59 protein-coding genes (2 of these 59 only partly in view) are annotated in these 55,140 nt (G+C 62.6%); 30 read left to right on the plus strand and 29 right to left on the minus strand.

The annotated features are described in order from the left end of the window. The 3 genes in view from AC1DMA_RS24945 to AC1DMA_RS24955 are tightly spaced (at most 17 nt apart) and all read right to left on the minus strand, a layout consistent with a single transcriptional unit that may run on beyond the window. Positions 1–588, minus strand: the 5' portion of a protein-coding gene (locus AC1DMA_RS24945; protein ID WP_478145821.1) for a PDR/VanB family oxidoreductase. Its footprint begins 405 nt before the window's first position; the window shows 588 of its 993 coding nt (coding positions 1–588); the start codon lies at positions 586–588; its stop codon lies beyond the left edge, outside the window. 14 nt (positions 589–602) lie between these two features. After that, entirely contained in the window at positions 603–2,102 is a 1,500-nt protein-coding gene (locus AC1DMA_RS24950) for an indolepyruvate oxidoreductase subunit beta family protein (protein WP_478145822.1), read from the minus strand. Between the two features lie 17 nt (positions 2,103–2,119). Beyond that, complete coding sequence (locus tag AC1DMA_RS24955; RefSeq protein WP_478127214.1) at positions 2,120–4,303, minus strand: thiamine pyrophosphate-dependent enzyme; 2,184 nt, start codon at positions 4,301–4,303, stop codon at positions 2,120–2,122. 83 nt (positions 4,304–4,386) lie between these two features. Between AC1DMA_RS24955 and AC1DMA_RS24960 the strand changes: the two genes are divergently transcribed. After that, the gene (locus tag AC1DMA_RS24960; protein ID WP_478127215.1) at positions 4,387–4,953 is read left to right on the plus strand and encodes a MarR family winged helix-turn-helix transcriptional regulator; all 567 of its coding nucleotides are present in this window, start codon (positions 4,387–4,389) and stop codon (positions 4,951–4,953) included. 6 nt (positions 4,954–4,959) lie between these two features. On the opposite strand, the gene AC1DMA_RS24965 is transcribed toward AC1DMA_RS24960, so the two are convergent. The 6 genes from AC1DMA_RS24965 to orn all read right to left on the minus strand — a co-directional run bounded on the left by AC1DMA_RS24965 (position 4,960) and on the right by orn (position 11,658). Further along, a complete protein-coding gene (locus AC1DMA_RS24965; protein ID WP_478127216.1) occupies positions 4,960–5,910 on the minus strand; it encodes a quinone oxidoreductase family protein in 951 nt (316 codons plus the stop codon). Next, a complete protein-coding gene (locus AC1DMA_RS24970; RefSeq protein WP_478127217.1) occupies positions 5,907–6,707 on the minus strand; it encodes an alpha/beta fold hydrolase in 801 nt (266 codons plus the stop codon). The genes AC1DMA_RS24965 and AC1DMA_RS24970 overlap by 4 nt, the downstream gene beginning before the upstream one ends. Further along, a complete protein-coding gene (locus AC1DMA_RS24975; protein WP_478127218.1) occupies positions 6,704–7,702 on the minus strand; it encodes a 3-hydroxybutyryl-CoA dehydrogenase in 999 nt (332 codons plus the stop codon). The genes AC1DMA_RS24970 and AC1DMA_RS24975 overlap by 4 nt, the downstream gene beginning before the upstream one ends. Beyond that, positions 7,692–8,765, minus strand: coding sequence for an NAD/NADP octopine/nopaline dehydrogenase family protein (locus tag AC1DMA_RS24980; protein ID WP_478127219.1), 1,074 nt, complete (start codon positions 8,763–8,765; stop codon positions 7,692–7,694). Before AC1DMA_RS24980 ends, AC1DMA_RS24975 begins: the two co-directional genes overlap by 11 nt. Before the next feature lie 248 nt (positions 8,766–9,013). Next, entirely contained in the window at positions 9,014–10,831 is a 1,818-nt protein-coding gene (locus AC1DMA_RS24985; protein ID WP_478145823.1) for a DEAD/DEAH box helicase, read from the minus strand. Positions 10,832–11,049: 218 nt separating this feature from the next. Beyond that, positions 11,050–11,658, minus strand: coding sequence for an oligoribonuclease (orn, locus tag AC1DMA_RS24990; RefSeq protein ID WP_478127221.1), 609 nt, complete (start codon positions 11,656–11,658; stop codon positions 11,050–11,052). A gap of 95 nt (positions 11,659–11,753) precedes the next feature. Here orn and AC1DMA_RS24995 point away from each other — a divergent pair, with 95 nt between their 5' ends. Genes AC1DMA_RS24995 through rsgA form a run of 3 tightly spaced genes read left to right on the plus strand, consistent with a single transcriptional unit; the run spans position 11,754 to position 14,354 of the window. After that, positions 11,754–13,028, plus strand: a complete 1,275-nt coding sequence (locus AC1DMA_RS24995) for a M48 family metallopeptidase (RefSeq protein WP_478145884.1) — start codon at positions 11,754–11,756, stop codon at positions 13,026–13,028. Positions 13,029–13,043: 15 nt separating this feature from the next. Then, positions 13,044–13,382, plus strand: coding sequence for a 4a-hydroxytetrahydrobiopterin dehydratase (locus tag AC1DMA_RS25000; RefSeq protein ID WP_478127222.1), 339 nt, complete (start codon positions 13,044–13,046; stop codon positions 13,380–13,382). A gap of 33 nt (positions 13,383–13,415) precedes the next feature. Next, positions 13,416–14,354 carry a ribosome small subunit-dependent GTPase A gene (gene rsgA / locus AC1DMA_RS25005; protein WP_478145824.1) on the plus strand — a complete coding sequence of 313 codons (939 nt, stop codon included), beginning with the start codon at positions 13,416–13,418 and terminating at the stop codon, positions 14,352–14,354. On the opposite strand, the gene hisC is transcribed toward rsgA, so the two are convergent. The 7 genes from hisC to rpsP form a co-directional block, all read right to left on the minus strand. Beyond that, positions 14,348–15,433: a histidinol-phosphate transaminase gene (hisC, locus tag AC1DMA_RS25010; RefSeq protein ID WP_478145825.1), complete on the minus strand. Its 1,086-nt coding sequence runs from the start codon at positions 15,431–15,433 to the stop codon at positions 14,348–14,350. The genes rsgA and hisC overlap by 7 nt on opposite strands. Positions 15,434–15,448: 15 nt before the next feature. After that, positions 15,449–16,450 (minus strand): CobD/CbiB family protein, encoded by a 1,002-nt coding sequence (locus AC1DMA_RS25015; protein WP_478127225.1) that lies wholly within the window; start codon positions 16,448–16,450, stop codon positions 15,449–15,451. 42 nt (positions 16,451–16,492) lie between these two features. Then, a complete protein-coding gene (locus tag AC1DMA_RS25020; protein WP_478127226.1) occupies positions 16,493–17,209 on the minus strand; it encodes a CoA pyrophosphatase in 717 nt (238 codons plus the stop codon). 144 nt (positions 17,210–17,353) lie between these two features. Next, positions 17,354–17,734: a 50S ribosomal protein L19 gene (rplS, locus tag AC1DMA_RS25025; protein WP_478145826.1), complete on the minus strand. Its 381-nt coding sequence runs from the start codon at positions 17,732–17,734 to the stop codon at positions 17,354–17,356. A gap of 86 nt (positions 17,735–17,820) precedes the next feature. Continuing rightward, the gene (gene trmD, locus AC1DMA_RS25030; RefSeq protein ID WP_478127228.1) at positions 17,821–18,567 is read right to left on the minus strand and encodes a tRNA (guanosine(37)-N1)-methyltransferase TrmD; all 747 of its coding nucleotides are present in this window, start codon (positions 18,565–18,567) and stop codon (positions 17,821–17,823) included. A 21-nt stretch (positions 18,568–18,588) separates the two neighbouring features. After that, positions 18,589–19,143: a ribosome maturation factor RimM gene (gene rimM / locus AC1DMA_RS25035; RefSeq protein WP_478127229.1), complete on the minus strand. Its 555-nt coding sequence runs from the start codon at positions 19,141–19,143 to the stop codon at positions 18,589–18,591. Positions 19,144–19,156: 13 nt separating this feature from the next. Continuing rightward, positions 19,157–19,420 carry a 30S ribosomal protein S16 gene (gene rpsP, locus AC1DMA_RS25040; RefSeq protein WP_478145827.1) on the minus strand — a complete coding sequence of 88 codons (264 nt, stop codon included), beginning with the start codon at positions 19,418–19,420 and terminating at the stop codon, positions 19,157–19,159. A 162-nt stretch (positions 19,421–19,582) separates the two neighbouring features. Between rpsP and AC1DMA_RS25045 the strand changes: the two genes are divergently transcribed. Both AC1DMA_RS25045 and AC1DMA_RS25050 read left to right on the plus strand, forming a co-directional pair. Then, positions 19,583–20,107, plus strand: coding sequence for an N-acetyltransferase family protein (locus tag AC1DMA_RS25045; RefSeq protein ID WP_478145828.1), 525 nt, complete (start codon positions 19,583–19,585; stop codon positions 20,105–20,107). Further along, positions 20,104–20,556 carry a TM2 domain-containing protein gene (locus tag AC1DMA_RS25050; protein WP_478145829.1) on the plus strand — a complete coding sequence of 151 codons (453 nt, stop codon included), beginning with the start codon at positions 20,104–20,106 and terminating at the stop codon, positions 20,554–20,556. The genes AC1DMA_RS25045 and AC1DMA_RS25050 overlap by 4 nt, the downstream gene beginning before the upstream one ends. A 29-nt stretch (positions 20,557–20,585) precedes the next feature. On the opposite strand, the gene AC1DMA_RS25055 is transcribed toward AC1DMA_RS25050, so the two are convergent. From AC1DMA_RS25055 to hda, 5 genes are all read right to left on the minus strand, one after another. After that, on the minus strand, positions 20,586–21,596 hold the full coding sequence (locus tag AC1DMA_RS25055) for an inorganic phosphate transporter (protein ID WP_478127233.1): 1,011 nt from the start codon (positions 21,594–21,596) through the stop codon (positions 20,586–20,588). 15 nt (positions 21,597–21,611) lie between these two features. Beyond that, positions 21,612–22,256 carry a DUF47 domain-containing protein gene (locus tag AC1DMA_RS25060; protein WP_478127234.1) on the minus strand — a complete coding sequence of 215 codons (645 nt, stop codon included), beginning with the start codon at positions 22,254–22,256 and terminating at the stop codon, positions 21,612–21,614. 94 nt (positions 22,257–22,350) lie between these two features. Next, positions 22,351–22,809 (minus strand): 2-amino-4-hydroxy-6-hydroxymethyldihydropteridine diphosphokinase, encoded by a 459-nt coding sequence (gene folK, locus AC1DMA_RS25065; RefSeq protein ID WP_478127235.1) that lies wholly within the window; start codon positions 22,807–22,809, stop codon positions 22,351–22,353. After that, a complete protein-coding gene (pcnB, locus tag AC1DMA_RS25070; protein WP_478127236.1) occupies positions 22,806–24,386 on the minus strand; it encodes a polynucleotide adenylyltransferase PcnB in 1,581 nt (526 codons plus the stop codon). Before pcnB ends, folK begins: the two co-directional genes overlap by 4 nt. Positions 24,387–24,416: 30 nt before the next feature. Beyond that, positions 24,417–25,103, minus strand: a complete 687-nt coding sequence (gene hda, locus AC1DMA_RS25075) for a DnaA regulatory inactivator Hda (protein WP_478127237.1) — start codon at positions 25,101–25,103, stop codon at positions 24,417–24,419. Positions 25,104–25,376: 273 nt separating this feature from the next. On the opposite strand from hda, the gene purM reads away from it, so the two are divergent. Both purM and AC1DMA_RS25085 read left to right on the plus strand, forming a co-directional pair. Further along, positions 25,377–26,417, plus strand: coding sequence for a phosphoribosylformylglycinamidine cyclo-ligase (gene purM / locus AC1DMA_RS25080; RefSeq protein ID WP_478127238.1), 1,041 nt, complete (start codon positions 25,377–25,379; stop codon positions 26,415–26,417). A 14-nt stretch (positions 26,418–26,431) separates the two neighbouring features. Next, positions 26,432–27,490: an AI-2E family transporter gene (locus AC1DMA_RS25085; protein WP_478127239.1), complete on the plus strand. Its 1,059-nt coding sequence runs from the start codon at positions 26,432–26,434 to the stop codon at positions 27,488–27,490. 35 nt (positions 27,491–27,525) lie between these two features. Here AC1DMA_RS25085 and AC1DMA_RS25090 read toward each other — a convergent pair whose 3' ends face one another. Genes AC1DMA_RS25090 through murJ form a run of 3 tightly spaced genes read right to left on the minus strand, consistent with a single transcriptional unit; the run spans position 27,526 to position 30,406 of the window. Next, the gene (locus AC1DMA_RS25090) at positions 27,526–27,945 is read right to left on the minus strand and encodes a bleomycin resistance protein (protein WP_478145830.1); all 420 of its coding nucleotides are present in this window, start codon (positions 27,943–27,945) and stop codon (positions 27,526–27,528) included. Then, positions 27,945–28,796, minus strand: coding sequence for a SirB1 family protein (locus tag AC1DMA_RS25095; RefSeq protein WP_478127241.1), 852 nt, complete (start codon positions 28,794–28,796; stop codon positions 27,945–27,947). The genes AC1DMA_RS25090 and AC1DMA_RS25095 overlap by 1 nt, the downstream gene beginning before the upstream one ends. Before the next feature lie 44 nt (positions 28,797–28,840). Continuing rightward, complete coding sequence (gene murJ, locus AC1DMA_RS25100; protein ID WP_478145831.1) at positions 28,841–30,406, minus strand: murein biosynthesis integral membrane protein MurJ; 1,566 nt, start codon at positions 30,404–30,406, stop codon at positions 28,841–28,843. Positions 30,407–30,523: 117 nt separating this feature from the next. On the opposite strand from murJ, the gene rpsT reads away from it, so the two are divergent. Continuing rightward, entirely contained in the window at positions 30,524–30,838 is a 315-nt protein-coding gene (rpsT, locus tag AC1DMA_RS25105) for a 30S ribosomal protein S20 (protein WP_478100514.1), read from the plus strand. A 120-nt stretch (positions 30,839–30,958) separates the two neighbouring features. Here the strand turns inward: rpsT and AC1DMA_RS25110 are convergent, their stop codons facing one another. After that, positions 30,959–31,309: a DUF3579 domain-containing protein gene (locus AC1DMA_RS25110; RefSeq protein WP_478127243.1), complete on the minus strand. Its 351-nt coding sequence runs from the start codon at positions 31,307–31,309 to the stop codon at positions 30,959–30,961. A 163-nt stretch (positions 31,310–31,472) separates the two neighbouring features. Here AC1DMA_RS25110 and AC1DMA_RS25115 point away from each other — a divergent pair, with 163 nt between their 5' ends. The 6 genes from AC1DMA_RS25115 (at position 31,473) to AC1DMA_RS25140 (ending at position 37,723) form a co-directional block, all read left to right on the plus strand. Beyond that, a complete protein-coding gene (locus AC1DMA_RS25115) occupies positions 31,473–32,678 on the plus strand; it encodes an acetylornithine/succinylornithine family transaminase (RefSeq protein ID WP_478127244.1) in 1,206 nt (401 codons plus the stop codon). Further along, positions 32,675–33,601: an ornithine carbamoyltransferase gene (gene argF / locus AC1DMA_RS25120; protein ID WP_478145832.1), complete on the plus strand. Its 927-nt coding sequence runs from the start codon at positions 32,675–32,677 to the stop codon at positions 33,599–33,601. Before AC1DMA_RS25115 ends, argF begins: the two co-directional genes overlap by 4 nt. A gap of 68 nt (positions 33,602–33,669) precedes the next feature. Then, positions 33,670–34,311: an arylformamidase gene (gene kynB / locus AC1DMA_RS25125; RefSeq protein ID WP_478127246.1), complete on the plus strand. Its 642-nt coding sequence runs from the start codon at positions 33,670–33,672 to the stop codon at positions 34,309–34,311. Next, entirely contained in the window at positions 34,308–35,615 is a 1,308-nt protein-coding gene (gene kynU / locus AC1DMA_RS25130) for a kynureninase (RefSeq protein ID WP_478145833.1), read from the plus strand. The genes kynB and kynU overlap by 4 nt, the downstream gene beginning before the upstream one ends. Before the next feature lie 10 nt (positions 35,616–35,625). Next, a complete protein-coding gene (gene kynA, locus AC1DMA_RS25135; protein WP_478127248.1) occupies positions 35,626–36,462 on the plus strand; it encodes a tryptophan 2,3-dioxygenase in 837 nt (278 codons plus the stop codon). 22 nt (positions 36,463–36,484) lie between these two features. Beyond that, on the plus strand, positions 36,485–37,723 hold the full coding sequence (locus AC1DMA_RS25140) for an SMI1/KNR4 family protein (protein WP_478145834.1): 1,239 nt from the start codon (positions 36,485–36,487) through the stop codon (positions 37,721–37,723). A gap of 1 nt (position 37,724) precedes the next feature. Here AC1DMA_RS25140 and AC1DMA_RS25145 read toward each other — a convergent pair whose 3' ends face one another. The 4 genes from AC1DMA_RS25145 to AC1DMA_RS25160 are packed head-to-tail and all read right to left on the minus strand — an operon-like array spanning position 37,725 to position 41,359. Further along, a complete protein-coding gene (locus tag AC1DMA_RS25145) occupies positions 37,725–38,903 on the minus strand; it encodes an FAD-dependent monooxygenase (RefSeq protein ID WP_478127250.1) in 1,179 nt (392 codons plus the stop codon). A gap of 6 nt (positions 38,904–38,909) precedes the next feature. After that, on the minus strand, positions 38,910–39,185 hold the full coding sequence (locus AC1DMA_RS25150) for a DUF6587 family protein (RefSeq protein WP_478127251.1): 276 nt from the start codon (positions 39,183–39,185) through the stop codon (positions 38,910–38,912). Between the two features lies 1 nt (position 39,186). Further along, positions 39,187–41,085 carry a ferrous iron transport protein B gene (gene feoB / locus AC1DMA_RS25155; protein ID WP_478145835.1) on the minus strand — a complete coding sequence of 633 codons (1,899 nt, stop codon included), beginning with the start codon at positions 41,083–41,085 and terminating at the stop codon, positions 39,187–39,189. Further along, positions 41,078–41,359: a FeoA family protein gene (locus AC1DMA_RS25160; protein ID WP_478127367.1), complete on the minus strand. Its 282-nt coding sequence runs from the start codon at positions 41,357–41,359 to the stop codon at positions 41,078–41,080. The genes feoB and AC1DMA_RS25160 overlap by 8 nt, the downstream gene beginning before the upstream one ends. Positions 41,360–41,712: 353 nt before the next feature. Between AC1DMA_RS25160 and AC1DMA_RS25165 the strand changes: the two genes are divergently transcribed. The 15 genes from AC1DMA_RS25165 to AC1DMA_RS25235 form a co-directional block, all read left to right on the plus strand. Beyond that, a complete protein-coding gene (locus tag AC1DMA_RS25165; protein ID WP_478127253.1) occupies positions 41,713–42,204 on the plus strand; it encodes a hypothetical protein in 492 nt (163 codons plus the stop codon). Further along, positions 42,204–43,061 carry a VirB8 family type IV secretion system protein gene (locus AC1DMA_RS25170; RefSeq protein ID WP_478145836.1) on the plus strand — a complete coding sequence of 286 codons (858 nt, stop codon included), beginning with the start codon at positions 42,204–42,206 and terminating at the stop codon, positions 43,059–43,061. Before AC1DMA_RS25165 ends, AC1DMA_RS25170 begins: the two co-directional genes overlap by 1 nt. Beyond that, complete coding sequence (locus AC1DMA_RS25175; RefSeq protein WP_478145837.1) at positions 43,058–43,825, plus strand: TrbG/VirB9 family P-type conjugative transfer protein; 768 nt, start codon at positions 43,058–43,060, stop codon at positions 43,823–43,825. The genes AC1DMA_RS25170 and AC1DMA_RS25175 overlap by 4 nt, the downstream gene beginning before the upstream one ends. Continuing rightward, positions 43,822–45,024, plus strand: a complete 1,203-nt coding sequence (locus AC1DMA_RS25180; RefSeq protein ID WP_478145838.1) for a TrbI/VirB10 family protein — start codon at positions 43,822–43,824, stop codon at positions 45,022–45,024. Before AC1DMA_RS25175 ends, AC1DMA_RS25180 begins: the two co-directional genes overlap by 4 nt. A gap of 9 nt (positions 45,025–45,033) precedes the next feature. Then, positions 45,034–46,092, plus strand: coding sequence for a P-type DNA transfer ATPase VirB11 (gene virB11, locus AC1DMA_RS25185; RefSeq protein WP_478145839.1), 1,059 nt, complete (start codon positions 45,034–45,036; stop codon positions 46,090–46,092). Positions 46,093–46,131: 39 nt separating this feature from the next. Continuing rightward, a complete protein-coding gene (locus AC1DMA_RS25190; protein ID WP_478145840.1) occupies positions 46,132–46,854 on the plus strand; it encodes a lytic transglycosylase domain-containing protein in 723 nt (240 codons plus the stop codon). 75 nt (positions 46,855–46,929) lie between these two features. Next, positions 46,930–47,370, plus strand: a complete 441-nt coding sequence (locus AC1DMA_RS25195) for a TrbC/VirB2 family protein (protein WP_478127259.1) — start codon at positions 46,930–46,932, stop codon at positions 47,368–47,370. 7 nt (positions 47,371–47,377) lie between these two features. After that, a complete protein-coding gene (locus AC1DMA_RS25200) occupies positions 47,378–47,671 on the plus strand; it encodes a VirB3 family type IV secretion system protein (RefSeq protein ID WP_478145885.1) in 294 nt (97 codons plus the stop codon). Positions 47,672–47,673: 2 nt separating this feature from the next. Then, positions 47,674–50,136: a VirB4 family type IV secretion/conjugal transfer ATPase gene (locus AC1DMA_RS25205; RefSeq protein WP_478145841.1), complete on the plus strand. Its 2,463-nt coding sequence runs from the start codon at positions 47,674–47,676 to the stop codon at positions 50,134–50,136. 18 nt (positions 50,137–50,154) lie between these two features. Next, positions 50,155–50,982 carry a hypothetical protein gene (locus tag AC1DMA_RS25210; protein ID WP_478145842.1) on the plus strand — a complete coding sequence of 276 codons (828 nt, stop codon included), beginning with the start codon at positions 50,155–50,157 and terminating at the stop codon, positions 50,980–50,982. Positions 50,983–51,021: 39 nt separating this feature from the next. Next, on the plus strand, positions 51,022–52,149 hold the full coding sequence (locus tag AC1DMA_RS25215) for a TrbL/VirB6 family protein (RefSeq protein WP_478127262.1): 1,128 nt from the start codon (positions 51,022–51,024) through the stop codon (positions 52,147–52,149). Between the two features lie 95 nt (positions 52,150–52,244). After that, entirely contained in the window at positions 52,245–52,649 is a 405-nt protein-coding gene (locus AC1DMA_RS25220) for a DUF4189 domain-containing protein (protein WP_478127369.1), read from the plus strand. Between the two features lie 11 nt (positions 52,650–52,660). Beyond that, positions 52,661–53,245, plus strand: a complete 585-nt coding sequence (locus AC1DMA_RS25225) for a hypothetical protein (protein WP_478127263.1) — start codon at positions 52,661–52,663, stop codon at positions 53,243–53,245. Further along, complete coding sequence (locus AC1DMA_RS25230) at positions 53,242–54,663, plus strand: XVIPCD domain-containing protein (RefSeq protein WP_478145843.1); 1,422 nt, start codon at positions 53,242–53,244, stop codon at positions 54,661–54,663. Before AC1DMA_RS25225 ends, AC1DMA_RS25230 begins: the two co-directional genes overlap by 4 nt. A gap of 444 nt (positions 54,664–55,107) precedes the next feature. After that, on the plus strand, positions 55,108–55,140 hold the start of the coding sequence (locus AC1DMA_RS25235) for a hypothetical protein (protein WP_478145844.1). 627 nt of this gene lie beyond the right edge of the window; the window shows 33 of its 660 coding nt (coding positions 1–33); it begins with the start codon at positions 55,108–55,110; its stop codon lies beyond the right edge, outside the window.

Here is a 55,140-nt window from a genome sequence, read left to right on the forward strand (position 1 = left end):
GAACGCGTCGAGCAATGCGCCGATGTCGAACGGAGCACCGCGCTCTTCATCCGAATGCACGACCAGGTCATCAGCCAGCACCGATTGCAGTTCAGGCAGGAAGGCCATCAGCTCACGACTGCGGCCGGCGTAGTGCATGCGCACGGGCAAACCCTCGGCGCGGCGTCGCGCGGCCATGCTCGCGAGAGGCGTCACGCCGATGCCGCCGGCCAGCAGCACCGTACCGCCGGGGCCGGTGTGCAAGGGGAAGTCGTTCTTCGGCAGCTCGATGGTGACGGTATCGCCTTCACGCAGTCGCTCATGCATGAAAAGCGATCCGCCTCGGCCATCGGTTTCCTTGCGAACGGCAATCACGTAGTCCGTTGGTGATTCAGTGGCGTCAGGCTGCACCGCGAAGTTGATCAGAGAGTAATGACGCCAATCCTGAGTGCCGTCGGGAAGGTCGACGCGCACGCGGATGTGCGCACCAGCGGCGTAGCCGGGCAGCACACCACCATCGGGCGCGCGCAGGCGGAAGGTCTTGATCAACGAATTCAGTTCGCGCGCTTCAACGACGCGAAGCTGCAATGTGGCGGGCTGGGCGGTCATGGGCAGATCTCAGGTCAGGCGAGCGCGTGTTGAACGAGCGCGGCGCGCAGCTTGTGGCCGTGCTCGTCGGACAGCGCGGCGTCGCGCAACTCGCGCACTGTGGCGGGAGCGATGTTGGTGCCGGCGCGCTGCAGGGCGCTCATCACCGCGTCATAGTTGCGCAGGCCGCGCTCGTGGGTGTCGCTATAGCCTTTGACGAGGCGCTGGCACTGGGCAATCTCGACGGCGAGTTCGGGGTGGCGCGCGGCCGTCTCGGCAATGCGTTGCAGCCATTCTTCGATGCGGCGGTTCTCCTCCGCATAGCGCAGCGTCGAACGGCGCCAGCGCTTCATCCACGCGACGGTGCTGAGCATGAGATAGCCGCGCAGGGAGCTGGTCTGGATCACGCGACCGCGCTGCGTGAGACGCTCCACAAGATGGCGCGGCAGTGATGAATTCATCAACCAGCGGCCGATGCCACCCGGCAGCGTCTCGCAGATCTCCTGCAGGCGCGGATGCATGTACTCGTTGATCGCGAGCACCTGGCCGTCCTGCACGCTGGCTTCGCTGCGCACGCGCTCGAATCGCGAAGACCGCGTCTTCAGAGCAGCAACTCGTGCCGTGTCTTCATACGACATCCACAGCGCCAGATGACGTGCCGTTTCGCGCAGGAGTTTGCCGTCATCGTTGACAGGCACGGCGGCGATAGCGGCCGTGCGATCGAGGTAGAGGCCGGCATAGTCGATGTCCTGGTAGTCGATCAGTCGGCGCACGCCTTCGAGCAGGAACTGATGTGTCGCCGCCGGAAAGTCGCGCTGTACGCGCTCCACCAGCGCGCGCACAGCCGGATGGCTCGGCTGCGGCACGGGCGTCTGTACCGCTTCCGCTGCTGCTTCCGGCTCAGCCTCACCCTGTGCGCGCGCGAACGCACCGCCGAAGGCCTTGAGGCTGGGCTTGACGCCGACGCCACCGCGTTCGATGGTCGCTTCGAACTGCGCGCGACTGAAAGGAAGCACGCCGGATCCCGCCAGCGCACCAAAGAGCACCGCACTGATCACGCTGCCCGACTCCTCCGCGGCCTTCGCCATGTCGAAGCGAATGAAACGTTTCGCCGCACGTTGGGCATGCGACAGAAGTTCGGCGCTATCGACGCGGCCATCTCCCAGCGCACTTTTCTCGGCAATCGAATAGACCCGGTGAGTCGATGCGATGAGGGTCGTGCGGTCGGCTGTGACCAGGCCGCGCTGCACCGCACGGCCAGCTTCCATGAGCTCCGATGCGAGGACAACGTCGACATCGCCCGGCAGAGGCATCAGTGCCAGTACGGGCCGGCCGCGATCGGCCTCGGCCTGCGCTTGCGGGTAGAGCTCGACGTAGTAAATGGTCGCGCCGGTGCGCTGGGCCACGCCGGGCACGGATGTGGTCTGCGCGATGTAGCCGTTGGCTTCGCCCATGTCGACGATCCAGTCGGCAAGCACGCCGCCGCCCTCGCCGCCCATGGCGAGGATGGCAATTTTGATAGGTTGGTGTCGCATCGGATGTCTTCAGATCTTCAGAACGTGTAGGCGGCGCGGCGCTTGGCCTCGCTCTTCTGCAGCCAGCCGATCACGCGCTGCCGCAGCCCGTCGCGAAAGCGGTCCCAACCCGTCGGATTGCTCACGATCTGCGCCTTGTAGAACGAGGGGCACAGCACTGCGGCATGCGAGACTTCGCCGCACACGCCGCAGCCAACGCAGGTGTCGAGCACCGTCGCAACAGGGTCGGTGCGCAGCGGATCGGGGTTGGGCTTGATCGACAGCGATGGGCAGCCCGACAGACGGATGCACGAGTGGTCGCCGGTGCACGTGTCGGAATCGACGCCGAACTTCTCGCGCACCATGCGCTTGCCGTCGGCGATGGCTTTGCGCACCGCGGGCTTTTCGCGGCGCTGCTTGTTCAGCATGCATTCGGACTGCGCGATCAGGACCTTCGGCCCCTTCTCCTTGGTGGTCAGCGCTTCCTTGAGCGTGTCGCGCATGCCTGCGACGTCGTAGGTGCGGCGCAGGGTCCGGACCCACTTGACACCCACGCCGCGCACCGCGCGCTCGATCTCATGGCCGGTGCTGCGCGTCGCGTTCACCGCCTTCGACGAAAGGATGTCCTGGCCGCCAGTCGCGGACGTGTAGTTGTTGTCGACGACGATCGTGAGGTTGTCGCTCTGGTTGAAGACCGCATTGGCGACGCCGCTCGTCAGGCCGTTGTGCCAGAAGCCGCCGTCGCCCATCATCGAAATCGCGCGCTTGCCTGCGGGCGCGTTGAGCGCCGCGGCACCCGCGCCACCCAGTCCGTAGCCCATCGTCGTGTTGCCGATGTTGAACGGCGGCAGGATGGAGAACAGATGGCAGCCGATGTCCGCGCTCACATGGTGCGGACCGAGTTCGCGCTCGACCAGCTTCATTGCGCTGAAGATCGGACGCTCCGGGCAGCCGGTGCAAAAGCCCGGCGGGCGAGCGTGCACGCTGTCGCCGAGCGGCTTGGCGGGTTCGTGCGCGGCGTCGACGCCGATCTCCGCCACTTCAGTGAGCGGGATCACCTTGCGCACCGCGGCACGAGCGGGCAGCGGCTGCAGGCGGCCGTAGCGCTCGCAGAAGGTGCGCGCGCCTTTGAGCAGTTCGGCCGCCGTGTATTCGCCGGCGACCGGAAGCATGTCCTTGCCGTGCAGCGCGGTCGTGGAGCCGGCTTGGCGCAGGATGGTCGCGAGGTTCTGCTCGATGAAGTTGGGCTGGCCTTCTTCCACCATCAGCACGGCGCGCTTGCCTTCGCAGAAGCGAAGCACTTCGCTCTCGATCACCGGGTAGGCGACGTTCATCACGTACAGCGGCACCTTGGTGTTGCCATAGACGTCGGCCAGATCCAGCCGTTCGAGCGCCCGGATGAAGGTGTTGTAGCTTCCGCCCTGCACGATGATGCCGATGTCGTCGGCATCTTCCGAGAAGAACTCGTTCAATTGGCGCTCTTCGATGAAGCGCACCGCGGCGGGCCAGCGGTCCTTCACCTTTTCCTGCTCGTGCAGGAAGCTGGCGGGCGGCAGCACGATGCGGCTGACATCGCGCTGGGGACTCTCCATCGCTTCCTTGATGGTGAACTTTGGGCGGCGGTTGTCGCCCGCGATGAATTGCCCATGCACATGGCAGGCGCGGATGCGCAACTGCAGCATCACCGGCGTGTTGCTGGCTTCGGAGAGATCGAAGCCCTGCTTCACGGCATCGACGATGCTCGGCAAGTTCGGGCGCGGATCGAGCAGCCACATCTGCGACTTCATCGCGAATGCGTGGCTGCGCTCCTGCATGATCGACGAGCCTTCACCGTAGTCCTCGCCGACGATGATCAGTGCGCCACCGGTCACGCCGCCCGAGGCCAGATTGGCCAGCGCATCGGAGGCGACGTTGGTGCCCACCGTCGCCTTGAAGGTCACGGCGCCCCGAAGCGGATAGTTGACGGATGCCGCCAGGGTGGCGGCGGCAGTCGCCTCGCTGGCGCTGTTCTCGAAGCGAATCCCGTGCTCCGCGAGGATGTCCTGGGCGTCGGCCAAAACGTCCATCAAGTGCGAGATCGGTGCGCCCTGATAGCCAGCAACGTACGAAACGCCGGATTCGAGCAAGGCTTTGGTGACTGCCAGAATCCCTTCACCGCGAAATACGTCGCCGCCCGAGAGCCGCAACTTCTTGACCTCTTCCACGAATGATCGCTCTGCCATGGCGCACTTCCTGATTAGGGTTTGCTGGGTTCCCGGTGGAACCACGGTCTCTATAATGTTGACAACTGAATGTATTCACAATCATGAATAACCCTAGACATGCAAGCAGCGTGCCCGCCGCAGATCCGGGGCCATTCGGGGTCGACACGTCGGGCGAGAAGCTCCGCTTTGTCGATGACTATCTGCCCGCGTTGCTGGCGCAGGCGAGTCAGCTGATCTCTTCCGAATTCCACCAAGTCGCCCGCAAGCATGGCTTTTCGGTCTCCGAATGGCGTGTCATGGCATCGCTGGCGGGCGGTGAGCCGATCAGCATCGGGCAACTCGCGCAGGTCACAGTGACCAAACAGCCCACGGTTACGCGGCTGCTCGACCGGATGGAAGCGCGCGAGCAGGTAGAGCGGCTGCCCCACGACAGTGACCGGCGAATCACTCTGGTGCGGATCACGCGCAAGGGCACGAAGGCGGTCGAGCATTTGATGGAACTGGCGCGCGAACATGAGCGGCGCGTTCTCGAGCCGTTCGGCCTTCAGCGGGCGGAAGAACTCAAGGACACGCTGCGCCACATCATCGAGTTGCATGCACGTTCACCAGGTGAGGCGGTTCAAGCGGGCGATTCCGGCGATACGGGCGACGTAGCCGAAGAGGACTGAAGCCGGTCAGCCGCCGGGTACCAGGACTGCGCGCCCGCGATGACCGCGTTGACCGATCCAGTCCATGGCTTTGGCGGCTTCTTCGAGCGCAAAGGCTTGCACATCCAGCCGCAACCGACCGTCTGCCAGCCTTGCCAGCAGCTCAGGTGCGGCCGCGCGCCCGGCGGCTTCGCGGCGGAACATGTTGAGCGGCAACAGCGACACGTCTCGCTGCAGAAAGTGCGCGATATCCAGCGACAGCGTGTTGCCGGCGGTATATCCGACGAGCACTGCGCGGCCGCCGGGCCGAACACGGGGCAATGCTGCGCTCAACACCTGCCCGCCGACGGTGTCGACCAGCAGATCGAAATCGGGCGACACGTCCTGCAAGGCTTGCGCCAAGTCATCCCCCAGGACCACCACCTTCGCGCCGGACGGCATCGACTGCGCCTGTGCCTCCCTGCCGACGACAGCCGTCACTTGCGCTCCGGCGTTGAGCGCCAGCTGCACCGACATCGAGCCGACCGCGCCCGTCGCTCCGGTCACGAGCACGCTCTCGCCGGCCGCAAGATGTGCGATGTCGTTCAGCGCGACCCATGCCGATGTGCTGGGCGAGAAGAAGGCAGAGCCGATGACCGCTGGCACGCCATGCGGCAGAAACCCGAGTGCTTCATCGGGTGCATCGATCAGCTCGCACCAGGTGCCGTCGAAAAGCGTGCCCAGCCCACTCCCGCGCAGCCATACCCGCTGGCCCTTTGCGTATCGCGCGCTTTCGACCACCACGCCGGCGGCCTCGACACCCGGCGTATAGGGGAATGGCGGATGCTTGAGGAAGCTGCCGCGCCAAACGGTGCGGTCAATGTGGCCCACGGTGGCAGCTTCCATGCGTACGATCGTTCGGCCCGCACGCGCGACTGGCTCCGGAATGTCTTCCAGCACGGGAGACGCATCGAATGCATGTACGCGAACGGCTTTCATTGCTGCGTCTCCAAGAAGGAAAGCACCGCTTGCGCAAACGCTTCGGGCAACTGGTCCGGCAAGGGGACCATGCCGCCGTCGATATCGACGATGCGCGAGTTCGCAAGATGCTGATGCAGTTCGGCGGCGTGGGGAGCCGCGAAGGGATCGTCGGTCGCGCGGATGATCAGCGTCGGTTGCCTCACGCGATCGATGCGATCCTCCATCCGATAGGCAGCCACGGCACGATGGCCGTCCTCGGGGCTGCCGCTCGCCTTCAATGCATCAAGCACGAAGGCCTTGAGCAATGCCGGCCGGCCCGCAGGATAGAAACCTTGCCGTCGTTGCCACAGCGCAGTGAGGTGCGTCCCGTCGTCGCTCGGTTCAACCTCGTCGATCGGCGGACGCTCGGCGCGCGCGCGACGGAATGCATCGCCGGTGAAAGGCGTCGACGACAAAACGAGTGCGCGCACGCGCTCCGGAAAAGCCGCCGCAAGCTCGATCGCAATCACGCCGCCCGTGTGATGGCCGACCACGGCGGCGCTTTGGATCTTTAGCTCATCGAGCAGCTCGCACGCGACTCGTGCCCATTGCTCGATGCTCGCCGGTGCATTGCCTGGGGCGGAATCGCCAAAGCCGACGGTGTCCATGGCGATAGCGCGATGGCGCCTGCCGATCAACGGAAGCACGGCCTGGTATTCGGTCCAGCTGCGCGGTGACTGATGCAGCAGCAACATGGCGGGCGCCTCGCGATCGCCGCATTCGGCGTAGTGAATCTGCCCTGGTGACAGATCCGCGAAAGCGCGCCGTATTTTCATGAGAGCGTCTTCGAGGCAGGCGGTTGCCAGAGGCCCGCGTGCTTGAGCATGCCGAGAGTTCGCGACAGCACGTCCCGGCGGTAGGCCGCAACGTCGCGGCCTTCGTAGTCATAGAAACCGCTTCCGCTCTTGAGGCCGAGCCGCCCTTCCTCGACCATTCGATCGACGATGGCCGGTGCGGTGTACCGGCCGCGATCGATCGACGAGGACATCTCCCGGCTTGCGTGGTGCAGGATGTCGCAGCCGCCGAAGTCGATGAATTCGACCACGCCGAGCGCGGCAAAACGCAGGCCGAGGCCATAGCGGGTGGCCTTGTCGATTTCTTCGGCAGTGGCGGCGCCCTCCTCGATCATGCGGGCGGCTTCGTTCATGACGAGCGCCTGCAGCCGCGGCACGATGTAGCCCGGCGCGGCGCCGCACACGACGGGCAGCTTGCCGATGCCCTCCATCAGCGCCTTGGTGCGGGCGACGACCGCAGGGTCGGTATCCGCATGGCAGCTGAGTTCGACGACGGGGATCACATAGGCCGGATTCAGCCAATGCATGTTGAGAAAGCGCTCCGGCCGGCGCACCAACGCCGCGAGCTGCGTCACGAGGATGCTGCTGGTCGTCGAAGTGAGGATCGCATTGTCGTCGCAATGCCGGTTGATGTGTTCGAAGGCCTCGCGCTTGGCGTCCAGCGTCTCGGGCACTCCCTCGAACACGAGCTCGGCCGCTGCCAGGGCGGCAGGTGCCTCGGCTGCATTCACGAAGTCGACGCGGGCGGCGATCGTCCGGACCTGCGCGGCATCGATCATGCCCAGTTGCGCGAGTCCTGACAGGCTCGATTCAATCTCGGCTTGCGCTTCGCTGCGGAGCTTGTGCCAGGCTTCGTCGCCACGCGGACGCAGGTCGATGAGAGAAATGCGATGGCCAGCATATGCGAACGCTATCGCGATGCCACGCCCCATCCGCCCCGCACCGACGGCGGCAAATCGCGGCGACTCATTCGCCATCGTGCAATCTCTGCTTGAGTTGCGCTGGGGTCATTCCGGACAGGCCGAGGGCTTCGAGAGTACGCGGGCCCTTGCGCAGATCGCGACCCAGAAATCCCCCGACGATCGCCAGCAAACCATGGGCGATCGGCGCGTCAACATCCGCGTAGCGCGCCGCGGAGGCCAGGAAGGCCAGTCCGAGTTCGGTGTCTTCGGTGATGTAGCGGTGTGCATAGAGGTCGATGTTTTCGCGCCAATCGCCCGACTTCACCAACTGCTTGTGCGCGTCGCCATACATCCACTGATCGTTGTTGTAGTGGTCCGCCAATGGATAGTGCGGCGCGCCATGGCCGAAAGCGTCGCGGACCGCGATGCGCTCCTGGTCGAGGCGATCGGTGACGTCGCGCACGGCGCGTTGCGTGCCTTCGTTGTGGATGTCCCAGCGCTCGAAGTGCTGGAGCGGCGCGGCGTTCATCACCATCAGGGGCGGATGGATGATCGGGCCTGCGTTCATCAATGCGCCGGAGAGCGCGTCGCCGCAGCCATGCACGCTCGGATAGGCCCTGCGGATCACCTCGATCGCTTCCTGCGACTTGCGCGCCGGATACACACCGGTCGGCAGGCGAATGGCGCGGATCGTCACATTCACTTCGCGCTCTCCGTGCTTGCGAGCGAGATAGGGCAGCGTGCCGGTTTCAGCCCAAGCCACATCGGCACGACTGCCGGCTTCGGCCGCGACACGCGCCATGACATAGCTGCCGAAGGTGCCGGGCGGAAGGAAAACGACTTGGCCATCGACCAGGTGCGGCGCCATCGCACGGGCGATGTCTTCCTGCGCTATGGCCGGCGTCGGAATGACGATCAACTCGGCGCCGCGCATGGCTGCCGCGATGTCGGCCGTGGCGAGTGCCACCTGTACGTCCCGCGTGCCGGCGGCGTCCTTGAGCGTGATCGAACCGGCTCTGCGAAGCGGTTCCAGCGCGGCGGCGTCACGGCGCCAGAGATGCACTTCATGGTCGGCTTCAGACAGGTCTGCGGCAGCCGCGTAGGCGCCGTGGCCGCCGCCGAGAATCGCGATTTTCATAGAGCAACAGGAGAAGAACGAGGTGGCAGAACCGGCTGCAGGAGTGCTTCCGGGGGATTTGGAACCTCAATACATTACTTTTCAACTGTTCATGAGTCAACTAAATTGAGGGCATCTACGCGTTTCCGATAGGTCGGCTCAACGGCTCGACTTTTCGATCGCCCGAAAGGCAAAAAGCCCGCACTCGTGAAAGTGCGGGCTTTTTGAAGGTTGGCAGCGGCCTTATGGTCCGCTGCTATTGACCGATATCAGCGAGTAGGCTTGAACCCACGTTTCTGCGCATCGCGCGGTACGAAGACCTTGCCGCCGCCGGCATGGCCACGGGGCGCGAATCCATCACTGCGAGTTCCGCCGGTACCGCCGCGCGGTGCGCTGTCGCCCCAACCCGGCTTGCGGCCGTATCCGCCTTCATTGCGATCACCGCCAAAACCGGCATTGCCCTGGTTCTGGAAGCCACGGGGCGCCGGAGCGCCGGGGCCGCGCGAATTGCGATCGTTGAAGCCGCTGGCGCCGGCATAGCCTGCGCCAGCGCCGCCGCGATGCCCGTTGCCACCACCGCCGAATTTGCGATCGCGCGAATGATGGTCACGGCTGTCACGGCCGCGGCCGCCGAAATCGCCTTGCGGACGCGACTGCGGTGCGCGTTGCTGGGGCTCGAGGCCCGGAACGACTTGCGACTTGAATTGCTGGCGGGTGTATGCCTCGATGTCGAAGATCCGGCGGCGATCACGCAACTCGGCGAAGGTAATGGCGAGGCCATCGCGCCCTGCCCGACCGGTGCGGCCGATGCGGTGCGTGTAATCCTCCGCCTTCATCGGCAGGCCGAAGTTGAAGACGTGCGTGATGGTCGGCACGTCGATGCCGCGCGCGGCAACGTCGGTCGCGACGAGGATCTGCACCTGTCCCTGGCGGAGTGCCATCAGGCGACGGTTGCGCAGTCCCTGGCTCAATGCGCCGTGCAGCGCAACGGCGCTGAAGCCGTCCTGCTGGAGGTCGTTGGCAAGGCCATCGCACTCGACCTGGGTGCTCGCAAACACGATGGCCTGGTTGATGCTGGTGTCGCGGAGCCAATGGTCGAGCAACTTGCGCTTGTGCTGGGTGTTGTCAGCCCAGAAAAGCATCTGCTTGATGTTGGCGTGTTTTTCCTGAGGACTGTCGATGGTCAGACGCTGCGGTTCGCGCATCACGCGCTGCGCGAGTTGCTGGATGCGCGGCGCAAACGTCGCGCTGAACATCATGGTCTGCTGGCGTTCGATCGTCAGTTGGTTCACTTCGGCGAGATCGTCCGAGAAGCCGAGGTCGAGCATGCGGTCAGCCTCATCGACGACGAGGAACTTGACTTGGTCGAGCTTGATCTGCATCGAACGCTGCAGATCGAGCAGGCGGCCCGGCGTAGCGACGACGAGGTCGGCGTTCTGCAACTTGGCGATCTGCAACTGGTAAGGCATGCCGCCAACCACGCTGGCGATACGCAGGCCACGGCAATGGTTGACCAGATCGATCGCGTCATGCGCGACCTGCTGCGCCAGTTCGCGCGTGGGGCAGAGCACCAGCGCACCGGGCGTGGCGGCCTTGAAGTTGCGCGTGTTGGTGGGATCCTTGCGCTTCGGCCTCTTGGGCGGCGCTTCGCCGCGGGCGGCGGCCTCTGCAGCGAGACGCTGGAACTCAGCCTTCGCGGCGGCTTCCGCTTCGGCTTGGCGCTGCAGCAGGGTGTGAAGCACAGGCAGCAGGAACGCCGCCGTCTTGCCGCTGCCGGTCTGGCTGGAAACCATCAGGTCGACGAAGCGAGCGGGGCCGCCGACGTCGCCGGTGGCTGTCATGGCACGAGGGATCACCTGTTCCTGCACGACGGTCGGCTGGGCAAAGCCCAGGTCTTCGACGGCGGCGATCAGTTCAGGCGCGAGGCCCAGCTTCACGAAGCCATTCGGCGCCTTGGGCTGCTCGGCGGCTTGGATGCCTTCGACTGCAGGGGTGGTGATGGAGATGAATTCGGCTTCACCAGCGATGGCGAAGTTGTCGGATTGCACAGGCGCGAAATCGCCCTGCGCTTCAAAAGCGTCGGTCATTAAAAAAGTCTCATACGCGAGCGCAGCCGTAAACGGCGCTCCGTCGGGTGGTGAAAAACATCAACCATCCAACGACGTTCAGCTGCGACTTTCGCCGAAGCTGCGGCCCTCTTATTCGGGCGCGATGTGCAAGATAGGGAGATGCAGGAAAACGCTATCAGACATGTCTAGTTGCCAATAGCGAAGCCAGCGATTATTGCACGAACCCGGGTTTTCACCTAATCCTGGATGCGCAGAAAGGTCTCGCGGTAATGCGCCAGTTCGTCGATGGACTCGTGGACGTCGGCGAGTGCCGTATGAGCTTGTTGCTTCTTGAAAGCGTTATAGGCGGCCGGCTTCCAGCGTTTGGCAAGCTCCTTGAGCGTGCTGACATCCAGGTTGCGGTAATGGAAATACGCCTCCAGCTTGGGCATGTACTTGACCAGGAAGCGGCGATCCTGGCCGATGGTGTTGCCGCACATCGGCGAGCCGCTTTTGGGGATGTACCGCGAGATGAACTGAATCAGCTGTTGCTCTGCCGCGGCTTCATCCAAGGTGGACGCCTTGACCTTGTCGATCAACCCGCTGCGCCCATGCGTTCCCTTGTTCCAGGAATCCATGCCGTCCAGCAGTTCGTCGCTCTGGTGGATGACAAGGACCGGGCCTTCGATGCGCGGCGAGAGATCAGGACCCGTGACGACCACTGCGATTTCCAGCAGCCGTTCCTTTTCGGGGTCCAGACCACTCATTTCGCAGTCGAGCCAGACGAGGTTCTGATCGGTCTTCTTGAGCGTGGCCGCAGGTGCGACCGTTTCGGTGGATTCGGGCATTCGGCGATTGTCGTCCATAMCCCCTTCCGAAGATCAGCCTCGCCCACATGGAGAGCGTACGCAACGCGTCCGCCGCCGACGGGCGGCAGGTCGGCGGGCTAAACTCGGCCGCCATGTCCACCACGTCGTCAGCGCCCCTCGCCTTCACCTTGGCTTTCGCCCTTGCGCTGGTCGCGGGGCTGGTCGTGAAGTTCTGGCTCGCGACGCGGCAAGTGCGCCACGTGGCACGTCATCGCAACATCGTCCCGCAGGCCTTCGCGCAGGCGATCACGCTCGAGGCGCACCAAAAGGCGGCCGACTACACGATGGCGAAAACGCGGCTTGGCGTGCTCGAGATGGCGTGGAGCGGCGCCGTGCTGTTGGGTTGGACCCTGCTCGGCGGCCTCGACCTGCTCAACAAGACACTGCTGGGCTGGATGGACGGCGGACTATTGCAGCAATTGGCTCTTCTCGGCGCCTTCGCGGTGATTGGCGCGGTTCTGGAGTTGCCCTTCACGCTCTGGCAGACCTTTCGGCTGGAGGAGCGTTTCGGGTTCAACAAGATGACGTGGCGCCTATGGATTGCGGATGCAGTCAAGGGCATGCTGGTGGGTGCCATGATCGGCTTGCCGCTCGCGGCGCTCATTCTGTGGCTCATGAGCGCAGCCGGGGTCTTTTGGTGGCTCTGGGCCTGGGGTGCGTGGACAGCGTTCAATCTGCTCTTGATGCTGGTCTATCCCACCTTCATTGCCCCACTCTTCAACAAGTTCCAGCCGCTGGACGACGCTGCTCTCAAGGACCGTGTGAACGCATTGATGCAGCGCTGCGGTTTTTCGGCAAAGGGCCTCTTCGTGATGGACGGCAGCACGCGCAGCGCCCATGCCAACGCATATTTCACCGGGTTCGGTGCCAGCAAGCGCGTCGTCTTCTACGACACGCTGCTGCGACAACTGAATGCCGGCGAGGTCGAAGCCGTGCTCGCCCACGAGTTGGGCCATTTCAAGCATCGGCACGTCATGAAACGAATGGCTGCGATGTTCGCGCTCAGCCTGGCTGGTTTCGCTCTGCTGGGCTGGCTGTCGGTACACACGTGGTTCTACGCCGGGCTGGGTGTGCAACCGAACATGTCAGCGCCCAACGACGCGCTTGCCATCCTCCTCTTTATGCTGGTGGTGCCTGTCTTCGGCTTCTTCGTGGCGCCGCTGCCAGTGTTGATATCAAGACGGCATGAATTCGAGGCCGATGCCTATGCAGTCGCCCAGACGAGTGGCTCCAGTCTTTCCGCGGCGCTCCTCAAGCTCTATAAAGACAACGCCTCAACACTGACGCCGGACCCGATATTCGTCAAGTTCTACTATTCGCACCCACCGGCGTCCGAACGCCTTGCGCGAATGGCAGCCGTCACCTGAACCGGAATGCCGACGATGAACAGCATGATGAAATTCAAGGACTGGAAGTCCCAGCCCCGCCGGGCCCTGAGCGCCACGGAGATCGTGGCAAGCCTCGCGCATCTGGATGGCTGGAAATTGGCAGGCGACGGGGCGAACGTCGCGATTGAAAAGACGTTCACCTTCGCGAACTACTTCGAGACGATCGCCTTCGTGAACGCGCTTGCGATGGTGGCTCACAAACACGATCACCATCCGGATCTCACGGTCCACTACAGCCGTTGCGTGGTGCGATTCAATACCCACGACCTGGGTGGCATCTCGGCGACCGATTTCGACTGCGCGGCGCAGGCCGACGCGCTGCTCGACACTTGAACCAACGCTTGGGCCGACGCATGGAACGCACTCTTGGCTAAGCAGCGCGCCGGCACCGACGGCACGGCGCTGCGCGACGGGTTGGTTGTCGCTGGGCACGGCCGCCACTGCATTGTCGAAACACCCGAAGGCGAGCGCGTGATTTGTCATCCGCGCGGCAAGAAGAGCCAGGCCGTCGTCGGCGACCGGGTGCAGTGGCAGGTGAGCCAGGACGAGGGCACCATCGAAGAGGTGCTTCCGCGCAAGAACCTGTTCTATCGACAGGATGAAATCCGGACCAAATCTTTCGCCGCCAATCTCGACCAGGTGTTGATCCTCATCGCCGCGGAGCCCGAGTTTTCAGAGACCCAGCTGACACGCGCCTTGATCGCGGCCGCGGCTGAACACATCACCGCACTCGTCGCGCTCAACAAGCGTGACTTGAAGATTCCATTCGATCGTGCCTGGAACAGGTTGGCCCCTTACAGGCACATGGGCTATGAGGTGCTGCCATTGGCACTCACGGCCTCTGGCGAAGCTGATCGCGCGGCGCTGACGGCGCTGCTCACCGGCAGGACCACGCTGGTGCTGGGTCCTTCGGGCGCGGGCAAGAGCACGATGATCAACTTGCTGGTGCCCGGCGCCACCGTCCTGACAGGCGAAATTTCGCAGGCGCTCAATTCGGGCAAGCACACTACGACGAGCACGACCTGGTATTGGATGGACAAGGCGACCAACACCGCCCTCATTGATTCGCCGGGGTTCCAGGAATTCGGGCTGCATCACATCGAAGCCATGCAGCTTGCGCAGCTCATGCCCGATATCGCCGAGCACGCGACGGGCTGCAGGTTCTACAACTGCACGCACCTGCACGAACCAGGCTGCAGCGTGATTGCGCAGGTGGAGTCGTCTTCGCATCCAGGCGCCATCAGTGCATCCCGCTACCGCATCTATGGCGAGTTGTTCGCCGAACTGAGCCAATCGCGTTACTGAGCGCCGAGGATTTCCGCCAGTGCATCGACGAATGCAGAACACTGATCTCGCGTGCCGACGCTGATCCGCAAGTACTCCGCGATGCGCGGCTGCTGAAAATGGCGCACGAGCACTGCCTTTTCACGGAGTGACGCAGCAAGTCGGCGGGCGTCATGCGCGGGGTGCCGTGCAAATAGAAAATTGGCCTGGGACGGCAGGACTTCGAAGCCCAAGTCTTCCAGTTGCAGCAAAAGCCCTTCACGCGTGTCGATCACGTCCTTGCGTGTTCTTTCGAACCAGTCTTCGTCTTCGATGGCAGCCAGGGCACCTGCCAGCGCGAGCCGATCCACTGGATACGAATTGAAGCTGTTCTTGACACGCTGCAGCCCATCGACGAGATGCGCCTGGCCGAAAGCAAAGCCGACCCGCAAACCTGCGAGCGAGCGCGACTTGGACAAGGTCTGCACAACCAGCAGATTCGGATAGTGGCCGATCAGTGGCAGCGCGCTTTCCCCGCCAAAGTCGACGTATGCCTCGTCCACCAGCACCACGCGATTCGGACACGCGAGCAGCAACAGCTCGATCTGGGCAAGCGGCAATCCGATGCCAGTCGGCGCGTTTGGATTAGAGACGACGATGCCGCCACAACCGCTCGCAGCTCGCGCGGCCAGCGCCTCAGCATCGATGCGGAGACCTTCGTCCACTGCTTCGAGTTCGCATGCGATTCCGTAGAGCTGTGCGTAGACGCGGTAGAAGCTGTATGTGACGTCTGGAATCAGCAGGGGTTGGGACTGCTGAAAGAACGCGAAGAAGGCGTGGGCCAGAACCTCGTCTGAACCGTTGCCGACAAACACTTGAGAAGCGTCCAGACCGTGCTGCTCAGCGAGTGCTTCACGCAACACTGCCGATTCAGGATCGGGATAGCGCTCGAGTCCGCTTTCAGCCGCCCTTTTGATCGCGCCGACCACGCGCGGTGAGGGCGGATAGGGATTTTCGTTGGTGTTGAGCTTGATGAGGTTCGCGATTCGCGGTTGCTCACCGGGCACATAGGGTTCGAGCGCGGCAATGCGTGGGCTCCAGAAGGTCGAGGCATTGGACACGCTCGGCTCCCAGCCTCAGCCCAGCAAGCGGGCCAGTGTGAGCAACGCCAACAGAACCATCCACATCACCACGGAGCGCCAGACAAGTCCCACAACGCTGCGCAGATGCGCGGGCTCCGGCTCGCGTCCTGGTGTGCTTCCGCTGTCCGGCACACTTCCGTCGGCGAACGAATCTCCCGCTTGTGCACGTGGCAATGGGTCTGTCACCGGAAAGGGGCTCAGCGTACCGCCGCCGAGGCGCACGTTGACTGCACCCGAAGTCGCCGCGAGGATTACGCCATCGTTCTGATTGGGAAATCGGCGAGCATCATTGCGCCAGCAATCGATCGCCTCCTCGAAGCTGCCCACAACTGCAAAGCCGAGGGCGGTAATCCTGGCTGGCAGCCAGTCGATCAATGCCCAAGCGCGCTCGGCGGCCCGCTGAACCCAAATGCTGGATGGTTGAGTGGATGCGCCACTCTTGTGCGTCCAATAGCGCGCGACGAATTCGCTCATCCGATAGAACACAGCGCCAGCAGGGCCGAGGCCAATCGCCGCAAGGATCGAAAACCAGGCCAGCACCCCAAAGACGTGCCGATGCGCAGCGATCACCGAATGCTCGATCACGTGCCGAACAATTTCGCTGCGCGGCAGGTTGACGGCATCCACTCGTTGCCAATGCGCAAGTAGCGACCGTGCCAAGGGCTCGTCGCCTTCGTCCAATGCGTCTCGAATGCCGGTGAAATGATGACTGAACTGTCGAAATCCCAATGTGACGTACAGAACCGCAACGCTCCACAGAACCGCAAACGGAAGTCCCAGACTCAGAACCAGAAGCCAGTGCACGGCGAGCGAAAGCACGGTCGGTACGAACACGGCAAGGCACCAGGCTACCCAACCATGATTGGGCTTGCCCGCATCGAAGTTGCGGCTGGTCCAGCGCGTCCACGCAAGCACGCCGCCATAGACGGGATTGTGGTAGGCCAAGGGCCGCACCTGCTCGATCAGCAACGCGCACAGGATCGCAAAGAAGCTCATGCGGTGATGATACGAGAGGCTTCAGGGCAGCTGGATGGCCGCTCAGGCGGAGAGAAAGCGGTAGAGATTGCGCAACATACCCGCCGTGGCGCCCCAGACGAAACGCTCCTGAGAGCCGTCTTGATATGGCATCGAAATCCACTCGCGAGACTTGAGGTCGTCGCCGACCATGGTGTGGTGACGGTGATTTGCAGGGTCCATCAGAAAGGCGAAAGGCACTTCGAAGGCCTCGGCGACTTCATAGGGATTGATCGTCAATTGAAAATCGGGGCGTACGAGTGCAACGACCGGTGTGACGACGAATGAGGTGATCGTCGTGTACGTCGGCAGACTTCCCAAGACTTCAATGTATTCGGCCGAAAGCCCAACCTCTTCCCAAGCTTCTCGAAGCGCAGCCGCGGCGATGTTGGCATCCTCCGGATCGACCCGGCCGCCGGGGAAAGCCACCTGGCCGGAATGATTGGTCAGTTGGGCGGAGCGTTCAGTCAGCAAGACCGTGGGCTTGTCCCGCATGATCACCGGCACCAGCACCGCGGCTTGAGCGGGTGCTCGGTCCGTCATCTGGGGCTCGCGACGAAGTTCGGGGACCCATTCGGGCGGCGCCGCAAAGCGATCGCGCAAGCCATGGGCGCTGAGTCGCTCGGGCGAAACCGCCGGCATATTGGAATCAACAAAGGTGACGGGCACTTCGCGAGGATCGAACGACCGCAGGGCCACGGGAAGAACGGCATTGATCGTTTCGACAGGGGAAGCGCGCATGGCCGATGGAAGATGGGTCAAGTAGATGGACTTGATGAGTTAAACGCGAAAACAATGGCAGCGAGGGCACGGCACCACAAAAATCGGAGATGCCAATGCAAAAAGCCGCCTTGAACGGCGGCTTTTCGCGTGCCATGCAGCTTTTTACTGAGCTGCCGTTGCTGCCGACTTGCCCGGCAATTTTTCCTTGATGCGAGCCGAGCGGCCGCTGCGTTCGCGAAGATAGTACAGCTTGGCACGACGGACATCGCCACGACGCTTGACCTCGATATTGGCGATCAAAGGACTGTAGGTCTGGAACGTACGCTCGACGCCTTCGCCGCTGGAGATCTTGCGAACCGTAAAGCCGCTGTTGAGGCCGCGATTACGTTTGGCGATCACGACGCCTTCGTAAGCCTGAACGCGCTTGCGACTTCCTTCGACGACGTTCACGCTGACGATGACCGTGTCACCGGGCATGAAGTCGGGGATTTTCTTGCCGAGGCGGGCGATTTCTTCCTGCTCGAGGGTCTGGATGAGATTCATGATTTCCTGAGATCGATCATGTCCGCGCTACACAAATGGCGCCTTCGGGTGAAGGCGCGGCCGGGCAGAGGATCGGGAACCGAAAATTATAGCTTTTTCTGGAGAGCTTTTTCGTCTGCCGCGCTAAGGCGACCCGCGCGCCGGGCAGCATCGATCAGGTCGGGGCGCTTCTCGGAGGTAATTGCCAACCTTTGATCGCGGCGCCAGCGATCGATCTGGAGGTGATGGCCCGACATCAAGACAGCAGGGACGCCCTCGCTATTCCAGATTTCAGGTCGCGTGTAGTGCGGGCAATCAAGCAAGCCGTCGAGGGCAGGATTGAAGCTGTCCTGAACGTGGCTGTCCTGATCCCCCAAGACACCGGGCTGCAGCCGCGCCACGGCATCCAAGAGCGCCATGGCGGCAATTTCGCCACCGGACAACACAAAGTCACCGAGGCTGATTTGGTGCGAGACCCTTGCATCGATAAAACGCTGATCGATGCCCTCGTACCGCCCGCAGATCAGAATCGCCCCATCACCAGCCGACCAACGCTCGACGTCGTCGTGGCGCAATGTTTCGCCCACCGGTGAAAACAAGACAACTGGGGCTGCAGCCTGGCGCGATGCCAGCGCGGCGTCAAGGCAGTCCGACAGGGGCTGCGCCAGCATCACCATCCCAGGGCCGCCGCCGAACGGCCGATCATCGACGCGCCGATAGTTTCCTTCGGCAAAATCGCGCGGATTCCAAAACACAACCTCGACCTGCTTGGACTCGTAGGCGCGACGCGTCACGCCATTCGAAAGAAGTGGCGAAAACAGTTCGGGGAACAGGGTGATGATGTCGAAGCGCATGACGGCCTCATCTCAGACCGCTCAGTAGTCGGGCTGCCAGTCGACTTTGATCAGCCGACTCGAAAGGTCGACGCTTTCGACAAAAGCCGACACAAAAGGAACCATTCGTTCGACTGGCTTGCCGTCTTCTTCTGAAGCGAGGACGAGTGTGGTCTGCGGACCGGTGGCAAGCAGTTCACGCACGTGGCCCAACGTGATGCCTTCGCGATTCACGACAGCGAGCCCGATGAGATCAACCCAGTAGTACTCGTCATCGCCAGCTGTGGGAAAGCTTGAACGCGGGACCAACACACGCGCGCCTCGAAGTGCTTCGGCCGCATTACGGTCGGGCACTCCTGTGGACGAAGCGACGACGTAGTCGGAATGTTCCTTGGCCTCGCGGATCGCGAGTCGGAAAGTTTGGCCGGCCGCTGCGCCGGGGAGCTGCAGGAACCAGCGCTTGGATGAAAAAAGTGCCTCAGGTTGGGCGCTGTGGGGTTGGACCTTGAACCAACCCTTGATGCCCCAAGCATCGACGATGCGCCCCACTTCGATCGCATCCACCGGAAGGTCGGCGGTCTCGAGGGTGGGTAGCATCGCTTACGGCGGGTTAGGCGGCTGCCTTGGGAGCGGCTGCGGCCGCTTGCTTGATCAGACGGGTGACCGTCGGGGAAGCCTGTGCGCCAACGCTCTTCCAATAGGTCAGGCGATCCTGGGCGATGCGGATGCTTTCTTCGTTTTCCTTGGCGATCGGGTTGTAAAAACCCAGGCGCTCGATGAAACGTCCATCGCGGCGAACACGCTTGTCCGACACGACGATGTTGAAAAACGGACGACCTTTGGAGCCGCCGCGGGAGAGTCGAATGACGACCATGATTTATCCTTGGGTGGTGCGGCGAACCCGAAAGGCCCGCCCACAGTGTTCTTTCAGCGTCGAGACACGCGACATGGCCACCCGGCCAGCGACACGCTGAAAAGCCAACGATTATAGCCCGGGAGCTATTTTTTCTAGACCCGTCCTACCGGGAATTGCTGCATGACCATCATCCGCCCCAGCCGCGACCAAGACATCGTCGCAATCACAGCCATTTATGCCCATCACGTCCTGCACGGGACGGGCACCTTCGAAACCGAGCCTCCTACCGATGCCGACATGGCCGCACGACGAGCGGACGTCCTGTCGAAAAATCTTCCCTACCTTGTCGCCGAAAAGGATGGCGAAATCCTCGGCTTCGCATATTGCAATTGGTTCAAGCCCCGACCCGCCTATCGTTTTTCCGCCGAAGACTCCATTTACCTCGCCGAGAACGCACGCGGCCAGGGCCTCGGTACAAAACTGCTGGCGGCGCTTTGCGAAGCCACCGAATCGGTCGGCGTTCGCAAGCTGATCGCGGTGATCGGCGATTCGGCAAACGCCGGTTCCATCGGCGTGCACCGAAGGCACGGGTTCAGCCATGTTGGAGTGTTGAAGGACTGCGGCTGGAAATTTGGCCAATGGCGGGACGTCGTGCTCATGGAAAAAGTATTGGGCGAAGGTAGTTCGACGAGTCCTGAGCAATGAAAAACAAAACCTTGGCGGCGTGGCTGGCGTTTCTCGGCGGCCCGTTTGGTTTGCATTGCTTCTATCTTCGGGGCGCATCGAGCACTCTGGGTTGGCTCCTGCCCATTCCCACGGTGCTGGGCCTGTACGGTATCGAACGCGTGCAAACCTACGGCCTTGACGACGCCTGGAGCTGGGTCTTGGTCCCGTTACTGGGATTCACGATTTCGGGTTGCGCCCTGACCGCCATCGTGTATGGGCTGATGACGCCCGAAAAGTGGAATGCCCGCTACAACCCGAAGTTTTCTGCAACCAATGTCCCAGCGGCCGGAAGTACGAACTGGCTCACGATCGGGGCAGTCGTGATGGCACTGCTCTTCGGCAGCACCATACTCATGGCAAGCTTGGCATTCAGTTTTCAGCGCTACTTCGAGCACGAGGTCGAAGCAGGTCGAAGAATTTCCCAATAGTCCGGGTAGGTCCAGTCGAGCGCTGGGCCTCAAAAAATCTGGATGCCGATCCAATAAGCAATTGCCGCGACGAATGCCGACGCGGGGATCGTGAAGATCCAAGCCCAGACGATATTGCCTGCCACGCCCCAGCGCACAGCGCTGGCGCGCTGCGCTGATCCCACACCGACGATCGCACCGGTGATGGTGTGCGTTGTCGACACCGGAATCCCGAGCGCCGTTGCCAGGAACAGCGTCAGCGCTCCCCCGGTCTCGGCGCAAAATCCGCCTACCGGCTTGAGTTTGGTGATCTTCTGGCCCATGGTCTTGACGATGCGCCAGCCGCCGAACATCGTGCCTAGCGAAATAGCTGCATAGCAGGACACGATCGTCCATGTCGGCGGCAACTCGGCGTCCGCGGCTGCATAGCCGGTCGCGATCAGTAGCATCCAGATGATGCCAATCGTCTTTTGTGCATCGTTACCACCGTGGCCGAGGCTGTAGGCACCTGCCGAGACGAGTTGCAGCCTTCGGAACCAGCGGTCGACCCGAGACGGCGTCGATCGCCTGAAGGCCCACGCCACGACGATCATCATCAATGACCCGAGCAGAAACCCAAGCAGTGGCGAAACGAAGATGAACGCCACTGTCTTCCAGATGCCAGCGGCTATCAGCGCGCCAGAGCCTGCCTTGGCGATGACTGCGCCCACGATGCCACCAATGAGTGCATGCGAAGAGCTACTCGGAATACCGTAGTACCAGGTGACGAGATTCCAGCTGATCGCGCCGACCAGTGCGCCGAAGACCACGTGCACATCCACAACACCCGGCTGCACGATCCCCTTGCCAATGGTTGCCGCCACGCTGAGGTGGAATACAAAAATAGCGACGAGGTTGAAAAACGCCGCAAACACGACCGCCTGACCCGGCTTGAGCACGCCGGTCGACACGACGGTGGCAATGGAATTCGCCGCGTCGTGGAACCCGTTCATGAAATCGAAAGCGATGGCCAGAACGACCAGCACAACTACCACCCAAAGGGCGACCTGAACCGTTGCCATTCGAATCCCGCGATCTCAGGAATTCTCGAGGACGATGCCCTCGATCACGTTGGCGACGTCCTCGCACTTGTCTGTGATCGTCTCGAGCAATTCGTAGATGGCCTTCAGCTTGATGACCTCGCGCACATCCGGTTCTTCGCGGAAGAGTTTGCTCATTGCGCTACGCATCACCCGATCCGCATCCGATTCCAGCCGATCGATTTCCTCGCAGGTCTTGAGTGTGGCTTCGGCTGTGGCTGGGTCGGTGATCTTGCCCAGGAACTTGACTGCGTCCTTCACCCTTTCGCAGCATTTGACGCTCAATGCGGTGAGACGGGTAATCTCTTCCGTCATGTGGCGCACGTCGTAGAGCGCCATGGTCTCAGCGGAATCCTGTATCAGGTCCGCCACATCGTCCATCGTGTTGATCAGCTTATGGATCTGCTCGCGGTCGATCGGCGTGATGAAGGTCTTGTGAATCAGCCGGTTGACGTCGTGGGTCACGCGGTCGGCGGCGCGCTCAGCGTTGTCGACGTCACGGTTGTACTGCTCGCGCAGGTGCAGATCGTTGTAGTTTGCTACCAGCTGCTCGAAGGCACGCGCCGCTTCGACGATGCGATCGGCGTGTTGGTTGAACATCTCGAAGAAATTCCCCTCGCGGGGCAGCAGCTTGCCGAACATGGCGGTCTCCTGGGTTCGCGCCGTCACAGCATATGCGCGTGACGCCATCGTGAAAAATCCGCGCAAGTGTAATGGGCAGGGCTGACGCCGACGGTCAGAGGCGTTCTATCCGCTGATCAGCCACCCGCTGGATCTGGGCTCTTGTGACTTGGTCCGGCGCGATTTCCGCCAGGGGCAGGAGGACGAATGCACGCTCTGCCATGCGCGGATGAGGAAGGGTGAGCGTTGCGGTGTTCATGACGGTCTCACCGTGACGCAAGAGATCGAGGTCGAGGGTCCGCGGCGCGTTCTGGTAGGGGCGTTCGCGTCCGGCACGGGTTTCGAGCCGATGGAGTTCGTCCAACAGGGCGTGCGGTTCCAGGCCTGTATCCAGTTCAACGACTGCATTGATGAAGTCTGGGCCGCCTGCGTCGACGGGTTCGCTCCGGTAGAGCGACGAGCGCGCAGTCACCCGCGTTTCGGGCAATTCGTCCAGGTCTGACGCTGCGCGCAACACGGCGGCCCGCGCATCGCCGAGATTGGCGCCGATCGCGACGTAGGCGCGGACGGTCATTCGGCGGCTGCGCTCGCTGCTTCGCCGCCGCTGCGCGGCTTGCGCCGACGCCGGCGCTTTCGCGGCTCCGTAGCAATTTCGCCATCGGGTGGGAGCGCGGAGTCGGCTTCGGCAGCCGGCAATGCCGCCTGATGCCCGGAGGAGCCACTGGCGGGAGTGCGCGCCGGGATGCGCTGTCGGGCCTTCTTCTGCTGTTCGTCTCGGACCTGATCCATCAAGTCCTGCCGCCGCACGTCGTCGGCGGTGCTGAATTCCTGCCACCATTCGGCGATCGCCTCCCCCACTTCGCCGACGTCCGCGCGCAGTCGCATGAAATCGAAGGCTGCTCGGAATCGCGCTTGTTCCACCAAGCTGTATGGCGTGGCGCCGATGCGCTTGTCGAACCGAGGCTGCATCATCCAGATCTCGCGCATGTCGGCCGCGAGTTTGCCGCGGCCGGAGACGTCGCCGATGCGTGCATTGAAGACGTCGTCGATCGCGTCCTGCAAGGCAGGAAACGGCGCTTGCGGCCGCTGACCGTGTTGGCCCTGCTGGCGCTGCGCCCATCCGTCGCGCACATCGGCCCACAGCACGCACGCGAGCAGGAAACTCGGCGCCACGGGTTTGCCTTCGCCCACGCGGCGATCCGTGTCCTGCAAGGCGGCTTTGACGAACGGCTGGTCGGCGCGTTCGACGACGATGTCGAGCAAAGGGTAGATGCCTGTCGAGAGGCCGAGCGCACGCAGTTGCGCGATGGTCGCGACCGCATGGCCCGTCTGCAGCAGCTTGAGCATTTCGTCGAACAGCCGGCTTTGCGGCACGTCCGCGAGAAGGCGGCTCGACTCGATCAGGGGCGCGGCGGTCTTGGGTTCGAGCTTGAAACCGAGAGCAGCCAGCTTGGCCGAGAACCGGATTGCACGAATGATGCGCACCGGGTCTTCGCGGTAGCGCGTGATCGGATCGCCGATCATGCGCAGCGTGAGCTTCTTGGCGTCGCGGATGCCGTTGTGATAGTCGACGACGATCTGGCTGGCCGGGTCGTAATACATCGCGTTGACGGTGAAGTCGCGTCGCGCAGCGTCTTCTTCCTGCGGGCCCCACACGTTGTCGCGCAAGACGCGGCCGCTGGCGTCGACAGCGTGCTTCATTCCGGCGAGTTCGCCCTTGCTGGTGCGCTCGTTGCCGGCGACCTGCTCGGCGCCCGTGCTGTCCATGTATGCGCGGAAGGTGGAGACTTCGATCACCTCGTGCTCGCGTCCGCGTCCGTACACCACGTGGACGATGCGAAACCGCCGCCCGATGATGAAGGCGCGACGGAACAGGCTCTTGACCTGCTCCGGCGTTGCGTTGGTTGCAACGTCGAAGTCCTTCGGCCGCAAACCAAGCAGCAGGTCGCGAACCGCCCCGCCCACCACGTAAGCCTCGAAGCCTGCGCCCTGGAGTGTGGTGACGACGTTCTTGGCCCGCTCATCGACCAAGGCCGGATCGATGCCGTGCACCGAGGCGGCAACCTCCTGGCGCTTGCCGAAACGAGCCTTGCCGTTGGATGAGCCGCCGCCGGACTTGCCGAGGAGTTTGTCGATGAATTTCTTGATCATTGGAAGGAAGGTTTCGGCGCGCGATGCGCCTCATTCATTTTCGAGCATCGACCGAATCAGCGGGATCGTGATCGCGCGCTGCGTTTGCAGGGCGTAGCCGTCGAGCTGTGTGAGCAGTTCCATCAGGCTCCCGAGGTCACGACTGAAGCGATGCAGCATGTAGTCGAGGACTTCGTCGGAAAGCATCACGCCACGGCTGTCAGCGGCCTGCCGCAGCACCGCGCGACGCTCGGTCTCGCTCAGGACCTGCAAGTGGAACACATGGCCCCAGCCGAGTCGCGTACGCAGATCCTCGCGCAACGGGAGGTCGGCCGGCGGCACCGCACCTGCGGCCACCACCCCGCGCTGCAGGCTCTGAGCATTGACGAACCAGTTGAAGGCCACATGCTGTTGCACAGCGGTATAGAGATGCACGTCGTCCAACACCACCGCACCCCAGCGCTCGTCGAACTCAGGAGGATCGGTCACGCCGGGATGCAGCCAACCGGCGCTTGCACCCTGGTTCTTGAGGGCTGCCCGGACGGCTTCGAGCAAGTGCGTCTTGCCGCTTCCACTGTCGCCCCAGAGATAGGTCGGCACAGGCGAATGGACCGTCGGCACTTGCGCGTCACCCACCCACAGCTTCAAGTGCCGCAACGCCGGTTCGTTCGGTCCAGCGAAGAAACCGTCCAGTGTCGGGCCGGTTGCAATGCCGATGTCGAGCGCGAGTTGCTTCATGCCGCGACTGCAGCGAGCGGTTGAGGTGACGCGAAGGACACGAAAAAAAGATTCATAAGTCAGGGCAGCGCGCCGCGCGACTGCCGGGAGACGTTTTGCCCTTTTCCGATAGGGACGGCGCAAATACACGGAGAGACGGAATGACCAGCCCGGAAGATGGCCAATGAGCACCCTTAAAATCGTCGCGAATTCTATCGGCCCGCCCGCATCGCTTGCCGGCGTCATTGTCCTCCTCTTCCTTCCGCCTTCCCTTCCTCAGCCCGGCCTCCGCCCATGAATCCCAACTCCTCCACCCCGCTCAGCTACAAGGATGCAGGCGTCGACATCGACGCTGGCGACGCGTTGGTCGACCGCATCAAGCCGCTCGCCAGGAAGACGATGCGCGAGGGCGTGCTGGCAGGAATCGGGGGTTTTGGCGCCCTCTTCGAAGTGCCCAAGCGCTACAAGGAACCCGTGCTCGTGAGCGGCACCGACGGTGTGGGCACCAAGCTCAAGCTCGCCTTCGAATGGAACATGCATGACACGGTCGGCATCGACCTCGTGGCCATGAGCGTCAATGACGTGCTGGTGCAAGGTGCCGAGCCCCTTTTCTTTCTCGATTATTTCGCCTGCGGCAAGCTGGACGTCGACACGGCGGCGGCAGTTGTCGGAGGGATTGCACGCGGCTGTGAACTCAGCGGCTGCGCCCTCATCGGGGGGGAGACGGCTGAAATGCCCGGCATGTACCCGGCTGGCGAGTACGATCTGGCCGGATTTGCCGTCGGCGCGGTCGAGAAGTCGCTGATCCTCACCGGCCAAAACGTGAAGCTTGGTGACGTGGTACTGGGGCTCGCCTCGGCAGGCGTGCATTCCAATGGCTTCAGCCTGGTGCGCAAGGTCATCGAACGCGCTGGCGACGCTCTGCCCGCCACGCTCGATGGAAGGCCGTTCCGCGAGGCTGTGATGGCGCCTACCCACCTCTACGTGAAGCCTGTGCTGGCGGCACTCGCGAAACACCCAATTAAGGCGCTGGCGCACATCACGGGTGGAGGCCTGCTGGAGAACATTCCGCGCGTGCTGCCCGATGGCACAGCCGCTCACCTCCGCAAGGGGAGCTGGCCGCAGACCGAACTCTTTGCCTGGTTGCAGAAGATCGCAGGCATCGACGACGTTGAAATGAACCGCACCTTCAACAACGGGATCGGCATGGTGGTCGTGATCGACGCTGCCAACGCTGCCGCCTGCGCGGCGACGCTGCGCGCGGAAGGCGAGACCGTGCACGAAATCGGCGTGATCGCCGAACGCGGTTCCGGCGCGGCCGTCGTCGTCGGCTGAGCAGCCTGCGACGCGTGATCGAGCCCACTGCCGCCCCGTCGCGTGCGCTGATCGCGGCCAGCTACCTGCTGATCGCCGGGGCTTTGCTGCTCGTCATGTGGCAGGGCCTCTTGCCTGGTCTGCTGTGCGTCTGCATCGGATTCCTTGCCACGCGATGGATCGCGCGCGTGCTGTACGCGAGCCTTCGGAGATCGCGAAAATTGAGCGCGAACGATCCCGCCTGGGCCGTGACGCCGCCGTTTCCGAGGATTGCCGCAGCGACAGCGGTGATGCTTGCGCCGATCGGCCTGCTCACGCTCGGGTTCGCCGAAGCTCGCGAGTTCGTGCTGAATGCGCCACAGCAGTATCAAGAGTTGCTCGACTTCGTTGCCCGCACCGTGCTGGAACTCCGGCTCAAGCTTCCCCCCGAAATGGCCGTCTATCTGCCCGAAGGCGCCGTGGAGGTGCAGCGCATCATTGCCGGCTATCTGCGTACCCAGGCCGGATCGCTCGCGCTGACCGGCCGTGCCTGGCTGGGCGGTTTGCTGTTCGCGTATGTTGGCCTGATCGTTGGCGCATTGGCCGCCATCGCCAATCAGACTCCGTCGAAGCGGCCGCTGGCGCGCCAGCTCAGACTCCGCATCATTCTGTTCGGCGAGGCCTTTGGGCAAATCGTGGCCGCGCAGTTCTGGATCGCGGCCTTCAACACCTTCCTGACGGCCATTTTTTTGCTGTTCCTGCTGCCGCTTTGGGAAATGCAGCTGCCCTACACGCCCGCACTCGTCACCTTGACCTTTGTTGCAGGCCTGGTGCCTATCGTCGGCAATCTCATCTGCAATACCGTCATCACGCTGGTGGGGCTTTCGGTTTCACCCATCGTGGCGCTGGCATGCCTCGCATTTCTGATCCTCATCCACAAGGCTGAATACCTGATCAATGCGAAGGTGGTTGGAAGCCGCACGCAGATGGCAGTCTGGGAATTGCTCGCCGTCATGTTCGTGGCGGAAGCGGTATTTGGCCCCGCCGGTCTGGTGGCTGCGCCGCTCTTCTATGCCTATCTGAAGAAAGAGCTGAAGGTGGCGGGGCTGGTATAGCCTGACGCGAACCTTCCCCCTTGCATTTCAGCGGATCAGAGATAGCCGCAGAACCGCAAGACATGCCCGTCAGGCTCGCGGATCGCAAATTCGCGCAAACCCCAGGGCTGGGATGTCGGCGGCTCCAGCACGACCACACCGCGCCGCACATACGCGGCGTGCAATCCATCGATGTCGCGCCCCACGTGAATCACGATTTCGCCACGCCATGGCATGACATCGCGTCCGCTGCATTGCCAAAGGCGGATGTACACCGGATCGCCGTAAGTTCGATCACCCTTCTTCACTCGGGCGTAGCTTGGCGGCTCGCCGGCAATGAAATCAAGTTCGAAGCCAAGCACGTCTCGAAAATAGCGCGCCGCCCGCGCGGCGTCCGCCACCGGAAGCACCGGTTGAACACCATGGAATTCATGCAGCGTGCCGAGGTCGGCGGCCACGAGCGGTGTCGATTCCATCAGTTCTCCGCGCGACGCAGTGCAGCGACACGTTCGGCGATGGCATCGATATCGAGCGCATCTTCGGCGTGCGCGAGATACGTCTCCAGATCGCGCACTGCCAGCGCGTGATTGCCTTGTTCGGCATGCGCGAGGCCGCGGTCGCGATGCTCGGCCCACGCCTCCGGAAGCAGCGCGATCAGCCGATCCTGCACGGCAATCGCGCGCTGCCAGTCTTCCTGGGCATGATGGATCTCCTTAAGGTTCCGCAGCATGCGTCCGATGATTTCTCGCGGCGTTGCCGGCTGGAGATAAAGGCCCAGCGGCACGTCGAAGTCGCCGACGAGGCCGTTGCTCCGCTTGTAAGGCTCGAGGCGCTCGCTCAGTTCTTCGCGGGAAAGTGATTTTCCCGTGAAGGGATCGATGACGACCTGACCTTTGGGCAAGGTGACCTTCAGCATGAAATGGCCGGGAAAGCCGACTCCCCGCGCCTGGAGGCCAAGGCCGTGCGCCAATTCCATCCAGAGGACCGCCAGCGATATCGGAATACCGCGCCGAGTCCGCAAGACAGCATTGAGATAGCTGTTGTCAGGGTCGTAGTAGTCGTTGACGTTGCCGCCGAAATTCAGGTCGTGAAAAAAGAACTGGTTGAGCGCCCGCAATCGGTGCAGCGGCGCCGCATCGGCTGGCAGGCGCCGCTTGAGACGCGCCAGGAGTTGATCGACGTCGCCGAGGACTTGCTGAACGTCGAGTTCTGGGTATTCGTCCTGCGCAAGGCTCGCCGCTGCCTCGAGCAGTGGAAATTCCTCATCGCTCCGGACGAGCGAATCGAAATATTCGAGCGCCGTGGGCGCCGAGAAGCTGAACGTCATGTGTCTTTGTAGAGGAGCGCGGGGGGACCGTCAAGGCGTGCCGTTCAATGGCGGATAAAACTCCGCAGCTTGAGACCGACCGCTGCTAAAACTGCGAAATAAAGAACGGCAGCGCCCGCGATCAACGCCGCGAGAAGCCCGATTCGCTGCAGACGCTCCGCCCGCATGGCGATCCAGTCGAAGTGCTGCGCACCCCAGATCAGGAGGACCGAGAGCACAGCGGTGCCGATGACCACCTGCAGCAGGAACTTGCCCCAGCCGGGCTCAGGCTTGTAGCTGCCCCGCCGGATTAATCCGATCAGCAGCCACATCGCGTTGACGAGTGCGCCGATGCCGATCGTGAGCGTGAGCGCCGCGTGCTGCAGGAGCGGCACCAGTACGAAGTTCAGCGCCTGAGTCAGCACCAGCACACCGACTGCGATCAACATGGGCGTGCGCATGTCGTGCTTGGCGTAATAGCCGGGCGCGAGGACCTTGATCGCCACCAGGCCGATCAGCCCGACGCCATAGCCCATGAGCGCGACCGTGGTGCGCTGCACGTCGGTTTCGCTGAAAGCGCCGTTGTGGAAGAGGACGGCAACCAGCGGCTGCGAAAAAACCAGCAGCGCCAGCGCACAGGGGGCCGAAAGCAAAACCACGAGGCGAAGGCCCCAGTCCAGCATGGACGAATAGCGCGCGTCGTCCTTGGCAGCGCGAGCGCCGGCGAGTTGCGGCATGAGCACGACGCCCAAAGCGACGCCCAGCATGGCGGTGGGAAACTCCATCAGCCGATCGGCGTTGGTGACCCAAGTGACGCTACCGGTCGCGAGGTGGGAGGCGATCTGGGTATTGATGAGCAATGAGATCTGCGCGACGCTCACGCCGATCAGCGCGGGCAGCATCAGCTTCGTGATTTTGCGTGTGGTCGGGTCATTCCATGCAGCACGGACCGCACTGGCGCTAGCGCCGATTCGCGGCATCATGCCGAGCCCGCGCAAGGCGGGCACCTGGAGTGCCAGTTGCAGCGCGCCCCCGACCATCACGCCGATGCATTGCGCGTAGATCGGCTCTATGCCGATCCGCCTGAACCACGGCGCGCCGACCACGATCGACAGTATCAGCGCCACGTTCAACAGGACGGGCGAGGCCGCTGGCACGGCGAACTTCCGCCAAGTGTTGAGTACGCCACCGGCCAATGCGACCAGCGACATGAAGCCGATGTACGGGAACATCCACCGCGTCATGACGACTGCGGCATCGAAGCCGTTTGCAGTTTGTTTGAGCCCGCTGGCCATCGCCCACACCATCACGGGTGCCGCGACCACGCCGAGCAGGCACACAATGACAAGGGTCCAGGCCAGCAGCGTCGCCACATGGTCGATCAGATTTTTGGCGCCCTCGTCGCCGTGCTCGGTCTTGCACGCCGCAAGAACCGGCACGAAGGCTTGGCTGAAGGCCCCCTCCCCAAATACCCTTCGAAACAGATTGGGGATGCGGAAAGCGACGTAGAAGGCGTCGGTCATGGCGCTGACGCCGAATACCGAGGTCATCAGGACGTCTCGGATGAGGCCTGTCACTCGGGAAGCGAGGGTCAGCAGCGAGACGGTGGAGGCGGATTTAAAAAGGGACACGAGGCGGAAGTGTATGTGCCCACGCGCGTTCTCTGAATGGAATAGGACGAGTCTCAGCCGCTCGCCTATAATGGAAGGCTTTGCTGCATCATCCCCAGACACTCAAGGAATATCACCGTGGCATCTACCAAGCCCAAGAAAAAGAACCCGCGCCTTGCGTCGGGCCGTAAACGCGTCCGCCAGGACGTCAAGCTCAACGCTGCGAACACTTCGCTGCGTTCCAAATACCGCACCGCTGTGAAGAATGTCGAAAAGGCCGTCCTGGCCGGCGACAAGACCAAGGCAGCGGAACTCTTCGCGAAGGCCCAGAGCGTTGTCGACACCGTCGCCGACAAGGGCATCTTCCACAAGAACAAGGCCGCTCGCGACAAGAGCCGCCTCGCGGCCAAGGTCAAGAACCTGGCCCTCGCCCCTGAAAAGGCCGCCGCCTGACCTTTTCAGGCAAACAGCCCGGACTGGTTCGCTGGTCCGCCGTTTGATCGGGGTGCGCTGCAGCAAAGTAAAAAAACCGCCTTCGGGCGGTTTCTTTATGGGCGGTTCATTCTCGAACGTCTACTTCTTCTCGGCTGGCGCTGGCCTTGCAATGGCCTCAGGCAAAGCATCCGGCACGAGGCACGCTTCGGCAACCTGAAGGTTGTTGTCCCGGGCGAAATTGAGGCAGAAATCCCAAGCCATGGGTTCAGCGTCACGCAGTGCGCGATTGACCACGACGCACTTCACACCATTGATGACGGTCGGCACGCACCACGGCGAATAGGTGAGATGGCTTCCAGGTTGCGGACCGCCCGGCCGAAACGAGCACATCACGCCCGCCAAGCGTTCCGCCCAGTCACTCGGGCGAAACGTCCGGCCATCTTGAGTGATGCCCTGGATGAAAACTTCTTTGGCGTTGGGAGAAACCATCGGGTTGGCGGGAGTGAATGCACAGGCTCTGCTGCGCCGCACAACGATTCTATCCGGGGGTCCCCCGAGTGACACGCGCAAGGGAATTGCTGTGATGCGCAATCCTCACTGAAGCCATCAAACCGCACGCCTAGAATTCGCGTTCCCTTTTCCGGAGATACGCATGAGCGCCACCGCCGCCCCCTCCTCGCCCCATGTCATGAACACCTATGGCCGCCTGCCGATCGCTTTGTCGCACGGCCAAGGATGCCGAGTGTGGGACACCGAAGGGCGTGCGTATCTCGACGGCCTTGGGGGCATTGCGGTCAACACGCTGGGTCACAACCATCCTGAGCTGGTGCCAGCACTTCAGGACCAGATCTCGAAGCTGATCCACAGTTCCAACTATTACTACGTCCCCGGCCAGGAACAACTTGCGGCCAAGCTGACGGAGCTCTCGGGGCTCACCAACGCGTTTTTTTGCTCGACCGGCCTCGAGGCCAACGAGGCCGCGCTCAAGCTGGCGCGCAAGTTCGGGCACGACAAAGGCATCGAACGTCCTGAAATCGTCGTTTACGAGGCCGCCTTCCATGGCCGCAGCATCGCGACGCTGTCCGCCACCGGCAATCCGAAGGTGCAAAAAGGCTTCGGGCCACTGGTCGAGGGCTTCATTCGTGTTCCGCTCAATGACATCGATGCGCTCAAGAAGGCCACGGAGGGCAATCCGAACGTCGTGGCGGTGTTTTTCGAAACCATCCAGGGCGAAGGCGGTATTCATCCCATGCGTTGGGAATACCTGCGCCAGGTTCGCCAGCTTTGCGATGAGCGCGACTGGCTAATGATGATCGACGAAGTGCAGTGCGGAATGGGGCGCACGGGCAAGTGGTTCGCCCACCAATGGGCTGGCATCAAGCCTGACGTGATGCCGCTAGCCAAAGGGCTGGGCTCAGGGGTGCCGATCGGCGCCGTCGTCGCGGGCCCGCGCGCCGCTCACATCTTCGGTCCTGGCAACCACGGCACGACGTTCGGTGGCAACCCGCTTGCGATGCGTGCCGGGGTCGAGACGATCCGCATCATGGAAGAGCACAAACTTCTGGAAAACGCTGCCAAAGTCGGCGCGCACCTGAAGGCGGCGCTTGAACGGGAATTGGGCGCTGTACCTGGCGTGACGGAGATCCGCGGTCAAGGGCTGATGCTGGGCATCGAGCTCGACAGGCCCTGTGGCGTCATTCTCAACCGCGCGTGCGAAGCCGGTCTGCTTTTGAGCGTCACGGCTGACAACGTGATTCGTCTCGTGCCGCCGCTGATTCTCAGCGTGGCCGAAGCGGACGAGATCGTTGCGATTCTGGCGCCGCTGGTCAAAACCTTTCTCGGGGAGCCTCACCCATGAGCGACCAGGCCATCATCAAGCATTACCTGCAGTTTTCGGATTTCACTGCGCAAGACTACGAGTACGTGCTTGCGCGTGCCGCGCTGATCAAGAAGAAGTTCAAGGCCTACGAAAAGCATCAGCCGCTCGTCGATCGGACGATGGCCATGATCTTCGAGAAGGCGTCGACCCGCACGCGGGTCAGCTTCGAAGCGGGCATGTACCAGTTGGGCGGCAGCGTGGTGCACCTCACCACGGGCGACAGCCAGTTGGGCCGCGCCGAACCCATCGAGGACAGCGCCAAGGTCATCAGCCGCATGGTCGACCTGGTGATGATCCGAACCTTCGAGCAAACCAAGCTCGAAGCTTTCGCCGCGCACTCGCGCGTGCCGGTGATCAATGGCCTGACCAACGAGTTCCATCCGTGCCAGATCCTGGCCGACATTTTCACTTTCATCGAGCATCGCGGCTCCATCGCGGGCAAAACGGTGGCGTGGGTGGGCGACGGCAACAACATGGCCAATACGTGGCTGCAGGCCAGTGAAATCCTGGGCTTCACGGTCCACGTGAGCACGCCGAGCGGCTATGAAGTCGACCAATCGATCGCGGGCATTCGGTCCTCCGACAGCTACAAGGTTTTCACGGATCCGATGGAAGCCTGCCGCGGCGCGGACTTGGTGACCACCGACGTGTGGACCAGCATGGGCTACGAGGCCGAAAACGAGGCACGTCGCGCCGCCTTTGCCGACTGGTGCGTGGACTCGGAAATGATGCGCGTGGCACAAGCGGACGCCCTGTTCATGCACTGCCTGCCGGCACACCGCGGCGAAGAAGTCGAAGCCGATGTGATCGACGGTCCGCAATCCGTCGTCTGGGAAGAGGCTGAGAACCGCATGCACGTGCAGAAGGCCTTGATGGAATACCTCCTGCTCGGCCGGGTGTAGCTTCCCAGGTTGCCTGGTGTTGCAAATAACCGACACCACGACTTCGCCCACGGCGCTAACTTCGCGCCATGAACCAAAGACTCTGGGATATCTCGCCGCCGGTGCACGACGCGGCGCCGGTGTTTCCCGGCGACACGCCCTATCGTCAACGCTGGGCGGCGACCATTTCGCCGGGCTGCCCGGTCAACGTCAGCGAGATCACGCTGTCTCCGCACGTGGGTGCGCATGCCGACGCGCCGCTTCACTACGACCCTGCCGGGGAGACCATCGGCAACGTGGACCTCTCCACGTACCTGGGTCCCTGCCGCGTCATTCATGCAATCAACTGCGGGCCGCTGATCGAATGGCGGCACCTCGTTCATTCGGTCGAAGGACTGCCCCCGCGCGTGCTGGTGCGCACCTACGAACGTTCACCCGCCGAGTGGGACGAGGGTCTTGCAGCGTACGACCCCGCCGCGATCGAACGCCTGGCCGCCATGGGCGTGAAACTGATCGGGATCGACACGGCCAGCATCGATCCTGCAGCCAGCAAGACACTTGAAAGCCATCAGGTCATCCGCCGGCTCGGCCTTCGCGTGCTCGAGAACCTGGTGCTCGACCATGTCCCCGAAGGGGACTATGAACTCATCGCCCTGCCGCTCAAGCTCGTGAGCGCAGATGCTTCCCCCGTTCGCGCCGTGTTGCGCGAACTTCAACGAAAACAGCCATGACACTCGACGACTGCCGCCGACTCGATGCGCAGGACACGCTCGCGCCTTTGCGCAACCAGTTCATCCTCCCCGAAGGCGTGATCTACCTGGACGGCAATTCACTGGGCGTGCTGCCCAAGGCCGTGCCCGAGCGCGTTGCGGCCGTGATCGCCCAGGAATGGGGCGAGGGGCTCATCCGGTCATGGAACAGCGCCGGCTGGTTCGATCTGCCGCAGCGGCTCGGCGACAAGGTGGCACGGCTGATTGGCGCCTCGCCAGGCGAAGTCGTCTGCACCGACAGCACATCGATCAACCTCTACAAAGTGCTTTTCGCCGCGCTCAGCCAAGTGCTTCAGGGTCGCGAGGCGGCAACTGGCGGGAACGACAAGCGACGCGTGGTGCTCAGCGAACGCAGCAATTTCCCGACCGATCTGTACATCGCCGAGTCGCTTTGCCGCGAGCGCGGCTTCTCGCTTCGGCTGGTCGATGTGAGCGAACTGTCCACGGCACTCACCGACGAGGTCGCGGTGCTGATGCTCACCCACGTCAACTACCGCACCGGCGCCATGCATGACATGGAGGCTGTCACGACCGCGGCTCATGCGGTCGGGGCACTCACCGTCTGGGACCTCGCGCACAGCGCCGGGGCAGTGCCAGTGGCATTGAACGACAGCAATGCGGACTACGCGATCGGCTGCGGCTACAAGTACCTGAACGGGGGCCCTGGCGCGCCCGCGTTCGTATGGGTTCATGCCCGGCATGCCAGCCAGTTTCAGCAGCCGCTGTCGGGCTGGTGGGGACACGCTGCGCCATTCGAGTTCACGCCGCACTACCGGCCCGCTGCAGGGGTGGCGCGCTATCTTTGCGGCACGCAGCCGATCATTGCGCTGGTGGCTCTGGAATGCGGCCTCGACACGGTCCTCGCCGCAGACTCTTTCTCGGGCGGTTTGGGAAGCATGGCCGTGCTGCGCCGAAAATCGCTGGCTCTCACCGACGCCTTCATTGCGCTGGTCGAAGCACGCTGCCCAGGCCGCTTCTCACTCATCACGCCGCGCGATCACCTGTTGCGCGGCTCGCAGGTGTGCCTCGCGCTCAGCGACGGCGGTCCCGGCGCCTACGCGATCGTCCAGGCGCTGATTGCGCGCGGCGTCATCGGTGACTTCCGGGCAGGAGATTCGCAGATGCCGGACATCCTCCGCTTTGGGTTCACGCCGCTTTACCTGGGCTTTGAAGACGTGTGGAATGCGGTGGAACACATCGTTCAGGTGGTCGAGCGCGAGGAATGGAAACGGCCCGAGTTCAACCAGAAGCTCGCAGTGACCTGAGGACCTGCCAATGAGCACCGAAAAAATCGTCCATGATGAAAAGGCGCAGCTCGACTTCAGTGCGTCGATGAGCTACACCGACTATCTGAGCCTTGACGCGATTCTGACTGCGCAGCATCCGCGATCGCCGGCTCACGACGAGCTGCTTTTCATCGTGCAGCATCAGACCAGCGAGCTATGGATGAAGCTCATGCTGCACGAATTGCGCGCCGCCATTCGCCGGATCGCGGAGGACGATCTGTCGAGTGCCTTCAAGATGCTGGCGCGCGTGTCACGCATCATGGAGCAACTGGTGCATGCCTGGGACGTGCTGGCGACGATGACGCCGCCCGAGTACAGCGCGATGCGCCCTTACCTCGGGAACTCCAGCGGCTTCCAGAGCTGGCAGTATCGATGTATTGAATTTGCGCTCGGCAACAAGAATGCCGCCATGCTCAAGCCGCACGAGCATCGCGCGGACCTCCTGGCGGAAGTGGAGCACGCCTGGCGTTCGCCGTCTCTCTACGATGAGGCGCTGCGCCTATTGGCCCGCCGCGGCATCGAGGTACCGGCTGATCATCTCGAACGTGACTGGTCGCGTCCCTACGAAACCAGCGACGGTGTCGAACAGGCCTGGCTCACCATCTACCGCGATCCGAAGGATCACTGGGATCTCTACCAGCTCGGAGAAGAACTCACGGACCTCGAAGACGCCTTCCGGCTTTGGCGCTTCAGGCATGTGACGACGGTCGAGCGCGTGATCGGATTCAAACGTGGCACGGGCGGCACCGGCGGCGTAAGCTATCTGCGCAAGATGCTCGACGTGGTGCTCTTCCCCGAAATCTGGAAGCTGCGAACGGACCTGTGACACAAGAAAATGGAGGCTGCCCATGTTCAATGACGACGAACTCGCCCAGTTGCGATCGCATGGAATTGTTCTCTTCGCGAAGCGCGTGATCTTCGACGCGCAGCCGCCGATGTCGGCCGAGCAGATCGCTGCGGTGCAGGCGGTCTGCGCCGGCCCGCTTCCTCCAGAACTTCTTTCGCTCTGGCGAGCAACGGCCGGCGGGCGCCTCGACTACGACTTGCACCTGCGCATGAACGGCAACGAGGAGTCCTTCAACTGGAGCGAACTCTTCTGGAATGGCAGCGACACCTACCATGACCTGCAGGGGTGGATCGACCACGAACTCGAGGGCGCAAAGCAAGCCGCCGCTGAAAGCGACGACACGTGGGACGGAAAGCTGACCCTGCTGCCTTTCGGCGGCTTCGAATACTGTGACCGGGTCTATGCGGTCGTGGAGTCCGGACCGGACTATGGCCACGTCCTTGCCTGGAAGCAAGGGCTGCCTTCAGCCTGGGCGCACGAGATGCATGAAGACGGAATGACCACCGTCGCCCATGATCTGTCCGCGGCCTTCGAAGCATTGCATCTCGACGAAGATCCGCTCAAACCCGCAGGCGAATATTTCACCGGGCAGACACTCATCGAATACCTCGACGAAAGGCACGAGGACCACGGCCTGTCGATCGAATTGATGGACAAGCTGATTGATTTCTATCGGCAGGCGATGGTCGACTGGCAAGGCGCGCTCGCAGACGGTTCGCTGGCCCGGAATGGCGCCCTCTCCCGCATCGCGTTGCGCCATGCAGTTGCCACCGATGACGCATCTCTCGTCGAGAAACTGGTCGCCAACGGTGTGGCGCTCGACGGACCACTGGCGGGCAGCGCGATCGCCACGGACCTGGCGCTCAGTCACGGCGCCCACGCAGCGGCCGCGGCCCTGGTGCGCGCAGGCGCACCGGTGGCACACGATGCACTGGACTACATCGACAGCGCCGTCTCCCCTGAGCTCGTCGAACTGCTACTGTCACATGGCGCCGAGCCCACCCCCACGGCCATCGCCGAATGCGTGGCCTGCGGAGCACCTGCGGCCGCGCGTCTGATCGCCGAGGCGTACGGACGCCAGCATGACGATCTTCCTGCCGCGTACGCCACGGTCCGGGACGGCATGCTGGCCGAACTCGAATCCTCTCTGGTCGAGGTACAAGCAGGCAGATTGACTCACTATCTTGGTCCGATCGGTCTCGCCAAACGAGTCGACCATCTGCAGAGCTTCAGCCTCTGAATCAAGCGTCGTAGAGCCAGGGCACATCGAGCAGCTTTGCGCCGAGCAGACGCAATGCCGCATCCCGTCCGACGCGCATGAGGCCCGTCGCATGAAAGATCTCTCCATTGCGCCGAGCCCGTGCCTGGACGTTGGCGTTGCGTTCCCAACGCGCGCTGGCGTAGCGTGCGAAGGCCGCGGGCACTTCAGCAGCGGTGCCGCCGTCGAGGGCATCAGCGAGCGCGACCGCATCTTCGATCGCCATGCCAGCGCCCTGCGCCAGATAGGGCAGCATCGGGTGCGCGGCATCTCCGGCCAAGGCGATACGCTCAGCGGCCATCTGCTGAGGACTGGTGAGCGGAGGCCGATCGTTGAGCGTCCATGCCCGCCATGAAGGTACAGCTTCGAGCAAGGCCTGCAGCTCACTGCAGGTCCGTCCGGTCGCATGTTGCAGGGCAGAAAGGCTCGTGGCTTGATCCCAATCGCGTGCATCACCGACCGGGGCCGCTTCGGCGAGCACGACCACGTTGAGCGCCTCGCCCCGTCTGACCGGGTAAGCCACCGCGTGCAGACGAGGTCCGAGCCACACACTGACGTGCGTGCTGCGCAGCGCCGCGGGCAATGCCGACTGCGTGACCATTGCGCGCCAAGCGGTGTGACCGGTCGCACGCGGTGGCATGGCGTCCTCGAAGAGACAAGGGCGCACGGTGCTCCAGAGGCCATCGGCGCCGATCACCCCATCGCCTTCCCAAACCCGAGCGTCAGCGCTCACCATACAAACGGTATCGCCGCGCGCGATCACTTCCGTGACCCGTGCGCCGGTCGTCAGCGTAACGGCGCCACTTCCACGCACCGCGGCCAGCAGCACCGCGTGGAGATCGGCCCGGTGGGCACAGAGATAGGGCGCCGCATAGTTGTGCAGCATGGCATTGCCGAGTGGCAGTCGGGCGATCTCCTTGCCCGCGACGGCGCTCCGGACGACGAGAGCGTCGGGCCGCGCTGCGATACGCATCAGACCCTCGGACACGCCGAGCGCCTGAAGGCGGCGCGTCACGTTGGGACTGAGTTGGATCCCGGCACCGATTTCGCCGAACGCCACGGCTTGCTCGAGCAAATCGATCCGATGGCGCCGCCTCCCGAGCGCAAGCGCGCTCGCGAGTCCCGCGATGCCTCCTCCCGCGATGAGGATGTGAGCGGACATGCGCTCTCAGCGGGAGCGGGCCAGGTGCGATTCGCTTCCTTCGGGCGGCTTGGCGCCCGCTGCCGAACAACTGCCGCAGGTCTCGCAGGAGCCGCAGCCGGAAGTCTTGCCAAGCGAAGCCGCCAATTGCTGCGCACGATCGGCATCGACGAGCCCCGCCCGGTGTGAACCGGCAGCCACTTTGGCGGCGGCTGCCCGACGCCAGTTGGCGGGCATCCAGCGCCATACGGCGTAGACCGCGGCGAGCGCGACGATCAGCGCGACGATGATTTGCTGTGTCATCTCATCCTCCTGTGAGCGCCAAAGCGACCCGATAGGTGATCCAGCACGCGATGTAGGCGAGCCCGAAAAGGTAGCCGGCCATGATCCATACGTACCGCCAGGAACCCGTCTCCCGCTTGACCGCCGCCAGCGTCGAAATGCATTGGGGCGCAAAGACATACCAGACCAGCAGCGACAGTGCCGTCGCAAGCGACCAAGTCCCCGCGATCAGCGGAGCCAGTTGGCCCGCCACATCGTCGCCGGTCGCTGAAAGCGCATAGACCGTGCCCAGCGCACCCACGGCCACTTCGCGCGCTGCCATGCCCGGCACGAGCGCAATCGAGATCTGCCAGTTGAAGCCGATCGGCGCGAAGATGTGCTCGAGCGCGCGGCCGATCATCCCTGCCAGGCTGTACTGAATGGCCGGGCCCGTTGCGCCATCTGGCGGTGACGGAAAGGTCGACAGGAACCACAGCAGGATCGTGAGCGTCAGGATAATCGTCCCGACGCGCTGGACGAAGATCCAAGCGCGTTCGTAAAGCCCAAGCGCCAGATTCCGCAGATTGGGCCAGCGGTAGGCCGGAAGCTCCATCATGAGCGGCGAATGCTGCTTGTTCTCCCGAAAACGCTTCATGACCCAGGCCACGGCCATCGCCGAAACGATGCCGAAGAGGTACAGCGCAAACAGCACGACGCCCTGGAGGTTGAATACGCCTCCGACCGTGCGCGCCGGAATGAAAGCAGCAATCAGCAACGCATAGACCGGCAAACGCGCTGAACAGGTCATCAGCGGCGCGATCATGATCGTGGTGATTCGATCGCGCCAGTTGGTGATGGTGCGCGTGGCCATCACACCGGGGATGGCGCAGGCAAAGCTCGACAGCAGCGGGATGAAAGAGCGACCGGACAAGCCGACGGTGCCCATCACCCGGTCGAGCAGGAACGCAGCACGCGGCAAATAGCCGGAATCTTCCAGCGCGAGGATGAAGAGGAACAGGATCAGGATCTGCGGCAGGAACACGATCACGCCGCCAACGCCGGCGATGATGCCGTCGACCAGCAAACTCTGGAGCATCCCTTCAGGCACGTAGTGCTTGATGAATTCGCCCAATGCGGTGGTGCCATCCTTGATGGCGTCCATCGGCACCTCTGCCCAGCTGAACACGGCCTGGAACATCAGGAACATCGTGACGGCCAGCACCAGCATGCCCCACAGGGGATGCATCACGATGCGATCGATGCGGTCGCTGGTCGCCAAGCTGCCGACGGGTTCGCGCACGGCGACGGAGAGGATGCGCCTCACTTCGCGCTGCGTCGCGAGCACGTCGTCCAGTCCCGGAGCCTGCCAGTGGCGCGGCGCCGCAGAGGCCACCGGTCGGTCGAGCGCTTCAATGAGGTACTGCGCGCCTTTGCTATGCACGCCCACCGTCTCGACCACCGGCACACCGAGCTCGCGAGCGAGAGCGGCGCTGTCGATCACGATGCCCTGCTTCCTGGCCATGTCGGTCATGTTGAGCGCCACGACCATCGGCAGCCCCAGCCGTTTGGCCTCGAGCACGAGGCGCAGGTTGAGGCGCAGGTTCGTTGCGTCCGTCACGCACACCAGCAACTCGGGAGGCGCCTCTTTGCTTTTGCCGGTGACGACGTCCCGAGTGACCGCTTCGTCCGCTGACAGCGCGTTCAGGCTGTAGGCCCCCGGCAAATCAAGCACGAAAACGCGTCGGCCCGCCGCCGTCCGCAGAGTTCCTTCCTTGCGCTCGACGGTCACGCCGGCGTAATTGGCAACTTTCTGGCGGCTTCCCGTGAGCAGGTTGAACAACGCCGTCTTGCCGCAGTTCGGATTGCCCAGAAGCGCGATGCGCTCCGGCGGGCTGGTCGAAACGGCAGCACCGGGCTGGAATGTCAGAGTCGCCTCAACCATGGCCGATGGCTCCAGGCGTCACACGGATAAGCGAAGCCTCGTGGCGGCGCAAGGCGAAGGTGGTGTGCCCGAGTCGCACCGCCAGCGGTTCGCGCCCAGGCACGCCGTTGGCAACGATGCACACCGCCTCGCCGGGAACGAACCCGATCTCGGTGAGCCGCAAAACCAGTTCGCGGTCTTCAGGCGAGTCAGGACGAAGCACGTCGAGCACCGTGGCCCATTGGCGGCTGGGAAGCTGATGGAGGCTGATTGCGGCCGAAGCCGCGCCGGTCATTGTGGTCACCCGCTAGTTCCGAATTCACAAAATGAGAATTATTCTCGAAAACGAAGCCGAGCGGGCAGAGAGCCCTACGAATGCCACATCCTTTGAAGAGGCAGACCCGCGAAGCGCAGGTCAAAGACCCTATGCGACTTGCCTGTGCTGTTACCCCGCGATACACCCGTGGCTAGAATGCGCGCATAAAAATCGGTTCAGGGAGTTTCAGTGATTCATAGCAACGCTATCGGCCAGCGGCCTTTGGCGCGCCTGTCTATTGACGGGACGTCGCCGGCGAACTTCGTACTTCGCGGCCCACAGCGGCCTCGTTCTCTCCGCTTTTCACCACTCCAGCCGTGAGCGCGGCCGCGATGAAGCGTGCCCTGCGAGGCGGCGCAGCCCTGTCCGCCGTCTTTGCCATTGCTGCTTGTGCGACACCTCCGGCAACGGACTTCGGTGGCGATTGGAGACCGGTAAATCGGTTCCGCGAGACGCCAGCCGAGATTCCACTGTCTCCAACCTACACGTACTACGCAACGCCGATCGACGCCACCCTCAAAGCCATGCTCGAGCGGTGGGCAAGCGACACCGGGCTCAAGCTGTCCTACCGGCTCGGCTCGGATTTCACGCTCTTCACGCCTGTCGCTGGGATCCGAACGACCGAGATCCAGACGGCAGCAGCCGAACTGAGCGCGGTCTACGCATCGCAAGGCGTCTCCGTCACGGCCGACAGCAAGCAGATCGTCGTCCAGTCTGCTAGCGATACCCGAAGCGATCCGCAGCCGGAGGCAAGCACTTCGGCGCGCCCGGCGGTTCATCCAACCAACGACCGAGGCGCTGCGTGCCAGGGAGGAGCCTGCTGATGCCCAACAGGAAAATCGTTTCGCCGAAGATCGAGAAGGCTCTTTCAAAGGCCGTGGATTTCGAACTCACCATTGCCGATATCGCCCGGCGCAGCGAGCGGCGTGCATGGGGCGTCGCAATCGGCGCGATCGTGATGGCCCTGCTTCTCGCCGGCGGCTACTTCTACATGTTGCCGCTCAAGGAAAAGGTGCCGTTCCTCGTCATGGCCGACGCGTACACCGGCACCAGCACCGTCGCCCGGCTGACCGACGACATCGTCAACCAGCGCGTCACGGCGAGCGAAGCCATCAATCGCAGCAATGTTGCGCACTTCGTTCTGGGGCGGGAGTCCTACGATCTGGCGCTGACGAACCTGCGCGACTGGACCACGGTCCTGACGATGTCGTCGCCTGGCGTCGCTGCCGCGTATACCAGCTTGCATTCGTCCCTCAATCCGGACAGCCCGTACAAGACCCACGGCAAGGATCGTGCGATACGCGTGAAGATCTTGAGCATCGTGCTGCTCAAGGCGGGCGCCGATGCCGTGCCCAAGGGCGCCACAGTGCGCTTCCAGCGCAGCCTTTTCGACAAGCAGACCGGCGCCAGCCGCCCCTTCGACAGCAAGGTCGCGACGATGGAGTTCATCTACAAGCCCAACTTGAAGATGGACGACCAGCACCGCATCGAGAACCCGCTTGGGTTCCAGGTCACCAGCTACCGGGTCGACAACGACTACGCGTCTGCACCGCCAATAGAAGCGCGAGTTTCGTCGCCCGTGACATTCGGTGCCGATGAAATCAGTCCTCCATCGGAACTGGTGGTTCCGCCCCCACCCGCTGGCTACGGCACGCCTGATGACGGAGTGCAGCGCCAATGAAACGCTCGAAGTCACCCGCCTTGCCGGTTCTTACCTGCGTCATCGTCGCCTTTGCCACGCACCACGCCTGCGCGCAGCCCGTGCAGCTTTACCAATACGAGGCCGACCGCATCTATCCGGTGCGTGCGGGTCTGGGCATCACCACTCAGATCGAGCTCAGTGCCAACGAGAAGGTCCTCGACTACAGCACTGGATTCAGCAGCGGCTGGGAATTGATGAGGCGCGACAACGTCTTCTATCTGAAGCCCAAGAACGTCGATGTCGACACCAACATGATGATCCGTACGGAGACTCACTCCTACATCTTCGAGTTGAAGGTCGTCGCCACCGATTGGGCGACTCTGGAATCCGCGCGCGCCGCGGGTGTCCAGTACAAGATCAAGTTCGGCTATCCGTCGGATGCGAGCTTTTCAAACGAGGTCGTCAAAGCCGAACAGGCGCCGGAGCTCAATACCTCGCTGGTGAAGAACCGCACCTACAACTTCGACTACGACTACGCGACCCGCAACAGCGCCGCGCCCTGGCTGATCCCCGCCAGCGTCCATGACGATGGTCGATTCACCTACGTGAAGATGAGCGACATGACCGAGTTCCCCACCGGGAACTTCCCTGCGATCTACATGCGGGAGGTCGAGCACGGAGACGACTCCGTCGTGAACACCACGGTCGAAGGCAACACCATCGTCGTCCACGGCACCTATCCGTTCCTGATCGTTCGCCACGAGAAGAACGTCGTCGGCCTCAGAAGGAACACCGCCAAGTGAACCACGACGAGACTCCGACGAGCGACAACGCCGCCCCCGCCAATCCCTATTTCCACCGCTTTGAGCAGCCCGTCCATCCCGACCTCGATGCTGCCGCGCCTGAACTGAAGAGCAGCGAGCTGCGTCGCATGAACCGGCGTGCGCTGGGGTTTTTGGCCGGCATCGTCGTGCTTCTTGCGACCGTGGCGCTGTGGATGTTCAACAGCGTGCTCCAGCGCAAGGACAGCCCGCAAAAACCGCGCGAAGAAACCGTCACCGTCCCTGCGGCTCCGCAACCAGCACTGCCACCGGTTTCCGTGGCGAGACGCCAGGCGGAAGCCATAGCACTGGCACCGCCACTTCCGGCGCTGCCTCCGCCATCACCGATGACCACGCCGGCGCAAGGAATGCATCCGCATCAACTCACGCTGATGGAGCGGCGCATCAAGTCGGCCGAGACCTCGAGCGCGGTGGACATCGGCGGCGATCATGCGCGGCCGCGTTCGTCGCCTGCGGCCCAGGCGATCGCCGGCCAGTTCGGTGGAACAGACTCCGATCAAGGCGCGCCGACCAACAGCGCCTACCCGGCGAAGGCATTGGCACAGGCATCCACCGCCGAGCCGCTCGTCCGTCCCGACACGCTGATGCTGCGCGGAACCTACATCCGTTGCGTGCTCGAGACTCATGTCGTGACCGACATTCCTGGCTTCACTTCATGTGTCGTTACCGAACCCGTCTATTCCTTCAGCGGCAAACGGATGTTGCTGCCGAAGGGCTCCAAGGTGCTCGGCAAGTACGACACCGAGCCGAACGGTCCTCGCGTAGCCGTCATCTGGGACCGCATCGTGACCCCCACCGGCATTGACGTGAACATGGCGAGCCCGGGTGTCGACAGCCTCGGCGGCGCCGGCCATTCAGGCCACCTGGATGAGCATTGGGGAGCGCGCATCGGCTCCGCAATGCTGATCAGCCTCTTCAGCGACGCATTCAAGTACGCCGCCGCCCAATACGGTCCCACGACCACGACAGTGGCGAGCGGCGGCGTCGCAGTGCAGTCGCCCTTCGAAAGCAACACCGCGCAGACACTGCAAAGCATTGCGACGCAAGCCGTCCGGCGTGCGGCCAATCGCCCCGCAACAGTGACCATTCACCAGGGCACTGTCGTCAATGTCTATGTCGCCAAGAGCGTGGACTTCAGCGGCGTGGTCGCTCGCTACTGAGACGCCGCCATGACCGGATCACAAGCCATGAGCGACGAACACGTAGCCGCCGTTTCGAACGAATTCCTGAGCTATCAGTACGAGGTCCTTGGCATTCAGGACTACATGGCCTCGTCGGACGTCACTGAAATCTGCATCAACCGTCCAGGCGAGCTCTATCTCGAAAGCCGCGGAGGCTGGCATCGCAAGGAGGTGCCCGGCCTGACCCTGGCCCGCGCATTGCAGTTCTGCACTGCTGTCGTCAACGAGAGCAATACCGGCCAGCGAATCACCGACGCCAATCCGGTGGTGTCGCTGACATTTCCGACCGGCCAGCGTGCGCAATTCGTCATCCCGCCGGCATGCGAAGCGGGCACCATTTCGATCACCATCCGGCTGCCTTCCAGGCAAATGAAGACCTTGGCCCAGTACGAGGAAGACGGATTTTTCGATCAAATCCTCGAAGACCCGGACGGCATCCCGGACCAGGACCGCGACCTGCTCGAACTGCGAACGGCGCGCCGCTACGCCGCCTTCTTCCGCCAGGCTGTTCTCGGCAAGAAGAACATCGTGGTCTCCGGTGCGACCGGGAGCGGCAAGACCACGTTCATGAAATCGCTGGTCCACCATATCCCGGCAGAAGAACGACTGGTGACCATCGAAGACGCCCGCGAGCTTTTCATCGACCAGCCCAACGCCGTGCACCTGCTCTACGCCAAGGGCGGGCAGAGCACCAGCAATGTGACGGCCAAGAGTTGCATGGAGGCCTGCCTGCGCATGAAGCCCGACCGCATCATCCTGGCGGAGCTGCGCGGCGACGAATCCTTCTACTTCATCCGCAATTGCGCTTCCGGGCATCCCGGCTCCATCACCAGTTGCCATGCCGGCAGTACCGATCAGACCTGGGACCAGCTCGCGCTGATGATCAAGGCCTCGGCCGAAGGCTCCGGTCTGGAGTTCGCCACCATCAAGCGCCTACTGATGATGACCATCGACATCGTCGTGCACATCAAGGCACACGCCGGGCGGCGGTACATCACCGGGATCGATTTCAGCCCGGATCGAATGTCACCACCCCACACAGCTTAGCCACCGCGTTGCAACGAACAAAAAAAGGGAGAACGCGCTGTGCTGACCGGAATTGAAATGATGAGTTGCCAGGACCTTGCGGTTCCGGCAAGCGTGATGCGCCACGTCGTCGATGTCGAATCGGGCGCCAACCCTTTCGCGATCGGCGTCGTCGGCGGACGGCTCGCGCGTCAGCCGAAGAACCTGGACGAAGCGGTGGCCACGGCGCGAATGCTGGAGGTCAAGGGGTACAACTTCTCCGTCGGCATCGCGCAAGTCAATCGCGCGAACCTCGACAAGCAAGGACTCGATACGCACGAGAAGGCCTTCGATCCGTGCTCCAACCTTGCGGCCGGCGCTCGCATCCTCGCCGACTGCCACGCAAGCGCTGGTGGCGATTGGGGCAAGGCATTCAGTTGCTACTACTCCGGCAATTTCGTGACGGGATTCGAGCACGGCTACGTGCGCAAGGTCTATGACTCGATCAGTCGCGGCAGTACGGTCCGCGACAACGAAACGTCGCCGGCAGCGATTCCGGTGCGACCGACCGCTCGTCCCGCAGCGCCCTCTTCTTCCAGCGGCAAAACAGACATGGCGCTTCGCGCTTCAGTCGCGTCCGACCGAATCGCGATCCGCAGCCTAGCCCCTGACAGCCCTGCGAGCTCCTCGGACATCTTCGTGCCGAACGTGCGCGGACCGGGCGATGGGCCCGCGAATTCGGCGCCTCGCCACGAACGATCCGACCCAGGCACCGGCGCCAAGGATGGCGCATTTGTCTTTTGATCGGCTCGCCGGCAGCAGCCACAACCCGCAAGCGGCGCAGACCGCCTTTTGATTCAACCAGAGAGGAAACCTGAAATGCAAGTTCAACACATCACCGGCCGCACTGCCCTTTCATCCTACAGGGCCAAGCTGCGTACGCTCATCGATACGACGCTGGTCGCAGCGTTGCTTGTCCCTGGGCTCGCGGCAGCACAGGTCGGCGGCACCGACGCACTCAGCACGACCTGCGGCTTCCTCGGGAGCATTCTGAGTTTGCTGAACGCAGCGTCAGTCGTCGTCGTCACGATTGCGGTCATCTTCTCGGGCTACCAGATCGCCTTCGCGCACAAGCGCATTTCGGATGTCGCCCCAGTGATGATCGGCGCGATCCTGATCGGCGCGGCGAGCCAGATCGCGAAGATGTTCCTTTCGACCAGCTCTGGGAGCAACGCCTGTTCCACCGGCACATCCAGCATCTGGACGCCTGCGTTGGACCACTTGGCCTCAGCCGTGCAATTGCTGGCCCGGCATGCTTGAGAACCCGATGTTTCGCGGCTGCACGAGGCCGCCCATGTTCCTGGGTGTGCCCTACGTGCCCTTCTTCATGGGCGCAGGTGGGTGCATGTTGCTGGCCATGTACTTCAATCTCTTCTATCTGCTGTTGATCCCGCCGGTGATCCTCGTCATGCGCCAGATGGCGAGGCGCGACGAAATGATCTTCCGGCTGCTGGGACTCCGGCTGCAGTTTCGGCTCCGGGCGCGGAACATCCAGCATCACGGCGGCATGTGGGTCTTCACGCCCAACAGCTATCGCGGCCAGTCAAGGGACGACAGCTGACCATGTCGAAGCCCCCCTTCAGCCCAGACACTGCCATCGGCGAGTTCATTTCGCTGTCCACCCATGTCTCGCCAACAGTCGTCAAGACCACCGGCGGCGATTTCCTCCTGACCTGGCGCCTTGAAGGGCTGCCATTCGTCGGGCGCGAAGAGTGGGAACTCGAACACCGTCACAACACATTCAACCGAATGCTGCAGACGCTGCGCGCGCCCGACTTCGTCAACGTCGCTTTCTGGGTTCACGACTTGCGCCGACGCCGGGCCATCACGGATGCGAGCCGCTTCGAGCACACGTTCAACCAGTCGCTGTCCGATGCGTACTACGGCGCGCTCTCGGCGCAGAAGCTCATGCAGAACGAGCTCTACCTCACGATGATCTACCGCCCGATAGTGGGTGGAAAGCGCCTCGCGGAGAAGTCGAGCGACCTGCCGCGGCTGGAGTCCGAACAGCAGCAGGCCATCGGCAAGGTGCACGAGCTGGCCGGCAACGTCGAAGCGGTCCTCAAGGACTACGCACCCATGCGCCTTGGCATGTACGAAGCCACGAACGGCGGGGTGTTCTCCGAAACGCTGGAGTTCTTCGGGTACTTGCTCAACCACATCGATGAATCTGTGCCCGTGCTTCAGGCGCCGGTCTATCGCTATCTGGCCGTCAGCCGACAACGTTTCTCCGCCAAGACCGGCGATTTCGTTCTCACCACACCGGACAGCGCCAATCACTTCGGGGCCATTCTCAACATCAAGGAGTACCCGAACGGCACCTACCCGGGCATCCTCAACGGGCTGAAGTATCTCGATTTCGAGTACGTCATCACGCACTCTTTCAGTCCCATGGGGCGGCACGATGCGCTCAAGTCGCTCGAGAGAACCAAGGGAATGATGATTTCCTCCGGCGACAAGGCTGTCAGCCAGATTGTGGAGATGGACCAGGCGATGGACCAACTCTCATCCGGCAACTTCGTGCTTGGCGAGTACCACTTCACCATTGCGATCTTCGCGCGGGACCAATCCGCGCTGACCCAGCACATCGCCACCGCGCGGGCTGAACTCTCCAATGCGGGCTTCGTTTCGGTGAAGGAAGACCTCGCCGTCACGGCCGCGTTCTATGCGCAGTTTCCGGGCAACTGGAAGTTCCGTACCCGCCTTGCGAACGTCAGCTCGTTGAACTTTCTCGGGCTCTCGCCGCTGCACAACTTCTCGTCCGGCAAAAAGAGTCGAAACCCGTGGGACGAGTGCGTCACCACATTGCAGACGACGAACGGACAGCCCTACTACTTCAACTTTCATGCCACGCACCCCGGCGAGAACTCGCTGGGCGAAAAGGCCGTCGCCAACACGATGGTGATCGGCAAATCAGGTACCGGCAAGACGGCGCTGATCAACTTCCTGCTGAGCCAGGTGCAGAAGCTCAAGCCGTCGCCAACCATTTTCTTCTTCGACAAGGACCGGGGCGCGGAGATCTTCGTTCGCGCATGCGGGGGCAACTACCTCGCGCTCAAAAACGGAATGCCGACTGGCTTCAACCCCTTCCATTGCGAACCCACCGAGGCCAACCTTCATTTCCTGTCGGACCTCATCAAGGTGCTGGCTGGCAAATCGGTCTACAGCTCACGCGAAGAAGAAGACATCTTTCGTGCGGTCGAGAACATGCTCGACACGCCCCTGCACCTGCGCAACATGAGCAACTTCCAGAAGAGCCTTCCCAACATGGGCGACGACGGCATCTTCATGCGCCTGCGCAAGTGGACCGCAGGCAATTCGCTGGGCTGGGTTTTCGACAACCCGGTGGACAGCGTCGACCTGGATCGGGCCAACATCATCGGCTTTGACTACACCGATGTCATCGACAACCCTGAAGTCCGGGTTCCCGTCATCAACTATCTGCTGCATCGGCTCGAAGCGCTGATCGACGGTCGTCGGCTGATTTATGTGATGGACGAGTTCTGGAAGATCCTCGCTGGCGAGGGCGGTCTGAAGGAGTTCGCGAAGAACAAGCAGAAGACCATCCGCAAGCAGAACGGTCTCGGCATCTTTGCGACCCAAAGCCCTGAAGACGCGCTGGCGAGCGACATCGCGGCTTCGCTGATCGAGCAGACGGCCACCATGATCCTGCTCCCGAACCCCAATGCAAGCCGCAAAGACTACATCGATGGGTTGAAGCTCACTGAGGCCGAATACCAGGTCGTCGTGAGCCTGGACGAGCGCTCGCGCCGGTTCCTGGTCAAGCAGGGGCACACGTCTTCCGTGTGCCAACTCGATCTGCGCGGGATGGACGATGCGCTGGCAGTCATCTCGGCGTCTACGGACAACATCGAAATCATGCACAGCGTGCTGCGCGAGCGTGCCGCTGCCGAAGGCGTGGCCGTGAACGACTTGAGGCCGGAGCAGTGGCTGCAGACATTCAACCGCAGGCGCAAGGGCAGCGGCGTGGCACAGCCCGACTTGCATCGGGAGGATGGTCGCTGACCATCAAGGAACGCCGACATGTTCTCTCGAATCTTCAACCGCGTGCTGGCGCGATGCCCTGGCTTTCATGCGCTGCTGATCCTCTCCTTTGCCTTGTTCGTACCCAGTGCTAATGCGCAGTGGTCCGTCGTCGACAGGGAGGCCAACGGCACGCTCAGAGAAGCAAAGAAGAAGCTTGACGACATCGACCGCAACCTCGAGAGCACCAACGAGCAACTGGGCAGCCGGGCCGAAGGCGGCGGCGCGAGCATCAACAAGAACCTCGACAGTCTCAACAAGCGTCTTGAACTCGGCGCACCCAATGCAGCGGCTTCGCCGGGCCTGCGCGTAGAGGATCCGAAGCAACCCTGGGTGATGTTGTCACTGGATCTGGGCGCGGAGCAATGCGACCAGATCGCGGCTTCCCAGCAGGCCTTCTGCACCGAGCTGGTCAGGACGAGGAACGCCCATTACATGTACATGAAGGTCATGTTCGACAACAGCGCGACTCGAAATCAGCGCTTGAAGGATTTGGTCGACGCACGCCTTTCCTTTCAAGCCACCGACTTCGGCAGGCTGCAGGACAACACCAACCAGATGATTGCTCTGCAGACACTCATTGCGCTGGACCAGCAGCAGATGGAGTCCGTGAATCACGCCTATCGGTCGCGCATCGATTACCTCAATCGACAGATCACCAACGAGGCACATGCCGCCACGAGCGGTAAATCCGTCAACAGCGGCCTCGACGGAATGATCGGCTCGATCGTCAGCGGGATTGCCGGCGGCGCCGCGCTCAAGGCGGCCTTGAATCTCTCCCGGCATGCCAGCGAGCCTGGGCAGCGAACTCTGAGCATCGAGCGGTAGCACGCAAGCACGCAATTCCCAGGCACAGCACGAAACCCCATGCCCACTCCAGATATCAGCAATTTCGTCTTCTTCCAACTGATCAACGACTACCTCCGTGACGAGATCAATACCTTTCAGTGGAATCTGCTGACGAGCACGGCGCGGCTCGTGGGCGGGATGGGGTTGGTGCTGCTCACGGTGTGGATCATGCTCCAGGGCTTTCGCATCGTCACGGGGCGAACGCGGCAGCCGATGATGGCGTTGGTGGGGGATGCGCTCAAGGCCACGCTCGTGATCGGCATTGCCACAAGCGCGGCGAGTCTCTCGTCTTCGCTGTACTGGACGCTCACCGACGGCACTTCCAGCGCCATCACCTTGCTGGTCTCGAACGACTCAAAGAGTCCTTACCAGAGCATCGACAAGAACCTCGCTTACATGCAGGGGATGCTTTCCACGATCGACGCACTCGCCAGCGGCGGCGACCCCTCCGTGGACAGCGCCAAGGACCGCGCGAAGTGGTTCTCCGGAATCGGCATTGCCGGACCTGCCCTCGTTGGCGGCTCGATCCTGCTGCTCAACAAGATCGCGATCGCGCTGTTCGTGGGCTTCGGGCCGCTGTTCATCGTGTGCTTGCTGTTCGAGCAGACGAAGTCGCTGTTCAGCAAGTGGCTGTTCTATGGCATCGGCACCGTGTTCTCACTGGCTGTGCTCAGCTTCATGGTGGGGCTGGCGAACAACGTGGTCCAGTCCGTCGCGCTGGCGTTCCTCACGAAGCAGGCGGCAATGCTGGCGGACATCGGCGGCTTCGGAGGGGCGTCGGCCGCGAGCGAGGGGATCACCTCGATGGCACTGCAGCAAGGGGGACTGGGCTTGATTCTCACCACCTTGATCGTGAGTGCCCCTCCGATGGCAGCGGCGTTTTTTCAGGGGACGCTGGGGAGCTTCATGTCGTATTCGGCCTTCGGCAGCGTGGGTGCTGGCGGGGCTGCTCGCGGCGCGCAGGCCATGGCGCAAGGGCGACTTCCGCAGGGCGGTGCGCTGCCTGCTCAAAGCGTAACAGACGACGGCGATCGTTCGCCCCCTTCCAAGGTGTCGCCAACACGACCGATGGCCCCAGTCTCCCCTCAACCCGATGCCATCAAGCAAGGGGCCAGCCGGCTTGGAAACGCAAGAGAACTCATATGAAAAAACTACTAAGGAATTTCACCCTACTAGCCCTCTTGGGCGCAACTTGCATCCCCATGGCCTGGGCGGAGGGCCCGTGCCCCCCAGGCCAGCGGATGGTGGGGCAACAGAGCGTCCCTGGCGCCGTCTTCCCCATTTGCCAAGCCATTCCCGGCTACGGCGATTCCCAACCGCAGCCGCGTGTCGCGTGGGCGTCCCGCTACGGCGCGATCGCCACAGACGCAGTGACGAGATCGGGAGCCGCTTCCGTTGATGAGGAGTCCGAATCCAAAGCGGAGCAAATGGCGTTAATGGAATGCGCGAGGGATGGTTCCCAGGACTGCAAGATCGTCATGTCCTACCGCGATCAATGCGTTGCCGCCGCAACGAGCACAGAGCGAGCTGGCTATGCACGCGCGCCGGCCTTGCAAACAGCAGAAGCCAACGCCATTGCCAAATGCGGAGAAGCCTCCTGCAAAGTCCTCTACAGCGCTTGCAGCCTCGCAGTGCGCCTGCAATAGATCCAAGAAAAATGAAATCACGTCTTGCTGGAGCCTTCGTACTCCTCGCGCTCTTCACCTCGGCCTGCAATTCATCCATGAAGAAACCCGATATCAAGCACAACCCGAATCCGAAGATGGGTTACGAGATCACGCTGATCATTGACGACGCGCCCGGGCCGTTCGAATCCGTGACAGGGCTCATGCAGTACGAAGTTGCAAATGAGCGGTGCGCACCGGAGCACCCCATCTCCGGCTCCAGGCACCCACCCTTGGCTCCTGTCCCGTTCTCTCTATCCCGCGTTGGCGACAACACTTACACAGGCACGCTGTATCTGGATCTGCTGCTGAGCGAAGACTACTTCGGGCTTGGAATGTGTCACTGGACGATGAAGTACGCGAGCATCGGAATGAGAGCCGGCGGAGTGACATTCAGCGCTGGCATTTCCGGGGAAAAGATATCTGCGCAAGCATCGGAGCTCACATATTTTCCCAAAGACATTTATGGGAGAGATGGAGATATCCCCATGGGCGGCACACCGCGGTCTCGCTGGATCACCGATGACGCAAGCAAGTTCTTCACCGCCATGTTGAGTGCAAAGGAGATCCTTGAATGACCACCGGCACTCATGAGCATGCAGCGCTGGCGAATGACGCCTACCAAGATCGTTCCGCCCTCCTAAGTGAAACAGTTTCGATAGATGATGTCTCCTACGAGATCATCGCTGCCGCTGATCGCCCCTCCGGCTACCAAGGCACGGCTTATCAGCGCGTGGACACTGGCGTCGTGGTGATCGCGCATCGTGGCTCCGAATCGATCAAGGATGGGGTTACCGACGCTGGCATGGCCGTTCTGGGGCACAACAATCAGCTTGACGATGCAATGGCGTTTACCCAGCATGCGATCGACACCGCCAAGAGGACGCAAGCCGCCAGTCTTGACCATTTCGCAATTACCGTCACGGGTCACTCGCTAGGCGGCACCTTGGCCCAGATCACCGCCGCCAAGCACGGCCTGCGAGCCGAGACGTTCAATGCTTATGGTCCCGCGAGCCTAACGAATCTCCACGAGCACGGCGTTGACGTGAACGGCCAGTATCCCGGCATCGTGAACCACGTGCGCGCCACCGACGTCGTCGGGGCGGGCAGTCCACATTTCGGCGAGGTCCGCATCTATGCCACGCCGCAAGACGTCGAGAGCCTGAAACGGGGGCGCTACCTTGAAACCGGGTTGCATCTGCCGACCAATCCATTCCTCGCCACTGATTTGTCAGCGCACAAGATGAGCAACTTTCTGCCCGGGAACGACGTCACGGGCAGTTCCATCATCAATCCAGTGAACGAAGCGCGGGCCCGTGCCCATCAAGGTGCGATCGGGCACTTTCACAAGGACGTGGGGCAGAGCCGCGTCGACGTGGCCATGGTGTCCAATCGGGCCCACTCCCCGTTACACGCGCTGAATCCCTTCGACCCTGCGGTCAAGCTCAGGGCGCAGGCCATCGATGCCGGATTGGCCGTGACAGGGCAGATCGTGGTTGACGGGCTGACACAGCATGTGCGTGTCGCCCAACGAGTAGGGCAGCAAACCGTACAGCTGGTGAGCGATGGCGCTTCCGGCTTGTATGACGCGATGACCGGAGCACCGAGCGCTCGACTGGATCAGCAAGCTCACCCCGATCATTCGTTGTTCAAGCAAGCACAAGCCGGAGTGCATCAGATGGACGCAAAAGTCGGCCGAACGCCAGACGGGCGCAGCGACAATCTGGCTGCCTCGCTCGCGGCGGCCGCGCGCAACGATGGCTTGAAGCGAATCGATCACGTGGTGCTGAGCACCGACGGCTCGAAAGTGTTCGCTGTGCAGGGCGCATTGGATTCGCCGCTCAAGAAGATCTCGAATGTGCCGACGATCGAAGCACTCGACATGCCCATTGCACAGAGCACCGCGTCACTGGGAAGCGCCCTGCGTCAGCAAGACCGTCTCATCGACGCGCACTCGCAAGATCAGCAACGCTCCGGCGCGGCGCTCGCGATGTAGGGCATTGCATGAGGAGAGAAACGAACGACACCTCTCGAGGACTCATCGGCGGCATGAGGCCGAAGCGAAGGACGAAACATCAAATCGGCTTGCTGGCGCTGAGCCTGACCTTTTCCGCCTTCCCCGCCTTTCCCGCCTTCGGCGAGTTCTATGAGCCACTTCAATTTCGCGCGAATGATCCGTTTGTGTTTTGTCAGCACGGGTACGAACCGATCATTGCGAACGCGTGCTGGATACCCCTTTCCCCAGCGACGGGTACCTCGCTTCCAACTGGGATGTGCGACCCGCCGAACACATACGGACGCCCCTGGACGGCACGGGACTACCAGGCCCTTCAGCAATACATCCGTGTATGCCCGCAAGCGATCTCCAGCGGCGAGTGGCAGGGCAGCGGCGATTCTCAATCCACCCCTTTCCAACATTGATCAGTCAACAAATTTCAGCATGAAGAAAATCACTCACGTCACGACGCTTGCA

It is taken from the genome of Variovorax sp. 05N34, assembly GCF_056397405.1.

What these genes read in the sequence shown, in the direction of transcription:
- AC1DMA_RS25230 (WP_478145843.1), top strand. Translation starts at nt 53,242, where the DNA reads ATGACCACCGGCACTCATGAGCATGCAGCGCTGGCGAATGACGCCTAC.
- kynU (WP_478145833.1), top strand. Translation starts at nt 34,308, where the DNA reads ATGACACTCGACGACTGCCGCCGACTCGATGCGCAGGACACGCTCGCG.
- AC1DMA_RS25000 (WP_478127222.1), top strand. Translation starts at nt 13,044, where the DNA reads ATGAACAGCATGATGAAATTCAAGGACTGGAAGTCCCAGCCCCGCCGG.
- AC1DMA_RS24970 (WP_478127217.1), bottom strand. Translation starts at nt 6,707, where the DNA reads ATGAAAATACGGCGCGCTTTCGCGGATCTGTCACCAGGGCAGATTCAC.
- AC1DMA_RS25050 (WP_478145829.1), top strand. Translation starts at nt 20,104, where the DNA reads ATGAAAAACAAAACCTTGGCGGCGTGGCTGGCGTTTCTCGGCGGCCCG.
- purM (WP_478127238.1), top strand. Translation starts at nt 25,377, where the DNA reads ATGAATCCCAACTCCTCCACCCCGCTCAGCTACAAGGATGCAGGCGTC.
- AC1DMA_RS25055 (WP_478127233.1), bottom strand. Translation starts at nt 21,596, where the DNA reads ATGGCAACGGTTCAGGTCGCCCTTTGGGTGGTAGTTGTGCTGGTCGTT.
- AC1DMA_RS25060 (WP_478127234.1), bottom strand. Translation starts at nt 22,256, where the DNA reads ATGTTCGGCAAGCTGCTGCCCCGCGAGGGGAATTTCTTCGAGATGTTC.
- AC1DMA_RS25045 (WP_478145828.1), top strand. Translation starts at nt 19,583, where the DNA reads ATGACCATCATCCGCCCCAGCCGCGACCAAGACATCGTCGCAATCACA.
- AC1DMA_RS25150 (WP_478127251.1), bottom strand. Translation starts at nt 39,185, where the DNA reads ATGACACAGCAAATCATCGTCGCGCTGATCGTCGCGCTCGCCGCGGTC.
- AC1DMA_RS24950 (WP_478145822.1), bottom strand. Translation starts at nt 2,102, where the DNA reads ATGCGACACCAACCTATCAAAATTGCCATCCTCGCCATGGGCGGCGAG.
- orn (WP_478127221.1), bottom strand. Translation starts at nt 11,658, where the DNA reads ATGGACGACAATCGCCGAATGCCCGAATCCACCGAAACGGTCGCACCT.
- AC1DMA_RS25165 (WP_478127253.1), top strand. Translation starts at nt 41,713, where the DNA reads ATGAAGCGTGCCCTGCGAGGCGGCGCAGCCCTGTCCGCCGTCTTTGCC.
- AC1DMA_RS25095 (WP_478127241.1), bottom strand. Translation starts at nt 28,796, where the DNA reads ATGACGTTCAGCTTCTCGGCGCCCACGGCGCTCGAATATTTCGATTCG.
- hda (WP_478127237.1), bottom strand. Translation starts at nt 25,103, where the DNA reads ATGAAGCAACTCGCGCTCGACATCGGCATTGCAACCGGCCCGACACTG.
- AC1DMA_RS24965 (WP_478127216.1), bottom strand. Translation starts at nt 5,910, where the DNA reads ATGAAAGCCGTTCGCGTACATGCATTCGATGCGTCTCCCGTGCTGGAA.
- rpsP (WP_478145827.1), bottom strand. Translation starts at nt 19,420, where the DNA reads ATGGTCGTCATTCGACTCTCCCGCGGCGGCTCCAAAGGTCGTCCGTTT.
- AC1DMA_RS25015 (WP_478127225.1), bottom strand. Translation starts at nt 16,450, where the DNA reads ATGAGCTTCTTTGCGATCCTGTGCGCGTTGCTGATCGAGCAGGTGCGG.
- AC1DMA_RS24960 (WP_478127215.1), top strand. Translation starts at nt 4,387, where the DNA reads ATGAATAACCCTAGACATGCAAGCAGCGTGCCCGCCGCAGATCCGGGG.
- AC1DMA_RS25020 (WP_478127226.1), bottom strand. Translation starts at nt 17,209, where the DNA reads ATGCGCGCTTCCCCTGTCGAAACGATCAATGCCGTTCTTCCCGTGGCC.
- rimM (WP_478127229.1), bottom strand. Translation starts at nt 19,143, where the DNA reads ATGCTACCCACCCTCGAGACCGCCGACCTTCCGGTGGATGCGATCGAA.
- pcnB (WP_478127236.1), bottom strand. Translation starts at nt 24,386, where the DNA reads ATGATCAAGAAATTCATCGACAAACTCCTCGGCAAGTCCGGCGGCGGC.
- AC1DMA_RS24955 (WP_478127214.1), bottom strand. Translation starts at nt 4,303, where the DNA reads ATGGCAGAGCGATCATTCGTGGAAGAGGTCAAGAAGTTGCGGCTCTCG.
- AC1DMA_RS25215 (WP_478127262.1), top strand. Translation starts at nt 51,022, where the DNA reads ATGCCCACTCCAGATATCAGCAATTTCGTCTTCTTCCAACTGATCAAC.
- folK (WP_478127235.1), bottom strand. Translation starts at nt 22,809, where the DNA reads ATGACCGTCCGCGCCTACGTCGCGATCGGCGCCAATCTCGGCGATGCG.
- AC1DMA_RS24985 (WP_478145823.1), bottom strand. Translation starts at nt 10,831, where the DNA reads ATGACCGACGCTTTTGAAGCGCAGGGCGATTTCGCGCCTGTGCAATCC.
- AC1DMA_RS24995 (WP_478145884.1), top strand. Translation starts at nt 11,754, where the DNA reads ATGTCCACCACGTCGTCAGCGCCCCTCGCCTTCACCTTGGCTTTCGCC.
- kynB (WP_478127246.1), top strand. Translation starts at nt 33,670, where the DNA reads ATGAACCAAAGACTCTGGGATATCTCGCCGCCGGTGCACGACGCGGCG.
- AC1DMA_RS25090 (WP_478145830.1), bottom strand. Translation starts at nt 27,945, where the DNA reads ATGGAATCGACACCGCTCGTGGCCGCCGACCTCGGCACGCTGCATGAA.
- rplS (WP_478145826.1), bottom strand. Translation starts at nt 17,734, where the DNA reads ATGAATCTCATCCAGACCCTCGAGCAGGAAGAAATCGCCCGCCTCGGC.
- AC1DMA_RS25195 (WP_478127259.1), top strand. Translation starts at nt 46,930, where the DNA reads ATGCAAGTTCAACACATCACCGGCCGCACTGCCCTTTCATCCTACAGG.
- AC1DMA_RS25110 (WP_478127243.1), bottom strand. Translation starts at nt 31,309, where the DNA reads ATGGTTTCTCCCAACGCCAAAGAAGTTTTCATCCAGGGCATCACTCAA.
- feoB (WP_478145835.1), bottom strand. Translation starts at nt 41,085, where the DNA reads ATGGTTGAGGCGACTCTGACATTCCAGCCCGGTGCTGCCGTTTCGACC.
- AC1DMA_RS25175 (WP_478145837.1), top strand. Translation starts at nt 43,058, where the DNA reads ATGAAACGCTCGAAGTCACCCGCCTTGCCGGTTCTTACCTGCGTCATC.
- AC1DMA_RS25140 (WP_478145834.1), top strand. Translation starts at nt 36,485, where the DNA reads ATGTTCAATGACGACGAACTCGCCCAGTTGCGATCGCATGGAATTGTT.
- kynA (WP_478127248.1), top strand. Translation starts at nt 35,626, where the DNA reads ATGAGCACCGAAAAAATCGTCCATGATGAAAAGGCGCAGCTCGACTTC.
- AC1DMA_RS25160 (WP_478127367.1), bottom strand. Translation starts at nt 41,359, where the DNA reads ATGACCGGCGCGGCTTCGGCCGCAATCAGCCTCCATCAGCTTCCCAGC.
- AC1DMA_RS25200 (WP_478145885.1), top strand. Translation starts at nt 47,378, where the DNA reads ATGTTTCGCGGCTGCACGAGGCCGCCCATGTTCCTGGGTGTGCCCTAC.
- AC1DMA_RS25225 (WP_478127263.1), top strand. Translation starts at nt 52,661, where the DNA reads ATGAAATCACGTCTTGCTGGAGCCTTCGTACTCCTCGCGCTCTTCACC.
- AC1DMA_RS25205 (WP_478145841.1), top strand. Translation starts at nt 47,674, where the DNA reads ATGTCGAAGCCCCCCTTCAGCCCAGACACTGCCATCGGCGAGTTCATT.
- AC1DMA_RS25145 (WP_478127250.1), bottom strand. Translation starts at nt 38,903, where the DNA reads ATGTCCGCTCACATCCTCATCGCGGGAGGAGGCATCGCGGGACTCGCG.
- AC1DMA_RS24975 (WP_478127218.1), bottom strand. Translation starts at nt 7,702, where the DNA reads ATGGCGAATGAGTCGCCGCGATTTGCCGCCGTCGGTGCGGGGCGGATG.
- AC1DMA_RS24980 (WP_478127219.1), bottom strand. Translation starts at nt 8,765, where the DNA reads ATGAAAATCGCGATTCTCGGCGGCGGCCACGGCGCCTACGCGGCTGCC.
- AC1DMA_RS25170 (WP_478145836.1), top strand. Translation starts at nt 42,204, where the DNA reads ATGCCCAACAGGAAAATCGTTTCGCCGAAGATCGAGAAGGCTCTTTCA.
- AC1DMA_RS25115 (WP_478127244.1), top strand. Translation starts at nt 31,473, where the DNA reads ATGAGCGCCACCGCCGCCCCCTCCTCGCCCCATGTCATGAACACCTAT.
- virB11 (WP_478145839.1), top strand. Translation starts at nt 45,034, where the DNA reads ATGACCGGATCACAAGCCATGAGCGACGAACACGTAGCCGCCGTTTCG.
- AC1DMA_RS25220 (WP_478127369.1), top strand. Translation starts at nt 52,245, where the DNA reads ATGGTGGGGCAACAGAGCGTCCCTGGCGCCGTCTTCCCCATTTGCCAA.
- trmD (WP_478127228.1), bottom strand. Translation starts at nt 18,567, where the DNA reads ATGCGCTTCGACATCATCACCCTGTTCCCCGAACTGTTTTCGCCACTT.
- AC1DMA_RS25210 (WP_478145842.1), top strand. Translation starts at nt 50,155, where the DNA reads ATGTTCTCTCGAATCTTCAACCGCGTGCTGGCGCGATGCCCTGGCTTT.
- argF (WP_478145832.1), top strand. Translation starts at nt 32,675, where the DNA reads ATGAGCGACCAGGCCATCATCAAGCATTACCTGCAGTTTTCGGATTTC.